This window comes from Collinsella sp. TF09-1AT (genome assembly GCF_003436895.1).
Classification (GTDB): Bacteria; Actinomycetota; Coriobacteriia; order Coriobacteriales; family Coriobacteriaceae; genus Collinsella.
Genome location: NZ_QSRC01000001.1, coordinates 57,672 through 114,059, shown reverse-complemented (window position 1 = coordinate 114,059; position 56,388 = coordinate 57,672). Strand labels below are relative to the sequence as shown.

General features: G+C 60.1%; 54 protein-coding genes, 7 tRNA genes, 1 pseudogene and 1 riboswitch (2 of these 63 running past the window's edge). Of the genes and pseudogenes, 11 read left to right on the top strand and 51 right to left on the bottom strand.

What is annotated here, in order from left to right; translation table 11 throughout:
* Positions 1-452, top strand: partial view of a BMP family ABC transporter substrate-binding protein gene (locus DXC90_RS00545; RefSeq protein ID WP_117734304.1) — the end only. It extends 1,465 nt beyond the left edge of the window; the window shows 452 of its 1,917 coding nt (coding positions 1,466-1,917); the start codon falls outside the window, past its left edge; the stop codon is at positions 450-452.
* A complete protein-coding gene (locus tag DXC90_RS00540) occupies positions 449-1,159 on the top strand; it encodes a metallophosphoesterase (protein WP_117734303.1) in 711 nt (236 codons plus the stop codon). The genes DXC90_RS00545 and DXC90_RS00540 overlap by 4 nt, the downstream gene beginning before the upstream one ends.
* 49 nt (positions 1,160-1,208) lie before the next feature.
* Here DXC90_RS00540 and DXC90_RS00535 read toward each other — a convergent pair whose 3' ends face one another.
* The 13 genes from DXC90_RS00535 to DXC90_RS00475 form a co-directional block, all read right to left on the bottom strand.
* Positions 1,209-1,970 (bottom strand): isocitrate/isopropylmalate family dehydrogenase, encoded by a 762-nt coding sequence (locus DXC90_RS00535; protein ID WP_117734302.1) that lies wholly within the window; start codon positions 1,968-1,970, stop codon positions 1,209-1,211.
* Between the two features lie 108 nt (positions 1,971-2,078).
* Positions 2,079-2,318: a hypothetical protein gene (locus DXC90_RS00530; RefSeq protein ID WP_233502088.1), complete on the bottom strand. Its 240-nt coding sequence runs from the start codon at positions 2,316-2,318 to the stop codon at positions 2,079-2,081.
* 432 nt (positions 2,319-2,750) lie between these two features.
* Positions 2,751-3,458: a 50S ribosomal protein L1 gene (gene rplA / locus DXC90_RS00525; RefSeq protein WP_117734301.1), complete on the bottom strand. Its 708-nt coding sequence runs from the start codon at positions 3,456-3,458 to the stop codon at positions 2,751-2,753.
* Between the two features lie 117 nt (positions 3,459-3,575).
* Positions 3,576-4,004 (bottom strand): 50S ribosomal protein L11, encoded by a 429-nt coding sequence (rplK, locus tag DXC90_RS00520; RefSeq protein ID WP_022093893.1) that lies wholly within the window; start codon positions 4,002-4,004, stop codon positions 3,576-3,578.
* 120 nt (positions 4,005-4,124) lie between these two features.
* Complete coding sequence (nusG, locus tag DXC90_RS00515) at positions 4,125-4,661, bottom strand: transcription termination/antitermination protein NusG (RefSeq protein WP_099432095.1); 537 nt, start codon at positions 4,659-4,661, stop codon at positions 4,125-4,127.
* Between the two features lie 3 nt (positions 4,662-4,664).
* Positions 4,665-5,003 carry a preprotein translocase subunit SecE gene (gene secE / locus DXC90_RS00510; RefSeq protein WP_117583102.1) on the bottom strand — a complete coding sequence of 113 codons (339 nt, stop codon included), beginning with the start codon at positions 5,001-5,003 and terminating at the stop codon, positions 4,665-4,667.
* Between the two features lie 75 nt (positions 5,004-5,078).
* Positions 5,079-5,154 (bottom strand) — tRNA-Trp (locus tag DXC90_RS00505).
* Between the two features lie 13 nt (positions 5,155-5,167).
* Positions 5,168-5,317 carry a 50S ribosomal protein L33 gene (rpmG, locus tag DXC90_RS00500; RefSeq protein ID WP_102372646.1) on the bottom strand — a complete coding sequence of 50 codons (150 nt, stop codon included), beginning with the start codon at positions 5,315-5,317 and terminating at the stop codon, positions 5,168-5,170.
* A 279-nt stretch (positions 5,318-5,596) separates the two neighbouring features.
* Complete coding sequence (gene tuf / locus DXC90_RS00495) at positions 5,597-6,787, bottom strand: elongation factor Tu (RefSeq protein ID WP_089572520.1); 1,191 nt, start codon at positions 6,785-6,787, stop codon at positions 5,597-5,599.
* A gap of 96 nt (positions 6,788-6,883) precedes the next feature.
* Positions 6,884-6,960, bottom strand: a tRNA-Met gene (locus DXC90_RS00490).
* 3 nt (positions 6,961-6,963) lie between these two features.
* Positions 6,964-7,039 (bottom strand) — tRNA-Thr (locus DXC90_RS00485).
* Between the two features lie 10 nt (positions 7,040-7,049).
* A tRNA-Tyr gene (locus DXC90_RS00480) sits at positions 7,050-7,131 on the bottom strand.
* A gap of 570 nt (positions 7,132-7,701) precedes the next feature.
* Positions 7,702-7,776: transfer RNA gene (locus DXC90_RS00475), tRNA-Thr, on the bottom strand.
* Between the two features lie 223 nt (positions 7,777-7,999).
* On the opposite strand from DXC90_RS00475, the gene DXC90_RS00470 reads away from it, so the two are divergent.
* Positions 8,000-9,340 carry a DNA-binding protein gene (locus tag DXC90_RS00470; RefSeq protein WP_117734300.1) on the top strand — a complete coding sequence of 447 codons (1,341 nt, stop codon included), beginning with the start codon at positions 8,000-8,002 and terminating at the stop codon, positions 9,338-9,340.
* A gap of 27 nt (positions 9,341-9,367) precedes the next feature.
* On the opposite strand, the gene DXC90_RS00465 is transcribed toward DXC90_RS00470, so the two are convergent.
* From DXC90_RS00465 to disA, 6 genes are all read right to left on the bottom strand, one after another.
* Positions 9,368-10,045, bottom strand: coding sequence for an NYN domain-containing protein (locus DXC90_RS00465; RefSeq protein WP_006234978.1), 678 nt, complete (start codon positions 10,043-10,045; stop codon positions 9,368-9,370).
* 3 nt (positions 10,046-10,048) lie between these two features.
* The gene (gene rlmB, locus DXC90_RS00460; RefSeq protein ID WP_117734299.1) at positions 10,049-10,969 is read right to left on the bottom strand and encodes a 23S rRNA (guanosine(2251)-2'-O)-methyltransferase RlmB; all 921 of its coding nucleotides are present in this window, start codon (positions 10,967-10,969) and stop codon (positions 10,049-10,051) included.
* Positions 10,970-11,155: 186 nt separating this feature from the next.
* Complete coding sequence (gene cysS, locus DXC90_RS00455) at positions 11,156-12,622, bottom strand: cysteine--tRNA ligase (RefSeq protein WP_117734298.1); 1,467 nt, start codon at positions 12,620-12,622, stop codon at positions 11,156-11,158.
* A 3-nt stretch (positions 12,623-12,625) separates the two neighbouring features.
* The gene (gene ispF / locus DXC90_RS00450; protein WP_117734297.1) at positions 12,626-13,120 is read right to left on the bottom strand and encodes a 2-C-methyl-D-erythritol 2,4-cyclodiphosphate synthase; all 495 of its coding nucleotides are present in this window, start codon (positions 13,118-13,120) and stop codon (positions 12,626-12,628) included.
* Positions 13,110-13,838, bottom strand: coding sequence for a 2-C-methyl-D-erythritol 4-phosphate cytidylyltransferase (gene ispD, locus DXC90_RS00445; protein WP_117734296.1), 729 nt, complete (start codon positions 13,836-13,838; stop codon positions 13,110-13,112). The genes ispF and ispD overlap by 11 nt, the downstream gene beginning before the upstream one ends.
* On the bottom strand, positions 13,838-14,878 hold the full coding sequence (gene disA / locus DXC90_RS00440) for a DNA integrity scanning diadenylate cyclase DisA (RefSeq protein ID WP_369796797.1): 1,041 nt from the start codon (positions 14,876-14,878) through the stop codon (positions 13,838-13,840). Before disA ends, ispD begins: the two co-directional genes overlap by 1 nt.
* Positions 14,879-15,126: 248 nt before the next feature.
* On the opposite strand from disA, the gene DXC90_RS00435 reads away from it, so the two are divergent.
* The 3 genes from DXC90_RS00435 (at position 15,127) to DXC90_RS00425 (ending at position 17,570) form a co-directional block, all read left to right on the top strand.
* Positions 15,127-15,705: a manganese efflux pump MntP family protein gene (locus DXC90_RS00435; protein ID WP_117734295.1), complete on the top strand. Its 579-nt coding sequence runs from the start codon at positions 15,127-15,129 to the stop codon at positions 15,703-15,705.
* Positions 15,706-15,833: 128 nt separating this feature from the next.
* Entirely contained in the window at positions 15,834-16,265 is a 432-nt protein-coding gene (locus DXC90_RS00430) for a helix-turn-helix domain-containing protein (RefSeq protein WP_117734294.1), read from the top strand.
* Positions 16,266-17,570, top strand: a complete 1,305-nt coding sequence (locus DXC90_RS00425) for a type II toxin-antitoxin system HipA family toxin (RefSeq protein WP_117734293.1) — start codon at positions 16,266-16,268, stop codon at positions 17,568-17,570.
* 126 nt (positions 17,571-17,696) lie between these two features.
* Here DXC90_RS00425 and DXC90_RS00420 read toward each other — a convergent pair whose 3' ends face one another.
* The 15 genes from DXC90_RS00420 to DXC90_RS00350 form a co-directional block, all read right to left on the bottom strand.
* Entirely contained in the window at positions 17,697-19,154 is a 1,458-nt protein-coding gene (locus DXC90_RS00420; protein ID WP_117734292.1) for an aminoacyl-histidine dipeptidase, read from the bottom strand.
* A 326-nt stretch (positions 19,155-19,480) separates the two neighbouring features.
* A complete protein-coding gene (locus DXC90_RS00415) occupies positions 19,481-22,123 on the bottom strand; it encodes an ATP-dependent Clp protease ATP-binding subunit (RefSeq protein WP_117734291.1) in 2,643 nt (880 codons plus the stop codon).
* Between the two features lie 185 nt (positions 22,124-22,308).
* Positions 22,309-22,902 carry a DUF2798 domain-containing protein gene (locus tag DXC90_RS00410; RefSeq protein WP_117734290.1) on the bottom strand — a complete coding sequence of 198 codons (594 nt, stop codon included), beginning with the start codon at positions 22,900-22,902 and terminating at the stop codon, positions 22,309-22,311.
* 574 nt (positions 22,903-23,476) lie between these two features.
* A complete protein-coding gene (gene lysS, locus DXC90_RS00405) occupies positions 23,477-25,441 on the bottom strand; it encodes a lysine--tRNA ligase (protein WP_117734289.1) in 1,965 nt (654 codons plus the stop codon).
* Between the two features lie 79 nt (positions 25,442-25,520).
* Entirely contained in the window at positions 25,521-25,991 is a 471-nt protein-coding gene (gene greA / locus DXC90_RS00400) for a transcription elongation factor GreA (RefSeq protein ID WP_006234960.1), read from the bottom strand.
* A 106-nt stretch (positions 25,992-26,097) separates the two neighbouring features.
* A complete protein-coding gene (tatA, locus tag DXC90_RS00395) occupies positions 26,098-26,373 on the bottom strand; it encodes a twin-arginine translocase TatA/TatE family subunit (protein ID WP_022094895.1) in 276 nt (91 codons plus the stop codon).
* A gap of 112 nt (positions 26,374-26,485) precedes the next feature.
* Positions 26,486-26,562: transfer RNA gene (locus DXC90_RS00390), tRNA-Pro, on the bottom strand.
* A gap of 49 nt (positions 26,563-26,611) precedes the next feature.
* A complete protein-coding gene (ispE, locus tag DXC90_RS00385; protein WP_233502087.1) occupies positions 26,612-27,508 on the bottom strand; it encodes a 4-(cytidine 5'-diphospho)-2-C-methyl-D-erythritol kinase in 897 nt (298 codons plus the stop codon).
* 2 nt (positions 27,509-27,510) lie between these two features.
* A complete protein-coding gene (locus tag DXC90_RS00380) occupies positions 27,511-27,807 on the bottom strand; it encodes a Veg family protein (RefSeq protein WP_006234957.1) in 297 nt (98 codons plus the stop codon).
* 183 nt (positions 27,808-27,990) lie between these two features.
* Complete coding sequence (gene dtd, locus DXC90_RS00375) at positions 27,991-28,437, bottom strand: D-aminoacyl-tRNA deacylase (protein ID WP_117734288.1); 447 nt, start codon at positions 28,435-28,437, stop codon at positions 27,991-27,993.
* A 3-nt stretch (positions 28,438-28,440) separates the two neighbouring features.
* The gene (gene rdgB, locus DXC90_RS00370) at positions 28,441-29,082 is read right to left on the bottom strand and encodes an RdgB/HAM1 family non-canonical purine NTP pyrophosphatase (protein WP_117734287.1); all 642 of its coding nucleotides are present in this window, start codon (positions 29,080-29,082) and stop codon (positions 28,441-28,443) included.
* A gap of 143 nt (positions 29,083-29,225) precedes the next feature.
* The gene (gene rph / locus DXC90_RS00365) at positions 29,226-29,951 is read right to left on the bottom strand and encodes a ribonuclease PH (RefSeq protein WP_117734286.1); all 726 of its coding nucleotides are present in this window, start codon (positions 29,949-29,951) and stop codon (positions 29,226-29,228) included.
* 55 nt (positions 29,952-30,006) lie between these two features.
* The gene (murI, locus tag DXC90_RS00360) at positions 30,007-30,891 is read right to left on the bottom strand and encodes a glutamate racemase (RefSeq protein WP_117734285.1); all 885 of its coding nucleotides are present in this window, start codon (positions 30,889-30,891) and stop codon (positions 30,007-30,009) included.
* A gap of 51 nt (positions 30,892-30,942) precedes the next feature.
* On the bottom strand, positions 30,943-31,854 hold the full coding sequence (locus DXC90_RS00355) for an HAD family hydrolase (RefSeq protein ID WP_117734284.1): 912 nt from the start codon (positions 31,852-31,854) through the stop codon (positions 30,943-30,945).
* A 33-nt stretch (positions 31,855-31,887) separates the two neighbouring features.
* On the bottom strand, positions 31,888-33,405 hold the full coding sequence (locus tag DXC90_RS00350) for a Mur ligase family protein (protein ID WP_117734283.1): 1,518 nt from the start codon (positions 33,403-33,405) through the stop codon (positions 31,888-31,890).
* Between the two features lie 189 nt (positions 33,406-33,594).
* On the opposite strand from DXC90_RS00350, the pseudogene DXC90_RS09650 reads away from it, so the two are divergent.
* The 4 genes and pseudogenes from DXC90_RS09650 to DXC90_RS00335 all read left to right on the top strand — a co-directional run.
* Positions 33,595-33,888 (top strand): annotated as a pseudogene (locus DXC90_RS09650) (ABC transporter permease subunit); the annotation flags it as partial.
* Positions 33,889-33,958: 70 nt separating this feature from the next.
* Complete coding sequence (locus DXC90_RS09645) at positions 33,959-34,114, top strand: hypothetical protein (RefSeq protein WP_233502104.1); 156 nt, start codon at positions 33,959-33,961, stop codon at positions 34,112-34,114.
* Positions 34,115-34,304: 190 nt separating this feature from the next.
* The gene (gene asnB, locus DXC90_RS00340; RefSeq protein ID WP_117734282.1) at positions 34,305-36,173 is read left to right on the top strand and encodes an asparagine synthase (glutamine-hydrolyzing); all 1,869 of its coding nucleotides are present in this window, start codon (positions 34,305-34,307) and stop codon (positions 36,171-36,173) included.
* Positions 36,174-36,230: 57 nt separating this feature from the next.
* Positions 36,231-36,306, top strand: a tRNA-Val gene (locus tag DXC90_RS00335).
* A 610-nt stretch (positions 36,307-36,916) separates the two neighbouring features.
* Here DXC90_RS00335 and DXC90_RS00330 read toward each other — a convergent pair.
* The 12 genes from DXC90_RS00330 to DXC90_RS00275 all read right to left on the bottom strand — a co-directional run bounded on the left by DXC90_RS00330 (position 36,917) and on the right by DXC90_RS00275 (position 51,032).
* The gene (locus DXC90_RS00330) at positions 36,917-38,200 is read right to left on the bottom strand and encodes an aminotransferase class III-fold pyridoxal phosphate-dependent enzyme (protein WP_117734281.1); all 1,284 of its coding nucleotides are present in this window, start codon (positions 38,198-38,200) and stop codon (positions 36,917-36,919) included.
* A gap of 69 nt (positions 38,201-38,269) precedes the next feature.
* Positions 38,270-39,250 (bottom strand): acetylglutamate kinase, encoded by a 981-nt coding sequence (argB, locus tag DXC90_RS00325; protein ID WP_117734280.1) that lies wholly within the window; start codon positions 39,248-39,250, stop codon positions 38,270-38,272.
* Positions 39,251-39,331: 81 nt separating this feature from the next.
* The gene (gene argJ, locus DXC90_RS00320) at positions 39,332-40,597 is read right to left on the bottom strand and encodes a bifunctional glutamate N-acetyltransferase/amino-acid acetyltransferase ArgJ (protein WP_199406577.1); all 1,266 of its coding nucleotides are present in this window, start codon (positions 40,595-40,597) and stop codon (positions 39,332-39,334) included.
* Positions 40,598-40,731: 134 nt separating this feature from the next.
* Positions 40,732-41,802, bottom strand: coding sequence for an N-acetyl-gamma-glutamyl-phosphate reductase (argC, locus tag DXC90_RS00315; protein ID WP_117734278.1), 1,071 nt, complete (start codon positions 41,800-41,802; stop codon positions 40,732-40,734).
* A 259-nt stretch (positions 41,803-42,061) separates the two neighbouring features.
* Complete coding sequence (locus DXC90_RS00310; RefSeq protein WP_117734277.1) at positions 42,062-42,472, bottom strand: pyridoxamine 5'-phosphate oxidase family protein; 411 nt, start codon at positions 42,470-42,472, stop codon at positions 42,062-42,064.
* A 176-nt stretch (positions 42,473-42,648) separates the two neighbouring features.
* Positions 42,649-43,095, bottom strand: a complete 447-nt coding sequence (locus DXC90_RS00305) for a pyridoxamine 5'-phosphate oxidase family protein (RefSeq protein WP_117734276.1) — start codon at positions 43,093-43,095, stop codon at positions 42,649-42,651.
* Positions 43,096-43,125: 30 nt separating this feature from the next.
* Positions 43,126-43,926: an energy-coupling factor transporter transmembrane protein EcfT gene (locus DXC90_RS00300; RefSeq protein WP_117734275.1), complete on the bottom strand. Its 801-nt coding sequence runs from the start codon at positions 43,924-43,926 to the stop codon at positions 43,126-43,128.
* Positions 43,926-45,830 (bottom strand): energy-coupling factor transporter ATPase, encoded by a 1,905-nt coding sequence (locus tag DXC90_RS00295; RefSeq protein WP_117734274.1) that lies wholly within the window; start codon positions 45,828-45,830, stop codon positions 43,926-43,928. Before DXC90_RS00295 ends, DXC90_RS00300 begins: the two co-directional genes overlap by 1 nt.
* On the bottom strand, positions 45,827-46,417 hold the full coding sequence (locus DXC90_RS00290; RefSeq protein WP_117734273.1) for an ECF transporter S component: 591 nt from the start codon (positions 46,415-46,417) through the stop codon (positions 45,827-45,829). Before DXC90_RS00290 ends, DXC90_RS00295 begins: the two co-directional genes overlap by 4 nt.
* Before the next feature lie 5 nt (positions 46,418-46,422).
* A riboswitch (FMN riboswitch) is annotated at positions 46,423-46,615 on the bottom strand.
* Positions 46,616-46,986: 371 nt separating this feature from the next.
* On the bottom strand, positions 46,987-48,624 hold the full coding sequence (gene groL / locus DXC90_RS00285; RefSeq protein WP_117734272.1) for a chaperonin GroEL: 1,638 nt from the start codon (positions 48,622-48,624) through the stop codon (positions 46,987-46,989).
* A 96-nt stretch (positions 48,625-48,720) separates the two neighbouring features.
* Positions 48,721-49,014, bottom strand: a complete 294-nt coding sequence (gene groES, locus DXC90_RS00280) for a co-chaperone GroES (protein WP_022094351.1) — start codon at positions 49,012-49,014, stop codon at positions 48,721-48,723.
* Positions 49,015-49,394: 380 nt separating this feature from the next.
* Positions 49,395-51,032: an amidohydrolase gene (locus DXC90_RS00275; RefSeq protein WP_233502086.1), complete on the bottom strand. Its 1,638-nt coding sequence runs from the start codon at positions 51,030-51,032 to the stop codon at positions 49,395-49,397.
* Positions 51,033-51,200: 168 nt separating this feature from the next.
* Here DXC90_RS00275 and DXC90_RS00270 point away from each other — a divergent pair, with 168 nt between their 5' ends.
* Entirely contained in the window at positions 51,201-52,664 is a 1,464-nt protein-coding gene (locus DXC90_RS00270) for a M20 family metallopeptidase (protein ID WP_117734271.1), read from the top strand.
* Positions 52,665-52,804: 140 nt separating this feature from the next.
* Here the strand turns inward: DXC90_RS00270 and DXC90_RS00265 are convergent, their stop codons facing one another.
* The 5 genes from DXC90_RS00265 to DXC90_RS00245 form a co-directional block, all read right to left on the bottom strand.
* The gene (locus DXC90_RS00265) at positions 52,805-54,043 is read right to left on the bottom strand and encodes a zinc-ribbon domain-containing protein (RefSeq protein WP_158550184.1); all 1,239 of its coding nucleotides are present in this window, start codon (positions 54,041-54,043) and stop codon (positions 52,805-52,807) included.
* Between the two features lie 149 nt (positions 54,044-54,192).
* A complete protein-coding gene (locus DXC90_RS00260; protein WP_117734269.1) occupies positions 54,193-55,215 on the bottom strand; it encodes a YitT family protein in 1,023 nt (340 codons plus the stop codon).
* A gap of 207 nt (positions 55,216-55,422) precedes the next feature.
* Entirely contained in the window at positions 55,423-55,944 is a 522-nt protein-coding gene (locus DXC90_RS00255) for an Asp23/Gls24 family envelope stress response protein (RefSeq protein ID WP_117734268.1), read from the bottom strand.
* A 44-nt stretch (positions 55,945-55,988) separates the two neighbouring features.
* The gene (locus DXC90_RS09640) at positions 55,989-56,366 is read right to left on the bottom strand and encodes a DUF2273 domain-containing protein (RefSeq protein WP_233502085.1); all 378 of its coding nucleotides are present in this window, start codon (positions 56,364-56,366) and stop codon (positions 55,989-55,991) included.
* Positions 56,359-56,388, bottom strand: partial view of a hypothetical protein gene (locus DXC90_RS00245; protein WP_117734267.1) — the end only. Its footprint extends 516 nt past the window's final position; only the last 30 of its 546 coding nucleotides appear in the window; its start codon lies beyond the right edge, outside the window — the gene reads right to left on this strand; it ends in the stop codon at positions 56,359-56,361. Before DXC90_RS00245 ends, DXC90_RS09640 begins: the two co-directional genes overlap by 8 nt.

Sequence of the window (56,388 nt, the reverse complement as noted above, 5' to 3'; positions counted from 1 at the left end):
CAAAGTCACTCGAAGACCCCACGGCCTACGGACTCCACCGTCTAGTCGATGGCAAGGCTGTCGGCATTGCCATGCCGGTATGGAACTGGGGCCGATACTACGAGCTTATCGTGCGAAGCCTGCTGCATGGCACCTGGGATGAGACCAGTGACGACAGCCAGGTTCGCGCCGTCAACTACTGGTACGGCATGAGCTCAGGTGTTATCGACATCCGTTATGCTCCGGGCCTACCCTACCAGACGCGCAAGCTTGTTCAGCTACTCCGCAATGGCATCGTCGAGGGCTCCATCAATCCATTTGGCGGCGAGCTCCATAGCCAAGACGGCGTGGTGCAGATTGAGGGCTTTCCCCCACTGCCGAGCACGCAAATTGTCGAGATGAATTGGCTGGCGGACAACGTGGTGGGCACCATTCCGCAGCTCGACGATGAGCCGGGGGTTACCGCCCTATGAAGATCCTTGCCATAGCAGATACCGAAGAACGATGCCTTTGGGAGTGCTTTCGCAAGGAGCGCTTTGAGGGTGTCGACCTGATTCTGTCTGCCGGCGACCTGGACCCGGACTATCTTGAGTTTTTGGTCACGGTCATCAACAAACCGCTCATCTACGTCCGCGGCAACCACGATGACCGCTACGCACGTCATGCACCGGGCGGCTGCATCTGTGTCGAAGACACCGTGTACGTGTATCGCGGCGTTCGCATTGCGGGGCTTGGCGGCTCCATGCGCTACCGAGATGGCGCCAACATGTACACCGAGCGCGAGATGGCCAAGCGCGTGCGCAAGCTGTCCCACAAAGTGAGGATGGTCGGCGGCTGCGACATCTTGCTCACCCATGCGCCCGCCGCCGGCGTGGGCGATCTGGATGATCTGCCGCATCGAGGATTCGAATGCTTTAACACGGCACTCGAATCCTGGAATCCCGACTACATGGTGCACGGGCATGTGCACCAAAGCTACGGTTGCGATTTTCAGCGCGAGCGTCAGCACGCATGCGGGACAACGATCGTCAACGCCTGCGGCTATACGCAGTTTGAACTCGACGAGACGCGCTACCCCATCCGTGGCTGGCAAGCAGCCTGGCTCAATTCGCAAACCATGCGCCGCGAGCTCAAGCGCCATGAGGTCATCGAGTCCTCGACCGCCAGAACCCCCTGGTAACCACCACAAAGGGGACAGGCACCTTTGTGGTGGTTCCGGACTCTCGACGCTACAGGGCAGCGATGACCTTATCGCCCATCTGAGCGGTGCGGAGGATCTTATCAGCAGGGGTGTTGGCGTCGGCGATGTCGCGGGTACGCCAGCCCTCGTCGAGCACATGGGCCACGGCATTTTCGACTAAGACGGCCTGCTCGCCCATGTCGAGCGCGTACGTGAGCAGCATTGCCGCCGACAGGATCTGTGCGAGCGGATTGGCAATACCGAGCCCTGCGATATCGGGCGCGCTGCCAGCGCTCGGCTCGAACAGCGAAACGCCGTCGCCCAGCGAAGCAGAGGCGAGCATGCCGAGCGAGCCCGTAATCTGTGCAGCATCGTCGGAGAGAATGTCGCCGAACATGTTCTCCGTAACTACGACGTCAAAGTCGCCCGGTCGGTTGATGAGCTGCATAGCGGCGTTATCGACGAGCAGGTCTTCGTGCTGCACATCGGGGCACTCTTCATCATGCACGCGATGCACGACCTCGCGCCACATGCGGCTCGTCTCCAGCACGTTGCGCTTATCCACACTCGTCACGTCACCGCGACGCTTGCGGGCCGCTTCGAACGCTTGACGGGCAATGCGCTCCACCTCGAACTCGCGGTACTCCATCACATCGACCGCACGCTGGCCCGCAGCGCCATTAGCGCCCGCGCCGTCCTCGTCGTAGAAACGATCGTGCTTGCCAAAGTAAATGCCGCCGGTAAGCTCGCGGCGTGGGGCAGCCGGATCGGTCGAATCCCACTTAGGGCCACCGACTGATGCTAGCCTCATCCTCGGTCATATGGAGCTTGTCGCGCAGATGGCTGGGGCTTACCCCAGGCCGGTATGGATACGGGGCCTCTGAGCCGTCTTGAGGGCTTCTGCGGCCACTTCGATATCCTAGTCGACCGCACGGGTGAGACTCCATACCGTGCACCGGTCGCCCGCGATCTTGCCAATCTCCTGCACCGAGCGAAAATCGCCGGGGCTCGTGATGGTAAAGCCCGCCTCGATCACATCGACGTTCATGCGCACCAGCTGACGTGCGATAACGATATTTCCCTCAGTATTCATGCTGACGCCGGGAGGCTGCTCCCCGTCGCGCAGCGTAGTGTCAAAGATTGCGATTTTGCGACTCATGATTTCCTCCTGATAGGCCTGAGATACAGATGGCTTTCAGGAGAGATGGAGTGCCCCAAGATAGAAAAATACCCGTGTCGCTCATCACGCCCAAAAGCAGCGGACGATAGCGCACCCGGGTACAACTCATCGTTATAGCGAGATTGCAACCCTAGCGCGCTATCCCATCTAGTAGCGCTAGGCCTAGGAGCTGCTGCGTGTTATAGAACATGCCTGGCTCCTTTCAGCCTCGGGTATTCACTACATCGCGCTAAAGTGCAACACAGTCGAAACGACGTGCAATGGGGATTTTGGAGCAACCGAGGCAAAGCCACCACGAAGGTGCCTGTCCCCTTTGTGGTGGTTTTGCCCCGAGATAGCAAAGAACCCGGTCCCGCACGAGGCAGAACTGGGTTCCTTTAGCAATGCTTGCTTTGAGGCAGTAACTAGCAGTTACTCAGCCAGGAAGTCACGCTGGACAGCGGGATCGACCTTGACGCCAGGGCCCATGGTGGAAGACACGGAGATGGACTTGACGTACTTGCCCTTAGCAGAAGAGGGCTTGACGCGCAGGATCTCGGTGTACAGGGCAGCGTAGTTCTCGACGAGCTGCTGCTCAGAGAAGGACTTCTTGCCCAGGGGCACGTGGCAGATGCCGTAGCGGTCGGCGCGGTACTCAACGCGGCCAGCCTTGAGCTCGGAGACCATCTTGGCGACGTCCATGGTCACGGTGCCGAGTTTGGGGTTCGGCATGAGGCCACGGGGACCAAGGATCTTACCGATGCGGCCAACCTTGGCCATCATGTTCGGCGTAGCAATAGCGGCGTCGAAGTTGATCTCGCCCTTCTGGATCTGGGCGACGAGCTCGTCGGAACCGATGATGTCGGCGCCGGCAGCCTCGGCCTCGCGGGCCTTCTCGCCCTCGGCGAAGACGGCAACACGAACGGTCTTGCCGGTGCCGTGGGGCAGGGAGATGGAACCACGGATGTTCTGGTCAGCCTTACGAGTATCGATGCCCAGACGGAAGTGGGCCTCGATGGTCTCGTCGAACTTGGCGGTGTCGAGCTCCTTGATGAGCTTGGCAGCCTGAAGGGGGGTGTAGAGCGTGGCGCGGTCGATCTTCTCGGCAGCGGCGTTATAGCTCTTACCATGCTTAGCCATGTGCATTACCTCCTGTGGTTAAACGGGCGTGAGCCCTCCCACATCGTATCGTGTGCCCTATTGCACACATATAACGGGCGCCCCGGTCGGAATACCCGTCATTACCTAAAGAAATCGCTACTCAGCGATGGTGACGCCCATGGAGCGGGCGGTACCGGCGATGATCTTCTTGGCGGCGTCAATGTCGTTGGCATTGAGGTCCGGCATCTTGATCTCGGCGATCTTGGTGAGCTGCTCCTGGGAAAGCTGACCAACCTTGTCGGCCTGGGGCTTAGCGGAACCAGACTTGAGGTTCAGCTCCTTCTTGATGAGGTGAGCCGCCGGCGGGGTCTTGGTGATGAAGGAGAAGGACTTATCCTCGTAGACAGAGATCTCAACGGGGATGATGTCGCCCTTCTTGTCCTGCGTCTCGGCGTTAAAGGCCTGGCAGAACTGCATGATGTTCACGCCAGCAGCGCCCAGGGCGGGGCCGACGGGAGGAGCGGGGTTAGCGGCACCAGCAGGAATCTGGAGCTTAATGACGTTGGCAACCTTCTTCTCAGCCATGGTCATTCCTTTCGAATCACGAGTGTGAAGTACTTGCTATATCGTAAGCACGCACGTGTTAGAAGCACTCCTGAGATGAGCAGTCACAGAAGAAGCACGCTCGCGCGAACGGACGAAAACTTAAGCGATGACAGCGACCTGGTTAAAGTCGAGCTCGACCGGCGTCTCGCGGCCAAAGATCATCAGCGTGACCTTGAGCTTGCCAGCCTCGGTGTTAACCTCGGAGACTTTGCCATCAAAGTCGGTAAGCGGGCCATCGGTGACGCGGACGGACGTGCCGACCTCAATATCAACCGAGGTACGCTTGGGCGAATCGCCCTTACCGGGACGACGAGTCATCTTATTGTACTCGTCGCGGGAAAGCGGAGCGGGCTTGCCGTTGCCGCCCAGGAAACCGGTAACGCCGGGCGTGTTGCGAACGCACGTCCATGCATCGTCATCCATCTCCATGCGGACCAGAACATAACCCGGGAAAATCTTGGAATCCTTGGTCTCGCGCTTGCCACCCTCTTTAATCTCAGTGACGCGCTCCATAGGAATCTCGATATCAAAGATACGGTCCTGCATGCCCATAGTCTCGATGCGATGCTCGAGATCAGACTTAACGCGGTTCTCGTATCCAGAGTAAGTGTGAACGACGTACCAACGCTTAGACATGGTTTAGCCCCTCAATCCAGAAAACAGAGCAAGAGCCTCGCCAAAGCCAGCATCGAGCAGAGCGATGACGACGCCGACGACGATCAGAGAAGCGCAAACGACGACCGAGTAGTTCACGAGCTCCTTCTTATCGGGCCACGTGACGCGCTTCATCTCGGACTTGACCGAAGCGAAATACTTCTTGGTGCGGGCGAAGAAACCAGGCTTCTCGTTCTTCTTGGACTTCGCAGCCTTCTCGTTCTTCTTGGCAACGGCCTTCTTGGCCTCAACCTTGGAGTTGGCGGCAGCGTTGTTGGCGGGTGCCGGCTGCTGAGCCTTCTTCTTGTTCTTCTTGTTGGCCATTTGGGTTACCTCCGCGCAATGCGCTTATACATGAGTAAACCGTAAGCCCCCAATGGGAGCTTACGGAATAATGACTGGCACGCCAGGAAGGACTCGAACCCTCAACACTCGGTTTTGGAGACCGATGCTCTACCAATTGAACTACTGGCGTATGTGACTAGAGACTAGCGGGTCTCTTTGTGCAGCGTGTGGTGACGGCACCAGGGGCAATACTTCTTGATCTCCATACGATCAGGCATGTTCGCCTTGTTCTTGGTGGTCGTATAGTTGCGGCGCTTGCACTCAGTGCACGCAAGAGTAACTAGAGTACGCATGTATCCTGAACCTTTCATTTCCGCCCCGTACGGGCACGAGATGGTACTTTATCAGCTCTACGTAAGGGCTGTCAACGAAAACCTCGAGTCAATTGGTTCTCGGTGGATCCATTCATATTTGGAACACATCAATGAAGCCAGCGAGAGCTAATCGACGGTGTACCCAGGACCATTATCGATCCTCTCGACACCAGCAACGACTCAATGTCCATTGCAGAAAAGAACCCGGCACCCATATAAGTGCCGGGTTCTCTAAGTCAGCTATATCAGAGAGCTAATTTACTCAATGATCGTGGAGACGATGCCCGAACCGACGGTGTGGCCACCCTCGCGGATAGCGAAGCGCAGGCCCTCCTCCATGGCGATCGGGTGGATGAGGTCGCCCTCGATGGTGATGTGGTCACCAGGCATAGCCATCTCGGTGCCCTCGGGAAGCTTGACCGTACCGGTAACGTCGGTGGTACGGAAGTAGAACTGAGGACGATAACCATCGAAGAACGGGGTGTGACGGCCGCCCTCCTCCTTGGTCAGAACGTAGATCTCGCCGGTGAACTTGGTGTGCGGGGTAACCGAACCGGGCTTGCAGAGAACCTGGCCGCGCTCGATGTCCTCGCGCTTGATGCCGCGGAGCAGCAGACCGACGTTGTCGCCAGCCTCGCAGAAGTCCATGGACTTACGGAACATCTCGATACCGGTAACGACGGTGTTCTGGGTGTCCTTGATGCCGACGATCTCGACGGGCTCGTTGAGCTTGAGCTCACCGCGCTCGACACGGCCGGTAGCAACGGTACCACGGCCGGAGATGGTCATAACGTCCTCAACGGCCATCAGGAAGGGGAGGTCGTTGTTACGAGCAGGCGTCGGGATGTACTCGTCGACTGCATTCATGAGCTCGCGGATAGCGTCCATCCACTTGGCGTCGCCCTCGAGAGCGCCCAGAGCGGAACCACGGATGACGGGGATGTCGTCGCCGGGGAAATCGTACTCGGAGAGGAGCTCACGGGTCTCCATCTCGACGAGGTCGATGAGCTCGTCATCGTCAACCATGTCGCACTTGTTCAGGAAGACGACGATGTAGGGAACGCCGACCTGACGGGCGAGCAGGATGTGCTCGCGGGTCTGAGCCATGGGGCCGTCGGTAGCGGCGATGACCAGGATAGCGCCGTCCATCTGAGCAGCACCGGAGATCATGTTCTTGACGTAGTCAGCGTGGCCCGGGCAGTCAACGTGAGCGTAGTGACGGGAAGCGGTCTCGTACTCAACGTGGGAGACGGAGATCGTAATGCCGCGCTCGCGCTCCTCGGGAGCCTTGTCGATGTTCTCGAACGCAGTGAAGTCAGCCTTGCAGCCCTCGGTCTCGGAGAGAACCTTGGTGATGGCAGCGGTCAGCGTGGTCTTGCCGTGGTCGACGTGACCAATGGTGCCGATGTTAACATGCGGCTTAGTGCGCTCAAACTTCTCTTTGGCCATAAAGCCCTCCTCTTAACAGGTCGTCCCCGGACGGGACTTTGCCTTTATACCATAGTGGCCTCTCAACATACTATTGAGAAGCCACCGTGTTACCTATGGTAGCGGTGACTGGATTCGAACCAGTGACGCCACGGGTATGAACCGTGTGCTCTAACCAACTGAGCTACACCGCCGGATGGAGCCTGCAACCAGACTTGAACTGGTGACCTCTTCGTTACCAACGAAGTGCTCTACCGACTGAGCTATACAGGCACTTGACGGGTGGGAGCTATAGGATTCGAACCTATGTAGGCAGAGCCAACGGGTTTACAGCCCGTCCCCATTAACCACTCGGGCAAACTCCCAATCGTTCAAGTATCCGCAGGTTCTTTGGTCTTTTGGACCGCCGCCCCCGCGAACGAAGAAGATAATACGATGCAACCTTGCGGGCTGTCAACGAAAACCTCTAGATACACGGTGCCGGGCGTATCTATATACCTGTGACCTGCGATTTTGCTGAATTTGGATATGAAGAACGGTGGATTTGGATAATGAGGCGACATTTCCCGAGGCAACACTTTGGTGTAGTGGAGTACACCTTCAGGATCGAACTTCGATAACGACTTATTTGCACCTATATATAGGTCGAGATCGGGCTTCCGCGGCAGATTTGAGCGTGGATGTCTGGAGCCGGTTCGGCCTTTGTCTCGATCTGTAACATCTAGAGAACATTTTCTCCCCTATCTGTTACAGATTGAGATATTACGCAGAGACCCCAGCTCACGTCTCATTCTGTAACAGTTAGAAACGATTAAACCGTCTTGGTGTTACAGATTGAGACTAATTGGGGGACGAGACGGACGCTTTGCCCGATACTTATCAACAAAAAAAGAAACGGGCCCTGCTCCACAAGGGAACAGAGCCCGAAACTCTCATGGAGCCAGTGACAGGAATCGAACCTGCAACCCACTGATTACAAATCAGTTGCGCTACCGTTGCGCCACACTGGCACACTTGGCGCTTTCGCGCGAAGCCTGTTAAGAATAATGGAATTGCGGGCGGGGCGCAACAGGCCGCACGGCGATATACAAATATGCAAAATCCAGCAACAGCGCATACCAGGCCCGTTCATTTCTGTCAGTGCGCCCTCAATCTTAAAACCATTCGCCAGAACGAATAGTTTTAATTACAATTGGCTATATAAAACTATTCGTTTTGGCGAAGGGTTTCGCGATGTTGACTACAAAGGAAGCAGCCGAGCTGCTCGGCATCACCCCGCGCAGGGTGCAGGAGCTCATTAAGAACGGCGCGCTGACCGCCCGCAAGGCTTCTGGCGTGTGGCTTATCGACAAAGACAGCGTAGACACGCGACTCCGCTCCGCAACCAAAAGAGGGGGACGGCCTCGTCGCGGACATGGGAAAAGCGAAATCGCATTTACCCTCATGAACCGCACGCACGAAGTAGCCCAGCTGGTCTACAGCAGATCACGGAAAGACTTCACCCACATCGGCGCCGACGTCGATCGTGCCCACGCCCCTATTGGAGTTTTTGCTCCCAGCAAACCTGTATCGCTCGACTCCTTCCGCATCTGGTGGCGCGGCCGCGGTATCCCGCTCGCACGCATTGGGCTAACCTCCCTGCTTGCAGAAGCCGCAGTCGATGTTCCCGATGAACTCGTACAGCGAAATCTCGGCATCTCCCTATCCGACCAGTATTGGATTAGACCCCAAGATTCCGGTCTCGCCTGGGAGGATATCAACTTCTTCAATAACGCCTTTGATGACGTCTCGCTGTCCATTGCGCCCTTTGCCCCAGAGGGAAAAGCGGCTGCCGCAAAGCCCGATAACACCTCGGACGGCAATCTTCAAAAGTACTGGACGTGCGAGGGCGGGCGTCGAATTCTGCATAAGGCAGGAGCGCACCTGAACCAAGAACCTTATAACGAGCTGGTGGCGACCGCGCTCCACCGGCGCATCCTAAACGCCTGCGATTATGTGCCTTACTCGCTCGAGGGCACGGGCACTTCCGCCATGAGCATATGCGATGTCTTCTTAACTGATGAAGAAGAGTATGTCCCTGCGTTCTATGTAAACCAGCACGCAAACGCAGATGAACGGCTAACCGACTACGAGCGATATGTAGCAAACTGCGAGGAGCTCGGGGTGACAGGCGTTAAGGATGCCCTTGACCGCATGATCGTGTGCGACGACATCATCGCCAACTACGATCGTCATTGGCGCAACTTCGGCCTCGTGCGAAACGTCAACTCACTAGTCTGCAGGCCAGCCCCCATCTTCGATTCGGGCTCATCGCTCTGGTGCAACATTTCTCTTGAGGAGCTTAGGGCGGGAGAGCACAGTTTTACCAGCGCGCAGTTTCATTCAAGCCCCGCCAAACAAATGCTGCTCGTCGAGGACATGGGCTGGTTCGATGGAGACAAACTCAAAGGCTTTGTCGACGAGGCAATCGAGATTCTGTCTAAAAACGATGCCCTAGCAGCGAGACTGCCTTATCTAAAAGAGGCGCTAACGTGGCGCCTCGAAAGAATGATCGACATCGCTGAATGGAATTAGCGAGACAGCGTCGCGCCGTCAGCTCCCCTACCTCCCGCGCAGGGCCTTGAGCTTGGCCAGGGCATCGGGGCTCAAACGACTGCCCAGGGTCATCTTGATCTGCGGGGCTTCCTCTGCCTCGTGAACGTCGTTATCGATCTGCTTGATCTCGTCCACCAGCATGCGGCTCGAGATGCGCGTGACGCCCTTGCCCATGACGACGGCTTGGATCGTGCCGTCGCTCGATACCACTGAGCACGCGCGGCCTTCCTCGCGTGCCTCGATGCAGAGCTTCTGCACCACGGTATCGGCCGATACGCCCGTCGGCGAGAACTCGATGCGCACGCCGCGAGCAGGCAGGTTGGGGCGCTCGCTGGAGATGTTTCCCGCGCCGTCAAAGACGATCACAGCCTCATAGCGGCCTTGGGCAAACGCGGCAACGTCGTTGATGAGGGCGGTGCGCGCCATATCGTGAACGTCGCTGGAATACGGATCGTCGGAATGGTCGTAGACGAGCTTTTCGTAGCGCGGCGTGCAGTGAATCACGTTGTAGCCGTCGACCACCAGCAGCTCGGGCTTGTTGGAGTGCACCGTCGAGACTGGGTCGGCGATAGCCTGCGCAAACGCATTGCCGCCCACGCCGTAGGTCGCGGCCGAAACAATCGGCTTGGCCGAGCCCTCGCCAAAGCGCTTGGCCTTGGACTTGGCACGGTTCTTTTTGGACATGCGCTACTCCTCCCCCATGAGCTCACCGGCGTTGCGGCGCAGCCACTCAAAGCACAGCGCGGTGGTCGCCTGGGCCACATTGAGGCTCTCGGTCATACCGCGCTGGGGGAGCTTGGTCAAAAAGTCGCACTTCTCGAGCACCAGGCGCGAGATGCCGTCACCCTCCGAACCCATGACAAGTGCCACGCGGCCCTCGAAGGGAGCGTCCCAGCAGCTGCCCTCGGCGTGCTCGGAGGCACCGCCCACCCAAAAGCCGGCGGCTTTAAGATCGTCGAGCGCACGGGCGATGTTGGGCACTTGCGCGATAGACAGATGCATGACGGCGCCGGCTGAAGTCTTGTAGCTGCCCACGGTCACGCCGGCGGCGCGCTTGTTGGCGATGATGACGCCGGCCGCGCCCACAACCTCGGCGGAACGCACGATGGCACCAAAGTTGCCGTCATCGGTCACATGGTCGAGCACGACAACGAGCGCAGGACCCTCGCCCGCGCGGTCGAGAATGTCGGCAACGTCGGCGTAGGGAAAGTTGCCCACCTCGAGCGCAATGCCCTGGTGAGCGCCGTGGCTCGACAGCGCATCGAGCTGTGCGCGCGACACGTACTTAATGCGGACGCCCGCGGCGTTGAGGTCATCGACCAGACGCGATAGGGCGGCATCGCGCTCCCCACCCTCGGCAATCAGCGCACACTTGACGGGAAAACCGGTGCGCAGAGCCTCGGCGGCAGCACGGCGGCCCTCGATGAACTCACCCTTGGGAGCCTGGACAGCATCGCGGCCACGCTCGCGCTGCGGACGCGCAGTCTGGGCTTGGGAGCGCTCGCGCTGACCCTTGGACGCGGCAGTGCGGTCATTGCGGCGAATCGGACGCGAGCCAGAAGCAGCCTGCTTGCCGCCACGAGACGCACGCTTGCGATTGTCGGCCATAAAGTGACCTCCTAAATACAACTATCAAACGAAACAAAATAAACGACCGCCCATGAATATTAATTCGGGCGGTCGGTACGGGTTTTCCAAGTGCCCGAGATTGCCGTGAAAGAGGAGCGACGCGTACTTGAGTACGCGAGCGACGGTTTGAACGGCAAGGTCGGGTGCTTGGGAAACCCGCGGGGATTAGAGAGATTTGATACGAGTGCCGGCGGCGGTATCCTCGATCGTCAGCCCGAGGTCCTTGAGCTGGTCACGGATGGCGTCGGCCAGATCCCAGTTCTTGTCGGCGCGGGCCTCGGCGCGGGCCTCGAGAATCTTGGCAGCGGCCTCGTCCACGTCGTCGCCCGTGTAGGCGACCAAGCCGGCGGCAACGCCTAGCAGACCCAGCGGCAGCTCGACCTTGGGCTCGGGGAGCTCAACGCCAAACGTATCGAGCAGCTCGACCAGCGTATCGGCGGCGGCCAGGGCAGCGGTCTTGTCGGCAGCGTCGCCCGCTTGCTCCAGGTACTGGTTGCACTCGGTCACAAAGCCAAAGACGGCACCCATGGCGCCGGCGGTGTTAAAGTCGTCGTCCATGCACTCCTTAAAGGTGGCGCGGGTCTCGGCGGCCTTGGCGGCAAACGCCTCGGATGCTGCCTCATCGGCATCGGCCGTCGCATGGTTCGCGGCCCAGCGCAGGTTCTCGACCGTACCGGCGATACGCGTGAGCGAGTTTTCGGCACCCTCCAGGCGCTCCCAAGAAAAGTCGAGCGGCGAGCGATAGCTCGTCTGCAACATCAGCAGGCGCAGAGCGGCAGCGGAGTGCTGCTCGAGGACCTCGGCCAGCGTAAAGAAGTTGCCGAGCGACTTGGACATCTTCTCGCCGTCTACCAGCAGCATGCCTGTGTGCATCCAGGTGTTGGAGAAGCCCTGGTGCCAGGCGCAGGTGGCCTGGGCGCACTCGTTCTCGTGATGCGGGAAGGCAAGGTCGGAGCCGCCGCCGTGGATGTCGATCGGAGTGCCCAGGTAGCGATGCACCATGGCGGCGCACTCGGTGTGCCAACCAGGACGGCCCTCGCCCCAAGGGCTCGGCCAGCTGGGCTCGCCGGGCTTGGCGGCCTTCCACAGGGCAAAGTCGAGCGGGTCGTTCTTGTCCTCGTTCTCCTCGATGCGCGCGCCAACCATAAGGTCATCGATGTTGCGGCCCGAGACCTGACCGTAGCTGGGATCGCTGCGCACGGCAAAGTACACATCGCCGTTATCGGCTGCGTAGGCATGGCCCTGCTCGATGAGCGTCTTGATCATGGCGATCATGGGGCCGATCTCCTTGGTGGCGCGGGGGCGCACATTGGGATCGAGCACGTTGGCGGCACGCATGACGCCGATGAACTTGTCGGAGAACTCCGTCGCGACCTCGGCAGCCGTACGGCCCTGCTCGTTGGCGCGCTTGATGATTTTGTCGTCGACATCGGTGAGGTTCTGGGCGAACGTGACCTCGTAGCCGCTCGCGATGAGCCAGCGACGAATCACGTCAAAGCTGATGAACGTGCGGGCATTGCCGATGTGGATGTTGTCGTAGACCGTGGGGCCGCACACATACATGCGGACCTTGCCGGACTCGATGGGCTTGAACTCTTCCTTTTTATGGGTAGCGCTGTTGTAGATACGCATTCGTTACTCCTTAACGGTTTTCTGTAGCAGGCAGACGGCCCAGGCGCCGATTCCCTCGCCTTGGCCTTCCCAACCGAGCTTTTCGGTCGTAGTGGCGGCGACGCCCACGTTTTCGACGTCAACGCCCAGAGCATGGGCGAGGTTGGCGCGCATGGCATCGCGGTGCGGGGTAATCTTGGGCTGCTGGCAGGTAATGGTGCAGTCGGCATCGACAAACTCAAAGCCCAGCTCGCGCGCATAGTCCATCACGCGAGCGAGCAGCACCATCGAATCGGCACCCTCGTAGGCGGGATCGGTGTCGGGGAATAGCTTGCCGATGTCTCCCCCGCGGCAGGCTCCCAGAATGGCGTCTGCCAGCGCGTGTGCAAGCACATCGGCATCCGAGTGGCCCAGCAGGCCGCGCTCGTAGGGGATGTCGACCCCGCCGATGATACATCGACGCCCCTCCACCAAACGGTGGACGTCGTAGCCGTGGCCAATGCGCAGGTTACTGAACATGGGGAAGGTCCTCTCCCTCGGCCATGCGGCCGAGCAGAATCGCGGTTACGGGACGCAGGTCCTCGGGCACCGTCACCTTAAGGTTATCGCGCGGGCTCTGGACACAGCGGACGCGCCCGCCCATGCGCTCGACCAGCGAAGAATCGTCGGTCCCGATAAAGCCCTCGGCGATAGCTGCGGTGTGGGCGCGCTTCATGGCGTCGACGCTAAAGATCTGCGGTGTCTGCGCGGCCCAGTAGAGCTCACGCGGCGGCGTCTCGACGATATTGTCGCCGTCGACGATCTTGAGCGTGTCGATCGCGGGCTGACCGCACACGACACCGTCGAGGGCGCGGTCGCTCACGAGCACATCGATGGCATGATCGATGGCCTCGGTCGTGATGAGCGGACGAGCGCCGTCGTGAATGGCGACGTACTCAAAGCCCGCCGGCACCGCGTGCACGCCGGCGCGGGTGGAATCCTGACGAGTATCGCCGGCATCGGCAAAGCTGATGGGCGTGTCATAGTCAAACGGGTCGATGGCCAGGCGGCGCATCTCGGCACGGCGCTCGGTAGGGCAAACCACGACGATGTGGCGGACCTTGTCGCTACGATCGAACGCGCGGATGGACCAGCTCATGAGCGGACGGCCCGCCACGTTAACGAGCTGCTTGCCGCCGGGATTTCCAAATCGCTGGCCGCTGCCGCCGGCAACGACCACGGCGCATACGGGCGCCATTATGCGTTCCCCTGTTTGGTGCCCTTCATGCGGTACAGCGAGTCCGCAAGAATGGCAGGGTTGTTGACACCAAAGTCGCCCAGGCGCTCCGGATCCTCGCTGATGTCGTCCATGAGCTCCTGCAACGAGCCGTACTCGTCGACGATCTTCTCGGCCACGCCGTCGCGCACGACGGACACGCGCGAAAGCGTGCGCAGGCCCAGCGGCGTCATGACGGAATCCTCGTCCAGGTCGTCATAGCCCAAAACTGCCGCCACGTGCTGCGGGTCGGACAGGTCCTTAGGCGTCATGCGGCTCAGCTCGGCGCGGATCTTCTCGGCGTTGGCCTCAGAGGAATCGCTTGCGTAGTCGCGGATCATCAAGTCGTATTCGGTATCCATGCTGGAGCCCGCGAGCTGCTCGAGCTGCATCTGCACGAGCTTGCCCTGATTACCCAGCTTGACGATGCAATCCTTAAGCTCGGTCTTTGCCTGCTGCATGATCTCGAAGCTCGAGAAGATGCCGGTGATGTCGGCGAGCGTGACGTAGTCGTCGAGCTCAAGGGCCGTCAGGCGCAGCAAGGAGCGGTCGAGCGACTGACGGGTGGTCTGAAGCGTGGCGACGAGCTGGTTGACCGAGCTCATGATGGTGGTGACGGGCTGGATCTCGTAACTCTTGCCGTGGACGTACACGTTGACGACGGCACGACGGGCCGAGACCGAGATCACGATGGCATCGGTGAGCACCGACATGCGAGCGGCAGTACGGTGACGCATGCCCGTCTCACTCGTGGCGAGCGAGGGATCGGGATTGAGATGGAAGTTGGCGCGCAGAATCTGGGTGAGGTCGCCGTCGATAACGATGGCGCCGTCCATCTTGGAGAGTTCGAACAGACGGTTCGAGGTGAACGAAATGTTGAGCGGGAAGCCGTCGTTACCAGCAGCGAGCACGTTTTCGGTGTCACCGACGCAAATGAGGGCACCAAGGTGACCGGCGATGATCATATCGAGGGCGGTGCGGATCGGCTGGCCAGGTGCCGTCAGGCGAATAGCCTGTTCCATACGCTTTTGCAGCTCGTTCTTATCCAAGGCATCGCTCCCATCGTGTACGCTCCATAAACGCTAAATAGTTTCTCACGGTTTGTCCCTGCGGCGCTTGCGAAATCCGATGCTTACAGAATGAGCGAACACCGCTTAGGTAGCTCATTTGGGACGGGGCTCCTTTGACTGCTCATGTGATAGCATTGGGTCTCATATAAATGAGGGAGTAGTCGCGTAATCGGGTTCGCCCGCAGAGATGGAGCCAGACTATGGGACTCGCAGAGCTCGTGTTGCTCGCCGTTGGCCTTTCGATGGACGCCTTTGCCGTATCCATCTGCAAGGGTCTCGGCATGAAAAAGATCAACCTTAAGGTCGCCGTGGTGCTCGGCCTGTTCTTTGGCGGTTTTCAGGCCGGCATGCCCGTAATCGGATGGGCGCTTGGCAGTCAATTCATGGGCATCATCGGCCCCATCGACCACTGGATCGCCTTTATCCTGCTCGCCTTCATTGGCGGCAAAATGCTGTGGGAGGCATTTACCGAGGACGAGGATGAAGGCGACGGCAAGGATGCCGAAAAGATTGACCTGGGCGAGTACCTGATCCTCGCCATCGCCACCTCAATCGACGCCCTAGCCGTAGGCATCTCATTTGCCGCGCTCTCGGTCGACATCATGCCCGCCGTGTCGCTCATCGGCATCACGACCTTTATCTTCTCCGTCGCCGGCGTAGCGATCGGCCACACCTTTGGCGCGCGCTACGAAAAGCCTGCCACCATCGTGGGTGGCGTCGTGCTCATCTTCATCGGGCTTAAGATCTTGCTTGAGCATCTGGGGATTTTGGCGCTGTAGCACCAAACACAATCGCTCAAAACTCAACGCCAGCACAAAGCCTCATGCAGAGTTTTGCATGAGGCCTTTTCATGCAGACTTTTGCATGTCATACTGATATGCAAAAGTCTGCACGTTAGGAGATCGCCATGGATACCCTTCCCATCACCACACCGCGGCAAGCTGGCATCTATGTGCGTCAGGCACGCGAGGCTCAGGGTCTCACCCGTGCCGCCCTCGCTAAAATGGCCGGTGTTTCGGAGCGCCTGCTCGCATCGCTCGAGCTAGGAGACGCCACTGGCATTCGACTCGACAAGCTGCTGACCGTCTTTAACGCACTCGGCATAAGTCTCTTTGTGCAAAGCGATAACGACCCAATCGCATCACCCTTTAAACATCCGACGACGATAGCGGACCTCCCTATCGCGAACTCGAATGCCCTGCCCAAGCCAAGTGTAGGCAGACGACCCGCCCGACAAGGAACGCCATCTTCCTATGGTGCCTTGCTGGCCCAAATCGCAGCCGAGCAAGGCCTTTCCGACACTTCAGACCTCTCCTTTGGCTGTAAGGTTGTGAAATAAATGGCAGAGATGGAGCTTGCGACCCTCATTTGTGGCGAAATCGCAGGCACTCTCCGGCAAGACGAGCATGGACTCTGCAGCTTTGTATACGCCCCAACCTATCGCGGAGCACCGCTATCGCTAACAATGCCGCTTTCCAATCGCACGTATGGCCATAACATCGTCCGCCCGTTCCTATTTGGCCTTTTGCCCGACAGTCAAGAGCAGTGTCGCGCTATTGCCGCCGAGCATGACGTTGCATCCAACAACCCCGTCGCCCTCTTGTGCCATATCGGTCTTGACTGCGCGGGGGCCGTTCAGTTTTGTCGAACCGATCAATTAGACGCCGTCCGTGGCAGGGTCTCCGCATACCGCCCGCTTACCAATTCTCAAATCGCTCATAAGCTCAAAGCAATTCGCGATGACGAAAGAGAGACATGGATGGGCTCCAACGAAAGCTGGTCCCTGGGCGGCAATCAAGGCAAATTTGCACTAGCTTGGCATGATGGCCAATGGTGCGAATGTCTAGGGTCATCCCCCACTACCCATATCTTCAAAAATGGTGTCGTTGGGTTCAAACATCAGGCCTTAAACGAATTCGTCTGCATGAAAACGGCTCGGCGTGTTGGCATTCCAACTGCCGACGTCTCCTATTGCACATTTGAAGACGAAGCCGCGCTCGTCGTTGAACGGTACGACAGAATGGTCAATAGCAGCGGAAATATCGAAAGGCTGCATCAGGAGGACTTTTGCCAGGCGCTCGGTGTATTGCCAAGCCAGAAATACACCGCCGACGGAGGACCAACCACACGAGACATCCAAGAACGACTGATTAAAACAGTCCCCCACCACATGAATCTTGTGCTTTTTACCTATATGTTGTTCTATAACGCCATTATCGGAGCGCCTGACGCACACGCTAAAAACTACTCGCTCGTCCTTGGCAAAGGCACAAACGCGGCGCTCGCACCCATGTACGATGTCGCATCGGGCTTGGCGTATGAGAGCATGCGACGTCGGGCACGCCTTGCTATGAGCGTTGGCGGCGAAAATCGTGTGGGACGCATCGGTCCAGGCGCTATCCGCCGATACCACGGTATGGGCGACCCCGCGCTGGAGGCGGCGCTCTCCGATGCCGGGCTATCCGAGAAGTTTTGCTTTGCGACTATGATGGACCTCGCCTACGAGGTACCCATTTGCATGGAAGAGGTCATGGACGAATACGCCGACCTGCCCGGCATGGCGGACCTGCGCGAGCATATGCTCGGCCCCGTCCGCGAAAACTGCCAGCGCACCCTCGACCTCATCAAGGCGGATATTGGCTAGACGCCCGCAATTTCCCATTTCCCAAAAGAAGAGAGGGGGCACCCGTCGCAAAAGCTCGGGTGCCCCCTCTCGTAATGTCATTTGCAATCCGCTAGCACGTGGCTCGGGCTGCTGCTAGCGCAACCCTTACGCGGCAAGGCGCTTGAGGACGTCGATGAGCAGCTCGTAGAAGCGCTCGGCAGAAGCGAGCTCCATGCTCTCGTCCGGGGTGTGGACATCGGAGAGCGTCGGGCCCACGGCGATGGCGTCCAGGCCGTGCAGGGCCTCGGCAAACAGGCCGCACTCAAGGCCGGCATGAATGGACTCGATGCGCAGCTCGGAGCCAAAGAGCTCGCGATAGCTCTCGACAAAGACGTCGCGGACCGGCGAATGTTCGGCATAGCTCCAGCCGGGATACTCGAATTCGAACTTGGCGTCGAAGCCCAGGATATCGGCGAGCGTCTGCAGACGATCCTTAAACTCGTTCTGCAACGAGGTGATCGAGGAGCGCGGAGACAGCATGATCTTGACCTCGTCGTCAGAAGTGGCAACCACACCGATATTGGAGGAAACCTCGACGGAGCCGTCGGTGGCGACGTTGCGGCGAATCACGCCGTTAGGGGCAAGACGCAGGGCGCGGATGAGGGCAAGCGCGGACTTCTGGTCCATGGCCTCGACCTCGGCGTCGTCGGCGATCTCGACAGTGCAGGTAAAGCCGGGGTCGAAGACCTCGAGCTCGGCGGTAACGTCGGCGATGATGCCACGGGCGATCTGGGCCGCGGTCTCGGCGGCAGCGTGGTCGGCATAGACCAGAACAGCCTTGCACTCACGGTTGATGGCGTTGTCCTTGGTGCCGCCGTTAAAGCTAACGATGGCAGGCTCGCCGGCAACCATCAGGCGGTCGATGATGCGGGCCATGATGAGGTTGCCGTTGCCGCGCTCCAGGTGGATATCGCTGCCGGAGTGACCGCCCAGCAGGCCGGAGATGTCGAGCGTGAGGGTACTACCGGTCCTGTGCTCGCGCGCGATCGGGCAGGTGTAGGTAACGACGACGCCGCCGGCGCAGCTGACGGTAGCAACGCCCTCTTCCTCGGAGTCAAGGTTAATCATGGTGCGGGCGCTAATCTGGGACTTGTCGAGCGTCTCGGCGCCGACCAGGCCAGTCTCCTCGTCGGTGGTGAATACGCACTCGAGGGCGGGGTGAACGATCGAATCGTCATCGAGAACAGTGAGCATCAGAGCGACGGCGATACCGTTGTCGGCACCCAGGGTGGTACCGTTGGCGGTGAGGACGCCATCCTTGACGACCAGGTCGATTCCATCGGTCGTAAAGTCGTGCTCAACGGAGCCCAACTTGTCGCACACCATATCGATGTGGCCCTGCAGCATCACGGTCGGGGCATTCTCGGCGCCGGCAGATGCGGGCTTGCGAATGATGACGTTGTAGACCTCGTCCTGATACACATCGAGGCCGCGCTCCTTGGCAAACGCAACCAGGAAATCGCTGATGCCCTTCTCGTTGCCAGACCCGCGGGGGATCGCGCTGACCTCCTCAAAGAAATGGAACAGCTGGGCGGGCTCATAGCCGGTAATCTTGTAGTCCATGGTGCCTCCTTGGCGCAACTGGTTAGACAGTAAGATATGCGACTTGTATATTCCCAGACTTTGCGTGCATAAACCAGTCGAAAACGCCGAGCGCCCTTGCATCATCGGCTAACGGTGAGGAAACGCCACTTTATCAAGATAAAGCATCTTAGACGGGCAGTGCCGAAGGGACGTTGGACCCTTCAATCAACCTCAACACTTGATCAGCGTTTATGCATACGCCGTTGGTATGTTTAATGAGATTTACCTTGAACGAAGGGGCCTTTCCAACAGAAAAAGGGCGCTCCTTTGGAACGCCCTCGTGGACACAAGGTTTTTGTTACGCCCTACAGCGCGCCGGAACCGGCTTGCATCATGCCGCCGGGGCCCGAGCTCACGCCACTGCTCACAGGCGCGGCGTTGCCGATGTGCGGTGCCACCGGGGCGGAATCGCCACCGAGCGTGCCCGCCGGACGCGGTGCCGGGATCTCGCCCCTGCCGTGGCTAAAGACAAACTTGCCATCGGCCACGTCGCACAGGACGGTATCGCCCTCGCCCCACTCGCCGGCCAGAAGCTCCTCGGATAGCGGGTCCTCGATGAGCTTTTGAATAGCACGGCGCAGCGGACGTGCGCCGTTGGTGAGATCAGTGCCCTCGGCCACGATCTTGTCGTAGGCCGCATCGGTGAGCTTGATGTTCATGCCGTTTGCGATCAGACGCTGGCGCAGATCGTCCACCAACAGGTGCGCGATCTTGGTGAGATTCTCGCCCGAGAGCTTCTGGAACACCACAATGTCGTCGATACGGTTGAGCAGCTCGGGGCGGAACAGGCGCTTGAGCTCGCCCATCGCGCGGCCCTTGATCTCACTCGACGTGAGACCCTGCTCGCCGGTGGTGCCAAAGCCAACGCTCGCATCCTGTGCGATCTCGCGAGCGCCCACGTTGGACGTCATGATGATCACCGTGTTGCGGAAGTCGACCGTCTTGCCCTGGCTATCGGTCAGACGACCCTCCTCCAGCACCTGCAACAGAATGTTGAAGATGTCGGGGTGCGCCTTCTCGATCTCGTCGAACAGCACAACCGAGTACGGGTGACGGCGCACGGCCTTGGTGAGCTGGCCGCCCTCGTCATGGCCCACGTAACCCGGAGGGCTACCGATGAGCTTGGAGACCTCGAACTCGCTGCCGAACTCCGACATGTCAAAGCTGATGAGCGCGTCCTTGCTGCCAAAGAGGTACTCGGCGAGCGTCTTGGCGAGCTCGGTCTTGCCCGTGCCGGTGGGACCCAGGAAGATAAAGCTGCCGCCGGGGCGACGCGGGTCCTTGAGCGGCGAACGGCTGCGGCGCACTGCCTTGGCGACGGCCTCGACTGCCTCATCCTGGCCGATGATGCGGGTCTTGAGCACGCTTTCGGTCTGCAGCAGGCGACGGCTCTCGCTCTCGGTGAGCGAGGAAACCGGTACGCCCGAAGTCACGGACACAATGTCGGCAATCTGACTCACGTCGATGGTGAGCGGGCTGGCGTCGAGCTCGGCGGTCCAGGCAGCCTTGGCCTCGGCGAGTTCAATCTCGGCAGCCTTCTGCTGCTCGGTGATCTCGGCGGCCTTGTTCATGTCGTCGCTCTCGGTGGCCTCCTGCGCGGCGGTCTTGAGCTCCTCGATGCGATGCTCGGCCTCGCGCACCGGCTCGGGCGCGCGATTCGCGGCGATGCGAGCGCGGGCACCGGCCTCGTCGATGAGGTCGATGGCCTTATCGGGCAGGAAGCGATCCTGGATGTAGCGGTTGGAAAGGTTCGCGGCGGCCTCGATAGCACCCTGCGTATAGCGCACATGGTGGTGCTCCTCGTAGCGTGGCTTGAGCGCGGTCAGAATCTTGACCGTGTCCTCGACGCTCGGCTCCTCGACATCGATAGTCTGGAAGCGACGCTCGAAGGCCGGGTCCTTGGTGAGGTACTTGCGGAATTCCTCGGCCGTGGTGGCGCCGATAATCTGGAAGGCACCGCGCGCAAGCACGGGCTTGAGCATGGAGCTCGCGTCGATGGAGCCCTCGGCGGAACCGGCACCGATGATGGTGTGCATCTCGTCGATAAACAGGATGACGTCGTCGGCTTCGGTTGCCTCCTGGATCACGTTCTTGAGGCGCTCCTCAAACTCACCGCGATATTTAGCACCCGCAACAAGGCCCGGCAGGTCGAGCGTCCAGATGTTCTGGTTCATAAGGTTCTCGGGCACGTTACCGGCGGCGATCTGCTGTGCCAGGCCCTCGACGATAGCCGTCTTGCCCACGCCGGGGTCGCCTAGGATAAGCGGGTTGTTCTTGGTGCGGCGCGAAAGGATCTCCATCATGCGCTGGACTTCTTTTTCGCGACCAATCACCGGATCGAGCTTGCCGTCGCGCGCCTTCTGCGTGAGGTTGGTGGCGAACTGCTTGAGCGTGTCGGTGCCGCTCCCCTTTTGCTGTGAGGCGTCCGAGCCGCTAAAGAACGGCAGACCCGCACCGGGACGCCCGGCACCGGCGCCAGCGAGCGGGCGCTTCTTGTCCTGGTCCTTGGCGGTAAGCTTCTCGATGGCCTTCTTGATGGAAGCAGACGACACACCCAGGCGCATGAGAATGTCCATGGCCATGCCGTTACCCTCTTCGACAATGCCGATGAGCAAGTGCTCGGTCGACACATAGGTCTGGTTGTTCTCGCGTGCCACACGGAAGGAGCGCTCCATCACACTAATGACGAGCGGCGTAAAGGCGAGCTTGGCGGCCTCGGTTTCCTCGCTGGACTCGGGAACGGTAGTCTGGACCTCCTTGAGGGTGTCCATGATGTCGTCGTAGGAGATATCGAGCGAACGCAGCGCCTCGGCGGCAATGCCCTCGTCCTCCTTGGCGAGCGCGAGCAGCAGATGCTCGGTACCCACCTTATTTGAATGAAGATCGAGCGCCTCTTGCTTGGCCATGGACATGACCTTGCGCGCGCGATCGGTAAAACGGTCTAACATGCTAGTTCCTCTTAGACGAGCTAGTTTTTCAAACGCAAAGCGCCACTCGTGGCGGCGCTTTGGTCTCTTTACCCATATGGAGTATATGTTAACCGTTGGGACCTTTCCCACCCGTAGCCGCGCGACAACGTCTACAAAAAAGGAATCGCTCTGGTCCGCTTGGCGGTTTGGTTTTGCGCTGCTGTCTAGCAGACGGGCTCAACGTCCATGCTCTCGGCAACGTCATTGACTGCATCGGCAGCGGGAGCGCCCGGCATACGCACGAGCTCCATATGCTGCTCCTCAAAAACCGTGCCCATGGGGAAGGCTCGACGGAAGACATAGCGAGCAACCGGGCCGGCCACCAGCAGATTCCAAGGCAGGGCCATGACAAAGTTGCGCGGGATGTTGATGAGCCACATCATCGGCAGCATCTGCAGGTTGGCGAGCGGGCCGCCGGGCATGTGGAACAGGCCCTCACACGCACCGTAGAGCGACATGATGATGACCATAGGAACGACCATGCAGGAGCTAACGGCGAGCGTCATGGCAAGCGGCGAGCTCTTGCATGGCGTGACCAGGAATTTAAAGGCGAAACCCTTGGCAAGGGGGCTGGCAACAAACCAGTCGCAGCACATGGCAAAAATGTAGGCAACGGGGAAGCTGAGCCACGCGGCGGCAACAACCTCGCCGTTGATGGCCCCATGCTGCAGGGTAACGTTGTAGATGCTCATCCAGAGCACCATGCAAAAGCACATGATAAAGGTGAACAGCAAGCTCTCTCGTTTGTTGATAGGCATAAAGGGCAGATTCCTCTCTGTGTTGCGTCGCGGCGCCGCCAACAAAAACGGGCGGGCGAGATGGAGCTGTTGGGACTTCATCTCGCCCGCCCGTGTTACGTGCGTCTGCGACTACTTATGTGGTGGAACCAGCCTAGCACGAAACGCATGCGCTTCGTAAGCGTTGGGTTTATGAAGATGCCGAGCCATTCGCGCAGGGCGGCAGATGCGCCCGCATCGGCCCAACGAGCGTGGATTATCGGACACCCATTCCACGAGAGTGGATAATCTCCCGTTTTAAGTCCGCATACGCGCCAAAAGTGGGAGATTATCCACTCTCGTGCGTTGTGGTCGTTGGGGACGTTCTTAAATAACCAGTCGTTTAAGAACGTCCCCCCCCAACGACTACTCAACAACAATGTCAACGCCGATGTAATGGGACCAACAGCGAGCGACGTCCAGGGCGAACAAGTTGGCATGAAAAAGGCAAGGCATAGACCTTCTGGTCATGCCTTGCCTTTTGAATGACAAATTGTCGCTCTGGGCGGCGCGCAGCGTCGAGCGGTTACGGCGTTTGGTAAACCGCCGTAACCCCCTAGTACATCTTTGCGCCGGCGGGGATGGAGGCGTCGAGCTGGATCAGGTTGAGGCGCTCCTCACCCTCCTCCTCGTGGATGGCACTGATGAGCATGCCGCAGCTGGGGATGCCCATCATCTTGCGCGGAGGCAGATTGGTGATGGCGAGCAGCGTCTTACCGACCAGGTCCTCGGGCTCATAGTAGCCATGAATGCCGGAGAGGATGGTACGGTCGGTGCCGGTGCCGTCGTCGAGCGTAAAGTTCAGCAGCTTCTTGGACTTCTTGACGGCCTCGCATGCCTTGACCTTCACGGCGCGGAAGTCGCTCTTGGAGAAGGTATCAAAGTCGACGAACTCCTCAAACAGCGGCTCAACGGCAATCTTGGAATAATCAACCGTGGGCTTGAGCGGCTTGACGAACGGGCTCGCGGCGTTGCCGGCCTCGGCAGCCTTGGCGGCAGCGGCACCGGACTGGAAACCCTTCTCGGGCTTCATGTGCGGGAACAGCAGCACGTCGCGGATGGAAGCCTGGTTGGTAAGCAGCATGACCACGCGGTCGATACCGATGCCGATGCCGCCCGCGGGAGGCATACCGTACTCGAGGGCGCGCACGTAGTCTTCGTCATACTCCATGGCCTCATCGTCGCCGCCGGCCTTCTCGGCCATCTGGGCGGCAAAGCGCTCAGCCTGGTCGACCGGGTCGTTGAGCTCGGAGAATGCGTTGGCGTACTCATGACCGGCAATAACCAGCTCAAAGCGGTGCGTCAGGCGCGGGTCGTCCTCAAAGCGCTTGGCAAGCGGGCTGACCTCGATGGGGTAATCGCACACGAACGTGGGGTTGACGATGGTGTCCTCGCCCAGCTCATCGTAGATCTCGGCGATAATCTTGCCGGCGGTCCACTCGGGCTTAACCTCCAGGCCCTTCTCGCGCGCGGCGGCAGCAAGCTCCTCGACCGGCGTATCGATGGTGACCTGCTTGCCGAGCACGTCGGAGACGATGTCGGTCATGGGACGGCTGGCCCACTCACCAGAAAGGTCGATGGTCTGGCCCTGGTACTCGATGATCTCGGGGTTGCCGATGGCCTTGTTCGCAGCCTTGATGACGCCCTGGGCGAGCGCCTTCATGCCCTCGAGGTCGGAGAAGGCACGGTAGGCCTCCATCGTGGTGAACTCGGGGTTGTGGGTAAGGTCCATGCCCTCGTTACGGAAGATGCGACCGATCTCGAACACGCGCTCAAAACCACCGACGATGCAGCGCTTGAGGTGCAGCTCGGTGGCAATACGCAGGTAGCACTCTTGATCGAGCGCGTTGAAGTGGGTAATGAACGGCTTGGCCGTGGCACCACCCTGGATGGTCTGCAGGATGGGCGTCTCGACCTCCATGTAGCCGTCGGACTCCATAAAGCGGCGGAAGGTGGAGAGAATCTGCGAGCGCTTACGGAAGGTCTCGCGAACGTCGTCGTTGGCGATCAGGTCGACATAGCGCTGGCGATAGCGGGTCTCCTTGTCGGAAAGACCGTGGAACTTCTCAGGCAGCGGACGAACGGCCTTGGAAAGCAGGGTCGCACTCTTTGGGGCAACGGAAAGCTGGCCGCGCTGGGTGCGCACGACCACGCCGGTCACGCCCAGGATGTCGCCTAGGTCGAGGGCCTTGAGCGTATTCCAGGCAGCCTCGTCCATGTCGTTGATGCGACAGAACAGCTGAATCTCGGCAGTCGCATCGCGCACGACGATGAACATGATCTTGCCCTGACCGCGCTTGGCAACCACGCGGCCGGCGATCTTCACGACGTCCTCGGTGTCCTCGCCATCGGCAAGCCCGGCGTACTTAGCCTCGATATCGGCGACGTAGTCCTCAAGCTCAGAGTGCTCGGGATAGGGGTTCTGGCCCGCCTCGAACAGGGCGGCGCGCTTGGCCAGGCGGGTGGCGCGCTCGTCGTTGAGCGTCGATGCCTGATCGGCGGCGTTCTGGTTCTCTGCCATAAATTAGCTCCTCAAACTAAAACGCTCCCCAGGATTCGGTCCCAGGGAGCGAAAACATACCTTTACGCGGGACCGTGGTCTAGCGTGCGATCTTGGCGATGGTGTAGACGCGAGTCTTGCCGGAAGGCGTAACGACCTCGACGGAGTCGCCCTCGCCGTGACCGATGATGGCATGGCCAACCGGAGACTCGTTGGAAATCTTGTGCTCGAGCGAGTTGGTCTCGGTGGTACCGACGAGCGTGACTTCCATGACCTCACCGTTGGGATCAATCAGAGAAACGGTGGAACCGATGGAGACGGTCAGATCGCCCGTGGTGGCAGCAACCTGAGCGTTGGCGAGGATGGCCTGGATCTCGGCAATACGAGCGGCGTTCTGGGCCTGCTTGTCCTTGGCGGCATCGTACTCGGAGTTCTCCGAAAGGTCGCCGAACGCGCGGGCTTCCTTGATGTCCTCGACGATCTCCTTGGCGTAATCGCCCTCACGCCAAGCGAGCTCCTCGACGAGCTTCTGGCGGCCCTCAGCGGTCAGTACGATCTGGCTTGCGTCCATACGGATATCTCCCCAACTCTGATCAAACAATCAACTGTCAACAAAACAAAAAAGACCGGCTAGCCTGCGGGCAAGCCGGTCAGGTGCTCACCCCAAAGGGATGGGACTACTCTGCGTCCGCGTCGCTGTCCTCTGCCTGCTTCTTCTTGGCAGCAGCGAGCTTGGCCTCGAGCTCAGCGATCTCCTTGTCCTCCTCGGACTGCTCGACCACGACCTCCTCGGCCTGCTTGGTCTCGGCCTTATCGTCGCCCTCCATACCCTCGCGGATATTCTTGACGGTAGAGCCGAGGGACTTGCCGAGCTTCGGCAGGTTCTTAGGCCCGAAGATGATCAGGACAACGACGAGAATAATGATGAGCTCAGGAGCCCTCAGTCCAAACATGTAGACCTCCACAATACAGCGAGACAAGCTCGAATGAGTATACCGCGGGTATCGCGGTATCACAACAATAGCTAAAAAAAGGGACCGCAAGAAGCGGTCCCTCCTCATGCTCTGGTCGGGTTGACTGGATTTGAACCAGCGACCCCTGCGTCCCGAACGCAGTGCTCTACCAAACTGAGCCACAACCCGTTAGCTCGACTATAGTAACAAAGATTTCCGCCACGTGCTAGAGAATTTTTTATTTCTTTGGCGCGTCGATCTGAACCGTGTTGGAAATGAGCTCCGTTGCGCAGGCCCACCAGCCATTTTGCTGGGCAGCGCCGGCAAGCCTTTCGGCCGTGGCGGCGGTGTCGCAAATGGCAAACGAGCAGGCGCCCGATCCGCACACATCTACAGCAACGGCGCCGTCCTGTTTATGCAGCCAATCGAGAACCGTTTGAATCTGCGGCTCCATCTGTGCGGAAATGACACCCAGGTTGTTATGGATGAGCGCATATGCCGTCTCGGCATCACCAGCACGCAAGGCAGAAGCCATCGCGCCGGGCTTGTCCGCAGGCACCGGGGCCTCGTCAAAACGTCGATAGGCTTCAATTGTCGAAACGCTCGCCTCCCGCGGCTTGACCAGCACGACGGGTGTCGCGGGCAGCACGGGGTACTCGGTTGCCAGCACGTCTCCCCCACCCACGTAGAACGCAGGGCTCGCGTGCAAAAAGAACGGGACGTCAGCACCAATGCCCCGTGCAATATCGTCGAGCGCGGAATCGGTGCGGTCAATTCCCCAGAGCTCCGCCAAGGCGACAATGACCGCGGCCGCATCCGTCGAGGGGCCGCCCAAGCCGGCGCACAATGGAATGTGCTTCTCAATCGTCACGTAGATGTTTGCCTCGCGACCATAATGCTCGGCCATAGCAACCGCAGCCCGATACGCCGTATTCTTTTGCATGGGAAAATCTGATGCCGGAACCGTCTGGACGGTCAGCGCCTGTGCCGGCGTGACCGTCACGGTATCGACAAGACCGACGGCTGCCATCAGGGAATCGACCTTATGGTAGCCGCGGTCATCGCGCTCGGTATGAACCCCTAGGTAGAGGTTAATCTTTGCCGGCGCGGAAAGAGTCAGGGACCGATCGGTCACCGTTAATGCTCCTCGAGCTGATTGCCGAGCGGGGTAAAGATATGCTCGCCGCTCTCGGGGTCGAACAGCTCAACCTGACCGGTGAGGACATCGATATACTGATAAGACTGACGCGACTTGCGGCCGCGACGCTCGTCAACCTCGACGATAAAGACGGCGGGGTGGACGCTCTTGATGGTGCCCATGCGCTCGACGACGCGGGTGCGGCCCATGTTGGCCTTAACCTTGACGCGATCGCCCACCATATCGGTCAGCTTCTCGTGGATGTCGTCGACGTGATTGACTTCCATCTCTTCCATGAACAGGGCCTCCAGAAGGTGCAATTCAAAAAGGGGATAATACCCCTAAGATAGACAAAACTCTAATACTATAGCACCCTGCTGCCACCACACGCAAGTAGCTAAATAAGCCCCGTCCCAAATACGTACCAGACGACAACCTCGCATGACCAGTTGTTACGCGGTTTGGTAAAACCGAGTAACCTAAAGGTTGTCCGTGTCCAGGACGATGGTGAACGGGCCATCGTTGACCAGGTCGACCTTCATGTCGGCGCCAAAGATGCCATGTGCCACGTGCTCGACATCTTGGGCAACGAGCGTCAAAAAGTACTCGTAAAGCTCGTTGGCGACATCGGGCGCGCCGGCATCCGTAAACGATGGGCGGCGGCCGTGACGGCAATCGGCGAACAGCGTGAACTGCGACACCACGAGCACCTCGCCGTCGACATCGGCAAGTGCCAGGTTGGTCTTGCCGTTCTCGTCCTCGTTAATGCGCAAGCCCCGGAGCTTGCCCCACAGCTTATCGGCCTCGGCGCGCGTGTCGCCGTGGCCCACGCCCAGCAGCACCAGATAGCCGCGCCCAATTTTGCCCACGCACTCGCCGTCGACCGTCACGCCGGCGTTGAGCACGCGCTGCACCACCGCACGCACAGCCTACTCCTCGCCCGTCAGTTTGGCGGACAGATGCTCAAGCGCGTGGAAACGATGGCTGACGGCGTTCTTCTCGTCCGCCGTCAGCTCAGCCATGGTCTTGCCCGGCGTGTCGACCGGCAGGAACAGCGGGTCGTAGCCAAAGCCGTGATCGCCGCGACCCTCGTGTGCGATAACGCCCTCGCAGGCGCCCTCACCATAGGTGACCAAACCGTCCGTGTCGATAAGCGCAACGACGCTCATAAAGCGCGCGGTGCGGTCCTCGTCCGCCACGCCTTCCAGGTTAACGAGCAGCTTGGCATTGTTGGCGGCATCGTCGCCGTGAACGCCCGCGTAGCGCGCGCTATACACACCGGGCTCACCGTCCAGCGCGTCAACGACCAGGCCCGAATCGTCGGCAATGGCCATGAGCCCCGTCTCTTCGACGGCAGCCTGCGCCTTGATGATGGCGTTCTCCAAAAACGTCGTGCCGTTTTCCTCAGGGTCCTCAAAATCGCCCAGCTGGCCGAGCGCCACAAAGCGCACCTCGGGCATGACCTTGCCCAAAATGGCCTCGATCTCGGTGAGCTTATGAGCGTTTCCTGTTGCCACGACGATGGTCGCCGCCGGGTCGAGGGTGTCGATGTCGATCTTCTCAAGTGCCATGAGTGGTCTCCTTGTCTCTATAGCAATGCCGCGCCGAGGGCAACGAGGGCCTCTGCCTCTCCCCTCTCAATCAACGGCAGTCTTGTGTCTAGACGTCTCCGCAGATAAAACCTACCAAAATAAACCTGTCCCTTTTTGGCTGGTTAGGCGAGGGCTTGGCGCTGGAGCTCGATGAGCTCGGCGATACCCTTGTCGCCCAGGTCGAGCAGGGCGTTGAGGCGTTTGCGGTCGAAGGGCGCCTGCTCGCCGGTGCCCTGGAGCTCGATCATCTCACCGGTGTCGGTGGCGACGAGGTTCATGTCGACCTCGGCATGGCTGTCCTCGGAATAATCGAGGTCAAGCAGCGTATTGCCGTCGACAACGCCCATGGAGATGGCAGCCACCTGGCCGGTAAGCGGGATGCGCTCGATCTTGCCTGCCTCGACCCACATGGCGAGGGCGTCGTGCAGCGCCACCCAGGCGCCGGTAATGCTTGCCGTACGTGTACCACCATCGGCCTGGATCACGTCGCAGTCGACGGTGACGGTGTACTCGCCGAGCGCCTTCATGTTGACGACGGTACGCAGGCTACGGCCAATGAGGCGCTCGATCTCCATGGAGCGGCCTTTGCGGTTGGCGTGCTCGCGCTTGCAGCGCTTGCCGGTCGATGCCGGTAGCATGGCGTACTCCGCCGTTACCCAACCGGCCTTGGCGCCCTTGCGCCAGCCCGGCACGCCCTCCTCGATAGTAGCGGCGCACAGCACGCGCGTGTCGCCGAACTCGGCCAAACACGAGCCGTGGGCGTGCTTCATGACGCCACGGGTGAGCTTAACGGGGCGCAGCTCATCGGCGGCGCGGCCGTTGGCGCGGTTGACCTGCATGTACTCCATAGAAATATCCTTTCGGCAAAAGGTGAAAGTGAGCCTTTGGTCGGTGACCTTACATCTATTTCAGCTCATCGATATCGATATGTTCTATGCTCTTGAGCGGCTGTCCAAAGATAAAGCTGCCCGCCACCGCAAACTCAGCAATGTTATCGGCCGTCGTGGCAAAACGATGCTGTGGCTCGGCGGTATCGCCCGCCAGCTGCTCGCGGCGCGTGAGGATATCGGTCAGCTCGCGCGTGGTCTCCTCGGCGGAACTCACGACGCGCACCCCAGGCCCCAGCGCATGGCGGATAGGTCCCACCAACAGCGGAAAATGCGTGCAGCCGAGCACCACGGTATCGATACCGTGGTCACGCAGCGGCTCAACCGTGGCGCCCACCAGCGCACGCACGGCAGGCGTATCGAAGATGTCCTCGTTCTCGAGCCATTGCTCCTGCAGATGCGCGCCCGAGGCGAGCTCGTGCTCAACGACCTCGACAAAGCTCGAGGCAGGGCAGCCGTACACGTCCACGCCGGCATCCAGGTCTTGGATGGCGCGCGTGTAGGCACCCGAGCGGATGGTGAGGTTAGTGGCGAGCACGCCCACGCGGCGCGTGCGGGTGCTGTTGATGGCCGCACGCGCGCCCGGCGCGATCACGCCGATCACAGGAACGTCGAGCGCCTGCTGGGCCAGACGCAACGCCGCGGCCGTTGCCGTGTTGCAGGCGATGACCATAATCTTGACGTCGTGCCTCGAAAGCCAGCGCCCCGCCTGCAGCGCAAACGAGCGCACCTCATCCTCGGTGCGAGTGCCGTAAGGGCAGCGCTTAGTATCGCCAAAGTAGTAGACGGACTCGTGCGGCAGCGCCGTCGCGATGGCGCGCGCAACCGTCAGACCGCCCAAACCAGAATCGAACACGCCAATCGGGCGCGTGTCGCCTGCCGGATTCTCGATATCGGACATTACCTCACCAGTCTCTCTCGAAAAGACATGTCCAAGTGCGGCGACGCCGCGCTACGAACGCGCCGCGACCAGCAGCTCTGCCGTCGCCGCCCAACCGTCGATAATTTTGCCACGCGTAACGAAAGCGTTCTCGCAAGCAGCCAGGAACTCAGGCGCGCCGGCGCTCGTCAGGCCATTCTCGACCAGGCAGAACGTGCCCACGTGATCGGCCATGTAGAAGTCGGACTCGGAGTCGCCGAGCGCGAGCGTCTCCTCGCGCTCGATCCCTAGGTGCTCGCAGAAGCGCGCAATGGCAACGCCCTTGTTGAGGCCCGCGGGATTGATGTTGAATGCCCGGCCGTCCTCGACGCGATCGAGCTCGAGCGTCGTCGGCTTGGACAGGTGAGTCAGATGGCCGTTGCAAGCCCAGATCAGACCGCAGCCGGCCTCGTCCAGGATGGCCTGGGCCTCATCATCGGGAATGTCGCCACGCATGCCGACGGTGACCTCACGGTATTTGTAGCCGGTCGACATGTCGTTGTGGTACTCGATCCTGTGCGGCCAGCGAGCAAGGATCTTCTCGCACACGCCGGTCTGCTCGATCACCTGGTGCGGAGTAAGGCCGCAGGCGGGGTCGTAAGGCATGTCGCCGGTCAGATACTCCCAATCGTTGGCTTTGAGGTCGTACATGACCAGGCCGCCCATCTCACCAATGTAGGAGTTGAGGCCGAGCACGCGCGCGTCCTCGTGGATCATGGTACGGTTGCGGCCCGAGGTGGGAACCACCTGAATACCAGCGCGAGCGAGCGCCACGACGGCCTCGACGAGTTTGGTCGAGGGGTTGCCGTCGTTGTCGCGCAGCACGCACGAGCCGGGCGCGAGCATGGTGGCGTCCAGGTCGGTAAAGACGTACTTAACCTTGGCCAAGCGCTCGCGCATCTCGCCCGAAAGCTCGGCAACGGTCGGCAGGGTGTTGTGGGACATGGTTACTCCATTACGTAGAAGGGGCTTCTGGTCTTAGGCGTCGTACGCCGCAAGGGTGCGCTTGAGAATCGAACCGTCGCGCTCACAAGGCTCGGGTCCGTTCTTGCGCAGCATACATTCTTCCTCGCCCTTACCGGTCACGATGACCACGGCAGGACGGACGGTTTCGCGCACGGCAGTCTCGATAGCGGCAACGCGATCGGTCACGATTTGCCAGTTATCATTTCCCTGCGCTTGAACGTTGCGCGCGATCTCGGCGCAAATATCCTCGACATCCTCGGGTCCGGGGTCATCCTCGGTAATCACGATTCGGTCGGCATACCTGCCAGCGGCGATGCCCATCGTGGCGCGTCGATCGACACCCTTACCGCCCGTAGCGCCAAATACAACCGCCAACTCGCGCCCGGGATAGTTCTCGCGCAAGTCACGCAGGAGCGTCTCGAGGCTCATGCCGTTATGTGCAAAATCGACGATGCCCAAGATTTTGCCCGATACGGACGGATAGAGCTCCATACGGCCGGGAACGAAGACACCCTCAAAGCCATGGACGATACCCTCTTCGGAAATACCCAGGGCCTCGGCGCAGGCAATAGCGGCAAGCGCGTTGGACACATTGAATTTAACCGGCGTGGGAATCACAATGTCGCGCGTAAAGCGGGGCGTGCGCACCGTTGCCACCACGCCGCAGTCGCCATTACGAATCGCCAGCGCAAGCACGTCGGCACGCTCGTCGGTCAGGGAGAACGTCACCGTACGTTCGCAACGAGATGCCGCCCCGAGCACACGATCGACCTTATCCATATCGAGATTGACCACGGCAAAACGGCTCTGCGAAAAGATTTTGAGCTTGCTGGCAAAGTAATCCTCGAGTGTCGGATGCTCAATCGGCGAAATATGATCCTCGCCGATATTGGTAAAGGCGCCGACTTCAAAGGCGATTTTGCCCGTGCGCTCGTATTTGAAGCCCTGGCTCGATGCCTCCATAACCAGCCACGGGGCACCCGCCTCCGCAGCATGTGCGATGCGAGACTGCAGCAGAAAGGATTCGGGAGTCGTCAGCTTGGAAGGGCCCGTCTCGATGCCGTCGTCGAACTCTATGCCCGTATTAAGAGCGGGTCGATGACAGCCCGTAAGCTTGGCCTCGTTGACGAGAATACCGCGCAGATAAAAGCTACAGGTCGACTTGCCCTTGGTGCCTGTAAAGGCGCAGACCTTCACCTTACCCGACGGATGCCCATAATAGGCATCTGCCACCACGGCAAGCGTGCGACGAATATCACTCACAATCACCGCGGGAAGATCAACATCGTAATCGACCTCGGAAACGTAGGCCACGGCGCCATCGGCGATTGCCGAAAGCAGGTACTCGCGCTTAAACGCACGGCCCTTGCAGACAAACAACGTGCCCGGACGCACCTGGCGCGAGTCGTCGGTCGCAAACTCTATGCGCTGATCGCATAGAGTATCTGGCTTGGAAACAACAAGGGCCTCGGCCTCGAGCAGCTCCACATAGCGCATCAAAGCCAGCTTCTCCTGCGTCGTACCCGACATATAACGACCTCTCTCGCTAAACCTAACTTCAAAAGAGCAAAAACCGTCTCGGACGAATCCGATCACGCCCCCTGTATTATCAACCATCCTAATATGCTACCTGACCTTGCGAGTGCCTCAGCACCCTAAAAACTTGCAAGGCCTTCCCATCAGCTGCTACTCGCTTTTATGTAGACGAGCCATCAGCGCGTGCTTTGCGGCATCGCCGTGACATACATCAACGTCCTGCGCGGAACCCCGCTCTTCCCGCAGATCTACATTGCGTTCTTTGGGTTCCCTATGATCGGTCTCAACGTACCCAATCTGCCGCTCGGCGTTGGTGTGCTAGCCATCAACTGCTCGGCCTATCTTGCCGAGATTTTCCGTGCCGGCATCGAGAGCGTACCGCCTGGTCAATCGGAAGCTGCCTACTCGCTTGGCATGACTTGGTCCCAAGTTATGTCGCGCATCGTGATCCCGCAAGCCGTACGTTGCGTTATACCGACCATGACCAGCGAGTTCGTTATGCTGTACAAGGACACGTCGCTGCTTTCGAGCGTTGGCGTCATGGGTCATGGAACTCATGCTGTTCTCCAAAGACCTCACGGCCACCACGGGCAACATTACGCCCTACATTTGCGCCGCACTTTACTATCTGGTCGTGACGATTCCGCTCATCCACGTCGTCACCAAGGTGGAGCACCGTCTCGCCGACCGCAGCAAGCGCTAACCGCTCATACATAGTGTTCGCAACCACGGCCCGCCGCTTCACCCAACGTGCGGGCCGTGGTTTTTCGGTCCCCTCGGCGCTTATGCCCCATCACGAAACAAAAGATTGGCATGATAGTAAGGATTGATTGATATTGACTGCTGCATGCCTTGCGGCAGCGCACCTAAGCCGTCAGCAGAAAGGATCTTGCATGTGCGGTTTTGTCGGTTTTACCGGTACAGATGAACAGAGTGAGCTGGCTCTCACGGCCATGATGGATCGCATCATCCATCGCGGGCCGGATATGGGCGGCCAGCACATCGTCGATAACGTCGCCCTCGGCTTCCGCCGTCTTTCGATTCTCGACCTTTCCGAAGCTGGCGCTCAGCCCATGTCGAGCGATGACGGCAAGGTCACCATCGTCTTCAACGGCGAGATCTACAACTTCCAGGAGCTTCGCGCCGAGCTCGAGGCTGCCGGCTACGTCTTCCACTGCAACGCCGACACCGAGGTCCTGGTGCACGGCTACGAGGAGTGGGGCGAGGACCTGGTCAACCGCCTGCGCGGCATGTATGCGTTCGTGATTCACGACCAGAACAGGAACAAGCTCTTCGGCGCCCGTGACATCTTTGGCATCAAGCCGTTCTATTATTACCGGGCCTCCGACGGCTCGCTGCTGTTTGGCTCCGAGATCAAGAGCTTCCTAGACCACCCCAAGTTTGAGAAGGCCGTCAACCACGACGCACTACGTCCCTACCTCACGCTGCAGTTCCCTGCCACGGAGGAGACGTTCTTTAAGGGCGTGTTCAAGCTTGCCCCCGCGCATTGCTTTACGTACGACCTTATGACCAACACCATGGATATCAAGCGCTACTGGAGCTGCGACTTTACCGATGACAACTCCAAGAGCTTCGAGGAGTACGTGGACGAGTGCGACAGGGTCGTGCACGAGAGCGTTGCCGCACACCGCATCGCCGACGTTAAAGTTGGCTCGTTCCTCTCCGGCGGCGTCGACTCCAGCTACATTGCCGCCTGTCTCATGCCCGACACCACGTATTCCGTCGGCTTTGACTACAAGAACTTCAACGAGACCAACTACGCCGCCGAGCTTTCCGACAAGCTTGGCATTAAGAACGTGCGCAAGATGATCACCGCCGACGAGTTCTTCGACGCGCTACCCGATATCCAGTACCACATGGACGAGCCGCAATCGAACCTCTCCAGCGTGCCGCTGTACTATCTGGCACAGATGGCCGCTGAGGAAGTTACCGTCGTCCTTTCGGGCGAGGGTGCCGACGAGCTGTTTGCCGGCTACGAGTGGTACGAGGACACCTCCGAGATGCGCTCCTTCAAGAAGCGCGTGCCGCTCGGCGTGCGTCGTGCCCTGGGCTCGCTCGTTCAGCATCTCCCCTACTTTAAGGGTCACAACTTCCTGACCAAGTGTGCCGAGGTCCCCGAGCGCTGGTACGTGGGCCAGGCAAAGGTGTTCGACCCGTCCGAGGTCGACGAGGTTCTCAAGCCAGCTTACGACACTGGCAAGAACGCCTCCGAAATGTGCGCAGAGTACTACAAGCAGGTCCCCGACTGCTGCGAGCTCTCTAAGAAGCAATACCTGGATATGAACATGTGGCTTCCGGGCGACATCCTGCTCAAGGCAGACAAGATGTGCATGGCACACTCCCTGGAGCTCCGCGTTCCGTTCCTGGACAAAAAGGTCATGGAGTTCGCCGAACACATTCCCGCCAACTACCGCGTCAACGAAGAGGGCTGCAAGCTTGTCCTGCGCCACGCCGCCAATCGCACGCTGCCCGATGAGTGGGCAACGCGCAAGAAGGTTGGCTTCCCGGTGCCAGTTAGGTTCTGGTTGCGCGAGCAGAAGTACTACGACTACGTAAAGGAGTACTTCACCGCACCGTGGGCTGCCGATTTCTTTGACACCGATGCGCTCATGAAGCTGCTCGACGATCACTTTGAGGGCCGCGCGCTCAACCAGCGCAAGATCTATACCACGCTGACATTCCTCATTTGGTACAAGCGCTTCTTTATCGACGAGAACAAGGGCGCCGAAGTCGCCGCTTAGATTTCGTTATGAATTAGCGGTGAACCACGCAGGGTTTCCGCTATACTTAATCTTTGCGGGCGATTGGCGCAACGGTTAGCGCAGGTGCTTTACACGCACAAGGCTGGGGGTTCGAATCCCTCATCGCCCACCACCGATTTGATAGGCTCCCATCTATGGGGGCCTTTCGTTTTTGGGCCCATCGCAGAGGGATTCGAACCCGACAGGGTGCGGAGCTGAGGAAACGCGAAGCGTTTTCCGGCGCAGCACGCGAGGGCCGCAGGCCCGAAGCGGAAGCGGGCGGCGAAGCCGCACGCGGACATCCCTCATCACCCACCACTGATTTGATAGGCTCCCAGCAATGGGAGCCTTTCTTTTTTGGGCCCAGCGCATGGGATTCGAACCCGCCAGCACGTCTGTCACAAAGGCTGTGGTCAAAAAACGGCAAATATGAGTACTGCTACTTTGTTTGCAACATATAAAAAGATAGTTTTTGCTTAAGTTATGCAACATATGTCCATTATAGGGACTAACAATTGGATCAAAATCGTGCATTCATCGCCATTTCGACTTGCTATCTGGCCTTATTAGTCCAAAATTGCTGCTACCAAATCGGTAACATTACTCATATTTGATGTTTTTTGACCAGCAGGTCTCCCTGCCTTAGCAAATCTAAGGCAAAACGGGCTCCAGACCGTTGAATCGTGCCGCATATGGCACACCCGCAGTCCGGAACCCGGTCCAAATTGAGTTATTGCGCCGCGTTAGCCCAAGACACCCGACAGAATCTCGATCAGACCATCCACGTCGGCTTCCTCGCAGACGAGCGGCGGCAGGAAACGCAGCGTATGGGCACCCGTAGCGTTAATCACGGCACCGGCGGCCAACGCGCGGGCAACAATATCATGCGCATCGCCTGCTGCGTCATCCAAGTCGCAGCCGAGCATCAAGCCGCGACCGCGCACCTCGGTAACGTGCGGTAACTTGGCGAGCTTTGCCTCCATATAGGCGCCTACCTTGGCAGCATGGTCGGCATAATCGCCGCGCACGAGCGCGGAGAGCGTCGCGGCGCACGCCGCGATGGCCAAGCAGCTACCGCCAAAGGTCGAACCGTGATCGCCGGGCTTAAACACGTCGGCGATCTCTTTCTTTGCCACCACGGCGCCCATAGGAACGCCGTCGGCGATGCCCTTGGCAAGACTCATGATGTCGGGCTCCACGCCATAGGTCTGGTAAGCGAACGGTTTGCCGGAGCGGAACAGACCGCACTGGACCTCGTCGGCGATAAGCACGGCGCCCACTTCGTGTGCTAGGTCGCGCGCCGCCGCCATAAACTCCTCGGTCATGGGGTGCACGCCACTCTCACCCTGGATCGGCTCGAGCATCACGGCACAAATTTCGCTCCCCAGCTGCTCAAAGATTGCACGCAGTTCATCGACATCGTTGGGCGTGCAGGCCACAAAGCCACCCGGCAGCGGGCGGAAACTATCCTGCAGCCAATCCTGCATGGTGGCGGCAATGGTCTCGAGCGTACGGCCGTGGAACCCGCCGCGCATGCACACGATGGTGTTGCCGCCATTACCGGCACGCTTGGCGTACAGGCGCGCGAGCTTCATCGAGCCCTCGTTGGCCTCGGCGCCAGAGTTGGCAAAGAAGGCCTCCCAAACCTGCTCATCCGCAGCCGGGGCACCAAGAGCAGCTGCCGTGGTCTCATCGCCGGCGACAATGGCATCGGCAAGCACGCGCGCACCATCTACGTCGTCGTTAGCAAGCTTGGACAGCAGCGCCGCGACCTGTCCGCGCTGCTCGATGTAGAAGTAATTGGAGACATGCATGAGCTTTTTGGTCTGTGCCTCGAGCGCCAAGAGCACAGCCGGGTCGCCATGACCTAGGCTGCACACGCCGATGCCGGCAAGAAAGTCGAGGTACTCACGGCCATCGTCGCCGGTGAGCTTCATGCCGTGACCCTCGACAAACTCGACCGGAGAGCGGCCAAAGGTATGCATAACGTAATGGGATTCAAGCGATTGCTGAGCTGCAAGTGACATGGGATGCCTTTCGTTGGGCGCCAGACGGCGCGGGGCTATGGGTGCAGGAATGGGGCGGCTGCGGGTCAGCTAGACCGTCTGAAGCTTCTCGACCTCGTCAAGGTTCTCGGTCAGACGCGCAGCAAACGTCGAAAGCGGATGCGGATGCGTATCGAACTCGTAAGCCGTCTCGGTGGAATGGATCACGGTGCCGACGCCGGCATCGGTCAGCAGCTCCAGGAGCAGCGAATGCGGCGTAGTACCGTTAATGATGTGGGCACGAAATACGCCGCCGGTAAGCGCATCGACGGCCGCACGCAGCTTGGGAATCATGCCCTTATCGACCTCGCCGCCGTAGAGCATTTCGTTAACCTCGTCGAGCGTTAGGTTGGAGATAAGCGAGTCCTTGTCGCTAAAGTCCTTGTACAGGCCATCGACATCGGTCAAAAAGATCGCCTTATGCGCGTGGAGCGCCGCGGCAACGGCACCGGCGGCGGTGTCGGCGTTGATGTTGAAGAAACCGCCGTCCTCCCCCGCCGCGACGGTAGCGATAACGGGAATGTACTCGCTGTCGAGCAAACGCTCGATATAGTCGGTGTTGACGTGCGTGACCTTGCCTACGCGGCCGAGCTCTGGGTCGAGTGGCTCGGCGATAAGGGTGCCGGCGTCGCTGCCGGACACGCCCACGGCCAGGTTGCCGTGGTGGTTGAGCGCCGCGACCAGCTCCTGATTGACCTTGCCGCCCAGTACCTCGCGCACGATGTCCATGGTGGCAGGCGTAGTCACGCGCTGGCCGTTCTTAAACTCGACGGGGATGTCGTAGTGGCTCAGCGCCTCGTTGATAGCCTTGCCGCCGCCGTGCACGATGACGGGACGCATACCGATGATCTTGAGCAAAACGATGTCGCTCATCACGTCGCGGCGCAGCTGCTCATCAACCATGGCGGCTCCACCATATTTGATAACAACCGTCTTGCCGGTCAGGTTCTTAATCCACGGCAGCGCTTCGAACAGCAGCTGCGCGGTTGCTTCGTTGGATTCGCTCGAACGACAATCGCGTGCGAATTTCATAATCTGCCTCGTCTTTCGTATCGTTATCGCGCCGTACTCCGCCGTCCGCAATCGCGGCAAGATGCGCAGCATGCCTGGAATCTAGGAACGGTAGTCGCCGTTGATGGAGATGTATTCATGCGTGAGGTCGCAGGTCCACACGGTCGTTGCCGCGTCGCCTGCGCCCAGGTCGGCCGAGATCACGATCTCTGGCGCCTCGAAACGTCGTAGAGCCTCGTCCTCGTCAAAGGGAACAGTCAGACCGTCGCGACAGACAGGCATGCCCATCATGTCGATGGAAACGTCTTCCTGATTAAACTTAACGCCGCACTTGCCAAGCGCCATAGCAACGCGACCCCAGTTGCAGTCGTGGCCGGCGATGCAGGTCTTAACGAGCGGCGAGTTGGCAACGGCACGGGCAGCGATATCGGCCTCCTCGTCGTTCACGGCGCCGGTAACGTTGACCGTCACGAGCTTGGATGCGCCCTCGCCGTCGGCGGCGATGTTGCGCGCCAGGCTCTCGCACACCTCGTGCACGGCAAATGCCAACTCGTCAAAGGCATCGGAGCCCTCGTCGATAGGCTCGGCATCTGCGGCGGCGCCGGAGGCAAGCATGATGCAGGTGTCGTTGGTCGAGGTGTCGGAATCGACCGTTACCTTGTTAAAGGTCTGCTTGACGATCGAGAGCAGCAGGGCATGAAGTGCCGCCGGCTCAACGGGGGCATCGGTAGTGATGACCGCGATCATGGTGGCCATGTTGGGCATGATCATGCCCGAGCCCTTGCACATTCCTCCTACCGTATAGACATTGTCCTCATGACCCGCAGCCTCACTGACGTAGGACACGGCGTACTCCTTAGAGTGCGTGTCGGTCGTCATGATGGCGCGAGCGGCATCGGCGCCACCGTGGGCGGAGAGCACCTCGTAGGCAGCAGGAATGGCGGTCTCAAACGTGTCGATCGGCAGAATCTGGCCAATCACACCCGTTGAGGCAACTAGAATCTGCTGGGGCTCGCAGCCGATGACCTGCGATGCGATGCTGCACGTCTCGCGCGCGCATGCAAGGCCGGTCTCACCCGTGGCGGCGTTGGCATTGCCAGAGTTGACCGAAACGCCGGCGATGATGCCGTAGCCCTTGTCGGCACCGCCCAGGTTGGCACGGCTCACCTGCACGGGCGCCGCGCAAAAGCGATTGGTGGTAAACACGCCGGCACCGGGACAGGGTTTATCGGGCACGACGAGGGCGTAATCCAGGCGCTCGGGATTCTTGCGGAACCCAGCGTGGATGCCTGCGGCTTTAAAACCAGCCGCAGCCGTAACGCCACCCTCGACAGCGCGAATCTTGATATCAAACAGCTCGGTATTCATCGTCTTTATGACTCCTTATGTCAAACAAAAAACGGACATCGGTTGGTGCGCCATGCCAGTCGTGATCATGAAACCAGCTTAAGAGTGGCGCCCCACTCGATGCCCGACTACCAAATCGTTAACAATCGAATGTGCTACACCGGGCACGCCACTGTGGGCAAGCCTCGTCGCTCGTCAAAACCAAAGACGATATTGGCGCACTGGACCGCCTGGCCTGCTGCACCCTTGCACAGATTGTCGATGGCGCCCGTCGCCACCAGCACGCCGGCGCGCTTGTTGAGCGCGAGGCCGATCTGGGCGGCGTTGGTGCCGACGACCGAAGCCGTCTTGGGCTGCTGACCGGCATCGAGTACACGCACGAAGGTGCGACCGGCGTAGAACTGCTTGTAATGGTCGACAACGTCCTCAAGGGTCAAGGTATCGATAGCCTGTGGCGCAAGCGGCATCGTTACCGTAGAGAGTAGACCGCGCTTGAGCGGTGCCAGGTGCGGGGTAAAGACGACGCGATCGGTTAGGCCCAAGATCTGCTCAATTTCGGGCGTGTGACGGTGCTTGCCCACGCCATAGGCCTCCAGGTTTTCGTCCGCGCTGCAAAAATGCGTACGGGCGTTACAGGACTTACCGGCACCCGTCACACCGCTGATAGCGTCAACGATCACGGGGCCACTCTGGGCAACCCAGCCGGCGCGCACGGCGGGCGCGGCGGCAAGGCTCGTTGCGGTGGGATAGCAACCGGCGCAGGCGACCAGCACGGGTTTGCCGTCGGCATGGTCGGATGCGGCGGCCTCCAGGTCCTGGCAGAACAGCTCGGGCAGACCAAAGGCACGGGTCTTGAGCAGCTCGGGGCTCGTGTGCTCGACGGCATACCATATCTCAAAGACGGACGGGTCGCTCAGGCGATAATCGGCCGAAAGGTCAAAGCAGGAGACACCCGCGGCGAGCAGCGCAGGCACCTGTGCCATGGCGGCAGTGTGCGGCACGGCAAGAAAGACCGCATCGCAGCTCTTGAGCTCGGGGGCGTCATGCGTGGTAAAAACCAGATCGCTTATGCCAGCAAAGCTCGGGTACACCGCGGACAGCGGCTGGCCAGCATCGGCGTTGGACGTAATGGCAACAAGCTCAAACTCGGGATGGCCGAGAATGAGGCGAATAAGCTCGGCTCCGGCGTATCCCGCCGCACCGACGATTCCAACCTTCAAAGACATTTCAGACTCCTTGTCTGCGATGTAGGCACCGATGCGCATTCCGCAGTCGTCGTTATGAGGTAGGTTGAAACTTTAGCACCAGAGAATACATATTTACGTAAATAGTTTGCGTCTTCATGCATTGAAACACGCCCGACATATTTGCTTGAAGGAATTGACAAATTGGAGCGGGCCCCGTATTGACCGGCACTCCTTACGGCGCCGGGCAATACGGGGCCCGCCCATGCGGATACTAAGTTGTTAAGATGAGCTAGCCTGACTACAGCTCGACCGGCACCCATTCATCGTGGTTGCAGATATACGCCTCGGGATCCTCGACGCTAAAGAAGACGAGCGTGGGGTCGTTAGGCCCCTCATAGTGCTCGCTCAAGCGCTCAAGATGTTTCCATCCTGCCTCGCGCATATCGGGAGCGGCCTGGTCATCCAGACCCGCACGCCCGCGCAAGATCAACCAACCATGGCCCGGCCACCAACTCGTGGCCTCAAAACGCTGATTATGCAGCAGCTCTTGCCACACATCTTTAGTACGCGCCGTTACAAACCACAGCTTGCCGTCCTGAATCTGCGCAAACGAGAACGGACGCACATGCGGCTGCCCGTCCACACTCGTCGCCAGATACCACGCCGGCACCGACGTCAGATACTCCAGTACCGTATTCAATCCGTCCACGGTTCCTCCTGCCACTAGCTAATTTGAGATGGGTAGTTAATTTGGGACGGGGCTATTTTAGCTACCCCTTAACTGCCAATGAATTATTTGGCCAGGATAATTGTCAACTGGCATATGGGGGTAGCTAAAATAGCCCCGTCCCAAATTAACTACCCCGGAAGCCTGGTTTGTGTGAGCTAGAGCTCCAGGCGCTCTTCGCTGCCGTCGATATCGCAGAAGCGCGCGGCAATGTTGCGGACCGAAAAGAAAGCAAGGCGGCCGTCGTTGGCACTCTCGTGTTCCTCGCCGATGCCCACCATGTGCTTAAAACCCGCTTGACGCACCTTGTCGCTCGCAACTGCGTCGTCCTCAAGTGCGGCCTCGCCGGTCAATACGATCCAACATTCCCCCGGCTTCCAGCCCGAGAGCTCGAACTTGGGATTCGCACTCAGCTCCGCCCACACATCCTTGTCGCGCGACGTGCAAAACCACAGTTTGCCGTCATCGACCATGGCAAACGAAAACGGCCTCACGCGGGGCTGATGTCCGTCGGCCACATCGGTCGTGGCCAGATACCACGCCGGAATGCGCCTGAGATACAAACAGGCGCGCTCAAGCTGAGCCGTGCGGTCGTTGTCGGTCATAGGGACCCCTTTCTTGCGCTCAAATCGCGCCTAAACAAGTTGAAGATTGATGACGATGACGCAGATGAGCAGCAACGCCGTCACCACCGCCGCCAACGCATCGCCGCGGCCAAATGCAAGCGCATGCAGACGTGTGCGGCCCTGCTCGCCATGATAGCAACGGGCATCCATGGCGGCAGACAACGTCTCGGCATGACGGAACACGCCGGTGAACAGCGGAATCGCCACACTGCCGAGCATGCGCACACCGCCGAGCGGACCGCCCGTCACGCGCGCGCCGCGGCTGGCCTGCGCATCGGCCGTCTGTTTCATTTCGGTGGCAAATTGCGGCATAAACCGCAGCGCGATGCCCATAATCATGCCAAGCTCGTGTGCCGGAAGCCCCACACGCGCGAACGGTGCGAGCAGACGCTCAAAGCCCGCGGTGAGGTCGAGCGTGGGCGTGGTGAGCGTAATGGCGCTCATGCCGGCCATCATCAGAGTCAGGCGGCACGCCATAAAGGCGGCAGAACGCAGCGAGCCCTCGCTTATCTGCAGAAAGCCGAGCTGCCACAGGATGCGCCCACTCTGATCGGTAAACAAGTTGAGCACCGCGACCACGACGACGATCGCCAGCAGCGGCGCCATCGACGACAGAGCGCGACGAGCCGGCACCCGAGACACGGCATAGATCAGCACAACGAAAATTGCGACCGGGGCCAGTCCGCGGAAGCCACTGACCGTGAGCGTCGTGATCAGAAACACAAAGCCCAAGAGCAACTTGGTTCGCGGGTCCAGGCGGTGGATTGCACTATCGCCGGGATAGTAGCTGCCAAACGAAAACGCCTCCATCAGCAACCCTCCTCTCGCGTGACCGTTTCGGATTTGGCCTTGTCCGAGACGTTAGAAGAACCGTCCGAGCGACCGATCAGCAAATCTGCCAACTCGTCGGCCAACGACTCAACCGTATAGAGCCCGCCGCGACGCAGCGGCACGCCCGCTTCCGCGAGCGCCAACGCCATGCGCTGAGCAGCAGGTACGCCCAAGCCGATCGACTTGAGCTCATCGGCATGCGCAAACACCTGCTCGGGGGTTCCCTCGGCAAACACCGCGCCTTCGTTCATTACGACGATACGGTCGCAGCAATTGGCCAGGTCATCCATGCTGTGCGAAACCATGACAACGGTCAGGCCATCACGGTGAAGTCGATCGATAAGCTCAAGGAAATCCCTGCGCGCAGCCGGATCGAGCCCCGCCATGGGTTCATCGAGCACCAGGACCTCGGGTTCCATGGCAAGCACGCCGGCAAACACCACGCGGCGCTGCTGGCCGCCCGAAAGCTCAAAGGGGCTCTTGTCGCCGACCGTGGAAAGGTCGAGGCCCACGCGCGAGAGCGATGACTCGACACGACGGTCGACTTCATCTTGCGGCAAGCCAAGGTTGTGCGGACCAAACGCCACGTCCTGCGCCACGGTTTCGGCAAACAGCTGACGCTCGGGATATTGAAACACCACGCCGACCTTTGCCTTAACCGCGGCGGCGTCTTTCTTGTTTGACAGATCGAGCCCCAGCGCGCGAACGGATCCCTCCTGGGGGCGAATCAAACCGTTGAGATGCTGGACCAGCGTCGACTTACCCGAACCGGTATGACCCGCAAGGCCCAGGAACTCGCCGCGGCGCACCGTCAGCGATACATCGCGCAGCGCCCACGGGCTGCTGGGGTCGTTTCCCCAAAGGGCTTGTTTGTTCGATTTGTCCGCGACAGCCGAACGCTTGCGCCAGCGACGACGCTCGCGGGCGCTCAGCGAATAGCTATACGAAACATGGGATAGTTCGATGACGGGCTCTGGTACGTCATCTTCGTTGCTTGCCGAAACCGTACCGCCAACGATTTCCGATTGGGGTGCGGAAGACTGTCCCACGGTGCCTGCCCCACTTCGCTCGGCATAAGTCTGCGCAATCTCGGCGACCATATCCACCTCGCGCACCTGCGCATGAACGGGCACGCCCTTCGCACGAAGCTCCATGCCCAAGCAGCACGACGCTGGCATATCCAGATTGAGCTGCGCAAGTTCGTCCGCCCGCGTCAAGATTTCCTCGGGCGTACCGAGCATGGCAACGCGCCCCGCCCGAAATACCGCGACACGATCGGCCTCGGAGGCCTCTTCCATAAAGTGCGTAATCATCACGATGGTCATGCCGCGATCGTGCAACGCGTGGCAAGCCTTCATGAGGCCCTTGTGTCCACGCGGATCGAGCATCGAAGAAGCCTCGTCCAATATGAGCACGCGCGGTTCCATGGCGAGCACGCCGGCAAGCGCCACGCGCTGCTTTTGGCCACCCGAAAGTGCATGGGTCTCGTGGCGCTCAAAGCCCACCAGGCCCACGGCCTTCAGCGCCTCGCGCACGCGCTGTGCGATCTGGGCGGATTCCACCCCTAAGTTCTCGGGACCAAAGGCAACATCGTCCTCGACAAGCGTCGCCACGAGCTGGTCGTCGGGATTCTGAAACACCATGCCCGCGGTCGAGCGAATGTCGTAGACCAGCTCGGGATCGGACGCGTCCATGCCGTTGACGCACACCGTTCCCGCATCGGGCTGCAGTAGCGCGTTCAAATGCTTGGCAAACGTCGACTTGCCCGATCCGTTTCCGCCGAGGATGCAGAAAAACTCGCCGTCCTCTATGTTCAGATCGACGCCGTCAAGCGCCGGCACGGCACCGTCATAGCTAAAGGAAACGCCCCGACACTCAATCATGCGCGGCCTTTGACCTGGTCCTTTTTAGGCGTGATGAGATTGGAGACCGCCTTGTACACTGCAAGCGTGAGCACCGAGTTAAGCACGGTCTTGATGAGGTTGAACGGTAGCACGGCGGGAATCATGAGCGGGGCGATCACATCGACCGAACCATACCAGAACCATACGCCAATGGTAAGGTTTGCAGCCATAGACAGCGCCGTAGCGGCAATGACGCCAAGCACCAGGCCAATCACGGCACCCTTATAGGTATGCATCTTCTGGTAGACGATAGCCGCGGGGAGAATATAGCCCAGCGTAGCAACCAAGTTCATAAGCGCACCGACCCAATCGCCCGTGGTAAGCGCATGGATAACGATCGCCATGGCGGCAACAGCTGTGCCGGCACCAGGGCCATACGCAAACCCACACACCATCGCCGGCACCAGCGACGGGTCATACGTCAAAAACGGCGCCGAAGGAAGGATGGGTAGCTGCACATACATAAACAATGCGCTCAAGGCACACATCAGCGCCATGGTAACGAGCTGTTTGGTGCTCCACCTATTCGTGTTCTCAAAATGGATATGCTGCGACTGTTCAGACATAAGATCACCTGCCTCTTTCATCCGGACTCTAACCGTTGGTACTGGGATCTCACCAGTTCAGCCGGCATGCGAACCAACGCACACACGGGTCGCGGACTCATCGGCTCGGTCGCAGGCATCTCGCCTGCGCCACGGCGCCCCTTTGACACCGCCCGATTTACCGCCAGTGGGGAATTTCACCCCGCCCTGAAACAGCAATTGCAAGTGTAGCACGAGCGAGTATTCGCGCAAGTATGCCAAGGGTAATTTGTGGCGGGGACCAGTTGTCGCAACAACCACGTCTCCCACTCACCCCAAAGTGGTGCGCTTTTCGCGGCTTTGCCGCGAAACAGCAACCGGGACGCGTATCCCCCACAACCACGTCCTTCTCCGCCCGCCGACCTCAAGGCCGTAAACGCAGGGAATCCGGGGGCGTGACGGGGCTTCTCTCCGGAACATTCCGCAGGACGCAAAGAGGCTCCGCAGCGCGAAGCGCGATGCGGAGCCTCTTTGCATGTCCGAGGACGTTCCGGAGAGAAGCCCCGTCACGCCCTGCGGATTCCCGGTGGGAGTTCTAGACCTTGTCGGCCTTAGTACATACCGCCGCCCTGCTGACCAGCGGTAGCAGCAGCGATAGCGTCCTCAAGCTGAGTGTTCTTGGGCACATCGGAGACGGTGGCCTCGGTGATGAGGATCAGGCTGGCGACAGAAGCAGCGTTCTGCAGGGTGACGCGGCTGACCTTGACGGGGTCGAGGACGCCCATCTCGATCATGTCGCCCCACTCGCCGTTGGCAGAATTTAGACCCTGGCCAGCGGGCAGCTCGGCAACCTTGTCGACCACGACAGCGCCCTCAAAGCCAGCGTTCTTGGCGATGGTGGCGACCGGAGCGGTCAGAGCCTTCTTGACGATGTCGACGCCGATCTTCTCCTCGGGGTCGTCAATCTCGACAGCATCGAGCGCGGGCACAGCGTCCATGAAGGCGACGCCGCCGCCGGCGACGATGCCCTCCTCGACAGCAGCGCGGGTAGCCTGAAGGGCGTCCTCGACGCGATGCTTGATCTCCTTGAGCTCGGACTCGGTAGCAGCGCCGACCTTGATGACGGCAACGCCACCGGAGAGCTTGGCCAGGCGCTCCTGGAGCTTCTCGCGGTCGAAGTCAGAGGTGGTGTTCTCCATCTCACCCTTGATCTGAGCGATACGGGCGTCGATGGCCTCCTTGGAGCCAGCGCCGCCGACGATGACGGTGTTGTCCTTGGAGATGGTGACGGACTTAGCGGTACCGAGCATATCGGCGGTGATATCAGCGACCTTCACGCCCAGCTCGTCCAGAGCGGCCTGGCCACCGGTGAGGACGGCGATGTCCTCGAGGATGCGCTTGCGGCGATCGCCGTAGCCCGGGGCCTTGACGGCGCAGACGTTGAGGGCGCCACGGATCTTGTTGAGGACCAGGGTAGGCAGAGCCTCGCCGTCGATGTCCTCAGCGATGATGAGCAGGCCGCGGCCAGCGCGCTGGACAGCCTCGAGAACGGGCATGATGTCCTGAACGCTGGAGATCTTCTGGTCGGTGATGAGGATGAACGGATCCTTCATCACTGCCTCCATGCGGTCGTTGTCCGTGACGAAGTAAGCGGAGACGTAGCCCTTGTCGAACTGCATGCCCTCGACGGTGTCGATGGTGATGTCGAACGTCTGGGAATCCTCGACGGTGATGACGCCGTCCTTGCCCACGACCTCCATGGCCTCGGCGATCTTCTCGCCGACCTCGGGGTCACCGGCAGAGATGGTACCGACGGAAGCAATCTGCTCCTTGGTCTCGACCGGCTTGGCCTGCTTCTTCATCTCGGCAACGGCGGCGTTGACGGCCTTGTCGATGCCGCGACGGATGGCCAGAGGGTTGGCGCCGGCGGCGACGTTGCGCAGACCGTCGTTGACGATGGCCTGGGCGAGCAGGGTTGCGGTGGTGGTACCGTCACCCACGGTGTCGTTGGTCTTGGTGGCGACCTCCTTCACCAGCTGAGCACCCATGTTCTCGATGTTGTCCTCGAGCTCGATCTCCTTGGCGACGGAAACGCCGTCGTTGGTGATGGTCGGGGCACCGAACGTGCGCTGCAGCGCAACATAGCGACCCTTGGGGCCCATGGTGACGGTAACGGCGTCGGCCAGAGTGTTGACGCCCTTGGCAAGCTTAGCGCGGGCATCGGTGTTAAACGTAATGTTCTTTGCCATGGTAGGTAATCCTCCAAAAGAAATGCGACTCGCGTCGCCGCTTCCGAGTCCTATGCGGCGGGCGCGTTCAAAGACGAATCAGAGATTCTGACGAGACTAGGCCTCGACGACGGCGTAGATGTCGTCGGCGCGCATCAGCAGATACTTCTCGCCGTCGACCTTGACCTCGTTGCCACCGAACTTGCCGTAGATGACAACGTCACCGACCTTGACGTCCATGGGGATGCGCTCACCCTTGTCGTTGACCTTGCCGGCGCCAACGGCAACGATGGTGCCGCGCTGCGGCTTCTCCTGAGCGTTGCTGGCGATATACAGACCAGAAGCGGTCTTCTGCTCGGCCTCGTCGGGCTTGACCAGAACACGATCTGCAAGCGGCTTCAAAGACGACATGCTTGTCTCCTCCTTTTTGGGCCGCGCGGTTATGCCACGCGAATTAACCCTTTTTGTTTGCGTACGCGTTGAATGGTACCCACGAATGGCGGGTTATACAACACAGAGTCAAAAAATCTTATTTTTTGGCACTTAGATTTTCTGAATGCGGGGGGATAACTTAGCGGTGGCTCCCGTGTGGCTCCGGAGGGGCGGGGCATAAGGTTTCCTGCTCGGGCAGTCCTGCTCGCACGAAGGCCACATTAAGTGGCCTTCGGCTCGTGCGGAACTCGCGATAAACCTTATGCCCCGCCCCTCCGGCGCCACACGGGAGCTGAGTCAACGTTATCGGGCACGGCATTCAGAAAAGTCAGTGCAGCAAAATGGCGATGCGGATGGGGTTAGCGCTCGTAAATCAAGTTGCCTGCCAGGTAGGTGGCCTGAACCTTGGTGGCTTGGAGTTCTTGGGGGTCGATGGTGAGCGGGTTTTGGTCCAGGACTACCAGGTCGGCATACTTGCCGGGCTCCAAGCTGCCGAGGTTTTGCTCGTCGCCCGCTGCATAGGCGCTGCCCAGGGTGTAGTTGCGCAGAGCCGTGGCCGCATCGATGCGCTCGCTCGGCAGCCAGCCACCCTCGGGCCAGTGGCTTTTGGGGTCCTGGCGCGTGATAGCCGTGTAGAGCACGTTCATGCTGGTAACGGGTGTGATAGGGCTGTCGGTACCGAAGGCTTGGCGAATACCGCGCTGCTTATAGGTCGCGAACGGCCACATGATGCGGCTGCGTTCCAGGCCCAGGTCGCGCTCCGGACCACCTGGGTCGAGCGTGATGTGGCAGGGTTGGCTCGAGGCAATGATGTTGAGCTTGCGCAGGCGATCGATGTCCTGAGGCAGCAAATTCTCCAGATGCTCGAGCGTGTTATGACCGTGCTGGGGCAGGCCGTACAGTTCCGCGGCCTCCTCAAAGATATCGAGCGCGGCATGGATGGCACCGTCGCCGATGACGTGGATGCGCACGGTGTGACCGCGCTCCGCGGCAGCGAGGACCAGCTTGCGCATACGCTCGGCAGGAACCGTCAGACGGCCCTGGTCGCCTGGGAAGCGCGGGTTGGTATAGGGCTCGGTGAGATAGGCCGTGTGTTCGCTCGACACGCCGTCGAAAAACTGCTTAAAACCAGGCGCCGAGAGCAGCGCGTTGTTCGCGTAGCGGGTCTGCAGCTCTTCCAAGCGCGACTGGTCATCCAGCAGCGTGGGGAACAGATGGGCTCGGATGCCCAGCTTGCCGGCTGCCTGCAGTTTGTCGTAGACGTCGTCGCGGATAAAATCGCAGCCCGGCATGGGCATGAGCGACATATCGCAGATTGAGGTGATGCCTTGCTCTGCCATACGCTTCATTTGGTCGGCGTAAGCGCTCGCGATGCGGTCCTCGCCCAGCCACTCCAGGCAGCGCGGCAGCAGCTGCATGGCAGCCGCCTCGTGCGCAATGCCCGTGAGTTCGCCGTTTGCGTCCTTGTCGTAGTTGCCGCCCGCTGGCGGCTCGCTGTCGCGCGAGACGCCGAGCGCCTCGAGCGCGCGGCTGTTGAGCCACAGCGTGTGCCCGTCGCCCGAATACATAACGCAGGGGCGATCGGGGAATGCCGCATCGAGCGACGCCTTGGTAGGATGCTCGGTCGGGTCCCAACGGTAGTCGCGCCAGCCCTGCGTCACAACCCAAGCGTCATCGGGCAGGTCCTGGGAAAACTCGAGCGCGTGCTGTACCAGCGCTGCCTCGGACGTGCCCATATCCATGAGCATGTACGGCGAGGCGCCAACCGAGGTATGGAAGAAGTGCAAGTGCGCATCGTGGAAACCGGGGCAAACAAACTGCTCGCCGTAATCGATAACCGGCGTGACGGCGGGAGCCGCGGCGATCACATCGTCGGGCTTGCCGACCGCGACGATACGGTCGCCCGCGATGGCAATCGCCAGCTCACGGGCATCATCGATGCCGTCTTGTGCGGTAAAGACGTTCTTGGAGCGGATTATCCGATCGATATGTTGCATGGGCATCCCCATCTCTGGCAGGAAATTCAACACCCCCGAGTGTACTCCCCCACTCTTGTTACTAAACCCCAAGCGGCAAACGGCTGCTTTGCCACGCCAAGTGGCAGGTGGCATACTGGAGGCAGCCTGTACGATTTTGCGATCAACCCAGCAAGGAGCAAATCGATCATGACGAAGACCAAGGCACAGCAGATTATGGCAGCGACCGGGGTGCGAGCGGCTGACGACATCACCGCAGCCATCCAAGATATCGCTGCCGAGTTTGAGCCCTACATCATCAAGCAGCGCCGCCACTTCCATAAGCACCCGGAGCTGAGCCTCGCCGAGGAGCGCACGACTTCTGACATCGCCAATCAGCTCGATGCCATGAATATCCCCTATGAGCGCCCCCTTAAGACGGGCCTGGTGGCAACCCTTCGCGGCACCGCGCCCGATGCCTACCGCGAGGACGGCACGCCGCGCCGCCGCATCCTGCTGCGCGCCGACATCGACGCCCTGCCCGTTACCGAGCAGACCGGCGAGGAGTTTGCTAGCGTCAACGAGGGCTGCATGCACGCCTGCGGCCACGACTGCCACATCGCCATGATGCTCGGCACGCTGCAGATTCTGCGCCATATGACCGACGACATCCACGGCGAGATCCGCATCGTCTTCCAGCCCAGTGAGGAAAACGGCCAGGGCGCCAAGCTCATGATCGGCACAGGTGTGCTCGACGGCGTCGATGGCGCCTACGCCGCGCATATCTGGAGCGAGGTCGATGCCGGCACCGTAAGCTGCGAGCCCGGTCCACGCATGGCCAACACCGACTGGTTCCGCATCGACGTACGCGGCACCTCATGCCACGGCGCCATGCCCCAGCGCGGCCACGACGCCGTTATGGTTGCCGCCGAGATTGTCAACGCCTTGCAGACTATCGTTTCGCGCGAGATTAGCCCCTACGAGCCGGCGGTCATCACCGTCGGCGAGCTGCACGGCGGCACCGCGCGCAACGTTATTGCCGGCACGGCCTACCTCGCCGGCACGGTGCGCACCTACGGCGATTCGACCCACGAGGAAATGCCGGAGCTTATGCGCCGCATCGTGGAGCATACTGCGGCAGCCTTGGGCGCCGAGGCAGAGCTCACCGACTACACCATCGCCAACTACAAGGTCGAAAATGACGCGGCCTCGAGCGAGCGCTGCCGTCAGGCTGTAATTAAATGTCTCGGCCCCGCCGGCCAAGGCCATTATCGCGGCACGCTCTCGGGCGAGGATTTTTCGGAGTACCTGCGCCGCGTACCGGGTGTGCTCGCCTTTGTAGGTACGCGCAACCCCAAGATTGGCGCCACGTACGCCCAACATTCCTGCTTTTACAAGATTGACGAGACCGTACTGGCCAAGGGTTCCATGGTGGCCGCCCAGTATGCCATCGACTTTTTGGCCGAGCCCACGCAAGAGGAGCTCGACGGCCCCACGATCGCCGCGGTTGCCGAGACCAACCCCGACTTGGCCGCCAGGCTGCGCTCTGCCAAGGCGACTGCCGCTGAGGCGCGCGACGCCATGCACGATGCTCGCACCGCCCGCCATGCCGCGATCAAGGGCATCCACGAAGCTCGCGCCGCCGCTCGCCGCGAGGAGAAGCACGACGAGTAGTCGATTCGCGACTATCTCGCAGTCATAGCCGCATCGCGATGTCAAAGCGGGGGCGAACGCTATCTCAACGTTCGCCCCCGCTCATTTGTCAGGCTCTATTTCTACCATTTCTCCCCGTCCCCAAATGGCAGGCGGCAGGGCTACTCGTCCTGCAGGTCCTCGTCGGAACTCGACTCGGGTTCGGGTTCGGGCTCAGGTTCAGGCGTTGGCTCGGGCTCGGACTCGGGCGCCGGCTCTGGTGCAGGCGCCGGCTCGGGCGCGGGCGCAGCATCCGGAGCGCTATAGCCCGAAGGAGCGGCCTTCTTCTCAAACGGCAGCACAAACGTCAGGACGTCGTCCTTGTCTTCGTCGGCCCACTCGCTTGCGTAACGCGCCACCCAGTAGCCAACGGCACGATGCTTGAGCATGCTGCCAAAGACCGTAAGAAATACGGTGACGAATGCGATCAGCACCAGAAACGGCACGAGCGTGACGCCGCCGCCGGAAACGATTGCCTCAATAACCGTGGGGCGGTAGTAGTAGCTATACATACCAACAGAGGCAATGGCGCCAAAGACGGCCGTCAAGATCCATGTGATGACGTTGGCGATCAGGCCCGTCAAAAACTCGGGAATAAACGAAGCGCAGAACAGCTTAGTCTTATTGTTCTTAAAGGCCGCCCAGACCTTATCGAGCGAAAACGCGCTCTCAACGCGACCGGTCACCGCAAAGTGCATCACGGCAATGTCGGCGAACATCTTAAAGAAGACGCCCAGGACCGCCGAAGCGATCAGAGCCAGGACAAGCAGGCCCAGCGAGCCAAACAGCGCGGCCTCGAGCGCATAGGAGCCGTAGTAAGAGTACGAACCTGCGGCGCCGAGCGCAACGCCCTCAATTACCGAGAGCACTACACCAATAACGGGAATGGCAGCAATGACCTTGAGCACGCTCGAGATGACGCCCGAAAAGACTCCGAGACCAAACGACGTGGAGCGCATCAACGGACGGTCGATGCCGTCATCGACCTTGAGCGACAGGTCGCGGCCCCATTCGATGCCAAAGCCAGAACCGCACGCGCTTGCCACACAGGCTGCCAAAAAGCCGATAGCAGCCGCGATACCGCCGATAACGGGAATGAACAGCACGAGCACCGACACGACGCAGATAAGCGCCGGCAAAAAGGCGATCTGGCACACGCGCTGTAGTACGCCCGGCATCTTGGTCATATCCTCAAACGCTTGAGCCACACAGCCCTTGGGCACGTTGACCACGGGCGGCTGCGTCATGACCTGCTGAGGCTGCCCCTGAGGAGCCGCACCGGCCGCTGCATTAGGAGCACCACACGCGCCACAGAACTTGTCGTTATCGCCCATGGGAGCGCCACACTGCGAACAGAACATCGAAATCATCCCTTCGTATCTTGAGCGAATCACCTGGATCGCAAACGATGTCTTGTCATCATTATCACCCAGTGTGAGGACAAATTCTCCTAGATGACGTTTTTGCAACGCGCAGGGCGTTATTTGATTGTTAGACGAGCGCGCTCGCGTTAGTTCGTTCCGCGGAAGCCCTTGCCGACGATCTCGGAGCTGTCAACGATCGTGATAAAGGCACCAGGATCGACCTCGCGCGCGTAGCGACGCAGCTGCACGGCCTCGCGGCGGCTTAGCACGCTCATGATCACCGTCACGCACTTGCCCGAGAAGGCGCCGTAGCCGCGGCTGATGGTCGCCGTACGGTTGAGATGCTTGACGATGAACTCCTCGACCTTAAGGGGTTCGGAGCAAATGATCGTGCAGACCTTACGAAGGTGAATGCTCTCGATGGCCTTGTCGACCACAAGCGTCTTGGCAAACAGGCCGAGCACGCAATACAGGCCGACGCGCGGGCCATACAAAAAGGCCGCGATAGTTACGATGCCGATATCGACCAGCAGCAACGCGCGGCCAATCTCGAGCGTGGTGCGGCGTTTGAGGATCATGGCCAGAATGTCCGTGCCACCCGTCGAGGCGCCAATATCGAAGACGATGGCGCTGCCGAGGGCCGGCAGAATCACGGCAAAGCACAGGTCGAGCCACATATCGCCCGTCATCGAGACATCGGTCGGGATAAAGAGCTCAAACAGCGAGACGTAGGCCGAAAGCGCAAAGGAGGCAAAGACGCTCCAAAGGATTGCCTTACGCTCCAAAAAGATAAAGCCCAAGATGACCAGGACCGCGTTGATAATCCACATAAAGACGCCGACGGGCAGAGTCGGGAACAGCGTAGAAAGAATGACCGACACACCCGAGGTGCCGCCGAAGGCAAAGTGATTGGGCGTTTTGAAAGCCACGATGGCAAAGGCCGTGAGGATCAGGCCCAGGTTGAGCTCGGCAAAAAAGCGCGGAAAGCCTGGTTCCTGGCTGCGCTTGCGGCCGGCGCGTTCGCCTTGCTCAATAACATCGCGATCGACAACGCGCTCCATCGGCACCACCGGAGGACGATGCACCTCCTCGGCAGCACGCGATGCCGCCTCTGCCGCAGCGGCCTCAATCGCCCATGCCTTGCTTTCTGTTTCGTGCTCGTCAGCCATTACGGCAACTCCTCGTTAACAATTTGGAAACAATGCGCCCATTAGGGTAACGCGGAACGCGGCAATTGCAACCCTTAGTTAGACGAGCGGTATGCCCGCATCGGGGGCATACAAAGAACGGCCGGCCGCGCATGTTCCTGCGCGGCCGGCCGTTTGACGTTTTCTCAGATAAAACCTGCCAAAATAAACCTGTCCCTTTTTGGCAGGTTACTCGTGCTGGTTGGTGCGGCGTTCGTACTCCTCGGGGGTGATGACATCCTCGATGCGTAGGTTGACGCCCGCCACCTCAAGGCCGGTCATCGCGGCGAGGCGCTCGGTCACACGCGCCTTAACGTCGTCGAAAATCGCGGGCGCGTAGGCGCCATACTCGATAATGACGGAAATGTTGACGACCACGCGGTTGTCATCGGTGACCTCGACCGTCACGCCCTTGGTCAGGTTCTCGGCACCAAACTGCTCCTGTACAAAGTGCATGAGGTTGCCCTTCATGCCCAAGACGTGCGGCACCTCGCGAGTGGCCATGGCGACGATCTTCTCGATCACGCCGTTGGAATAGGTCAGCGAGTCCTCGGACTCGTCAGCCTCCTCGTCGTCCTCGTCAACCTCGTCTTCGGATTCGGCCTCGACAAGCGCCTCGTCCTCGAGCGTCACGCCTTCGGCCTCGGCGACGACGGTCTCGTCCGCCTCGAGCTCGGTATCGGTCACATCGACCTTCGTGTTAAAAGCCATGGTTCCTCCTTATGCCCACCGCATACGCGGCGGTCGAATACATGCTAGCGACCGCTAAACAGGCGGCCGAAGAAGTTGACGATCCCGTTTTCGCCATCGCGAATCTGGCCGATCACAGCCCCGATCAGCACGAAGAATGCGATGACCAGCGTGTCCCACAGGCCGAGCGTGAGCACCAGCACCGCGAGCACAAAACCCGCGACGGCGCCGAGCGTGGTGTTGGGATGGCGAACGGCATAGCTCCAGATAGCCGCCCCCGTGCCCTTAATGAGACCCATGGCCTCGTCAAAGTCGTCGACGACCGCGTCACGCGACTCGGTGCCCTCTACCTTGGGATCGACGACCTCGCTTGCCGGCGCGACGCTCTGATCGATAGTCAGGCGCGGGGTGCGGACGGTCTTATCTTGATTGGTATCACTCACCGGAAACCTCCACGGTCTGGAC

Excerpts from the sequence above, each read along its gene's own strand:
- DXC90_RS00540 (WP_117734303.1), top strand. The coding sequence starts at position 449 with ATGAAGATCCTTGCCATAGCAGATACCGAAGAACGATGCCTTTGGGAG.
- DXC90_RS00535 (WP_117734302.1), bottom strand. The coding sequence starts at position 1,970 with ATGAGGCTAGCATCAGTCGGTGGCCCTAAGTGGGATTCGACCGATCCG.
- DXC90_RS00530 (WP_233502088.1), bottom strand. The coding sequence starts at position 2,318 with ATGAGTCGCAAAATCGCAATCTTTGACACTACGCTGCGCGACGGGGAG.
- rplA (WP_117734301.1), bottom strand. The coding sequence starts at position 3,458 with ATGGCTAAGCATGGTAAGAGCTATAACGCCGCTGCCGAGAAGATCGAC.
- rplK (WP_022093893.1), bottom strand. The coding sequence starts at position 4,004 with ATGGCTGAGAAGAAGGTTGCCAACGTCATTAAGCTCCAGATTCCTGCT.
- nusG (WP_099432095.1), bottom strand. The coding sequence starts at position 4,661 with ATGTCTAAGCGTTGGTACGTCGTTCACACTTACTCTGGATACGAGAAC.
- secE (WP_117583102.1), bottom strand. The coding sequence starts at position 5,003 with ATGGCCAACAAGAAGAACAAGAAGAAGGCTCAGCAGCCGGCACCCGCC.
- rpmG (WP_102372646.1), bottom strand. The coding sequence starts at position 5,317 with ATGCGTACTCTAGTTACTCTTGCGTGCACTGAGTGCAAGCGCCGCAAC.
- tuf (WP_089572520.1), bottom strand. The coding sequence starts at position 6,787 with ATGGCCAAAGAGAAGTTTGAGCGCACTAAGCCGCATGTTAACATCGGC.
- DXC90_RS00470 (WP_117734300.1), top strand. The coding sequence starts at position 8,000 with ATGTTGACTACAAAGGAAGCAGCCGAGCTGCTCGGCATCACCCCGCGC.
- DXC90_RS00465 (WP_006234978.1), bottom strand. The coding sequence starts at position 10,045 with ATGTCCAAAAAGAACCGTGCCAAGTCCAAGGCCAAGCGCTTTGGCGAG.
- rlmB (WP_117734299.1), bottom strand. The coding sequence starts at position 10,969 with ATGGCCGACAATCGCAAGCGTGCGTCTCGTGGCGGCAAGCAGGCTGCT.
- cysS (WP_117734298.1), bottom strand. The coding sequence starts at position 12,622 with ATGCGTATCTACAACAGCGCTACCCATAAAAAGGAAGAGTTCAAGCCC.
- ispF (WP_117734297.1), bottom strand. The coding sequence starts at position 13,120 with ATGTTCAGTAACCTGCGCATTGGCCACGGCTACGACGTCCACCGTTTG.
- ispD (WP_117734296.1), bottom strand. The coding sequence starts at position 13,838 with ATGGCGCCCGTATGCGCCGTGGTCGTTGCCGGCGGCAGCGGCCAGCGA.
- disA (WP_369796797.1), bottom strand. The coding sequence starts at position 14,878 with ATGGAACAGGCTATTCGCCTGACGGCACCTGGCCAGCCGATCCGCACC.
- DXC90_RS00435 (WP_117734295.1), top strand. The coding sequence starts at position 15,127 with ATGGGACTCGCAGAGCTCGTGTTGCTCGCCGTTGGCCTTTCGATGGAC.
- DXC90_RS00430 (WP_117734294.1), top strand. The coding sequence starts at position 15,834 with ATGGATACCCTTCCCATCACCACACCGCGGCAAGCTGGCATCTATGTG.
- DXC90_RS00425 (WP_117734293.1), top strand. The coding sequence starts at position 16,266 with ATGGCAGAGATGGAGCTTGCGACCCTCATTTGTGGCGAAATCGCAGGC.
- DXC90_RS00420 (WP_117734292.1), bottom strand. The coding sequence starts at position 19,154 with ATGGACTACAAGATTACCGGCTATGAGCCCGCCCAGCTGTTCCATTTC.
- DXC90_RS00415 (WP_117734291.1), bottom strand. The coding sequence starts at position 22,123 with ATGTTAGACCGTTTTACCGATCGCGCGCGCAAGGTCATGTCCATGGCC.
- DXC90_RS00410 (WP_117734290.1), bottom strand. The coding sequence starts at position 22,902 with ATGCCTATCAACAAACGAGAGAGCTTGCTGTTCACCTTTATCATGTGC.
- lysS (WP_117734289.1), bottom strand. The coding sequence starts at position 25,441 with ATGGCAGAGAACCAGAACGCCGCCGATCAGGCATCGACGCTCAACGAC.
- greA (WP_006234960.1), bottom strand. The coding sequence starts at position 25,991 with ATGGACGCAAGCCAGATCGTACTGACCGCTGAGGGCCGCCAGAAGCTC.
- tatA (WP_022094895.1), bottom strand. The coding sequence starts at position 26,373 with ATGTTTGGACTGAGGGCTCCTGAGCTCATCATTATTCTCGTCGTTGTC.
- DXC90_RS00380 (WP_006234957.1), bottom strand. The coding sequence starts at position 27,807 with ATGGAAGAGATGGAAGTCAATCACGTCGACGACATCCACGAGAAGCTG.
- rdgB (WP_117734287.1), bottom strand. The coding sequence starts at position 29,082 with ATGGCACTTGAGAAGATCGACATCGACACCCTCGACCCGGCGGCGACC.
- rph (WP_117734286.1), bottom strand. The coding sequence starts at position 29,951 with ATGGAGTACATGCAGGTCAACCGCGCCAACGGCCGCGCCGCCGATGAG.
- murI (WP_117734285.1), bottom strand. The coding sequence starts at position 30,891 with ATGTCCGATATCGAGAATCCGGCAGGCGACACGCGCCCGATTGGCGTG.
- DXC90_RS00355 (WP_117734284.1), bottom strand. The coding sequence starts at position 31,854 with ATGTCCCACAACACCCTGCCGACCGTTGCCGAGCTTTCGGGCGAGATG.
- DXC90_RS00350 (WP_117734283.1), bottom strand. The coding sequence starts at position 33,405 with ATGTCGGGTACGACGCAGGAGAAGCTGGCTTTGATGCGCTATGTGGAG.
- DXC90_RS09645 (WP_233502104.1), top strand. The coding sequence starts at position 33,959 with ATGGAACTCATGCTGTTCTCCAAAGACCTCACGGCCACCACGGGCAAC.
- asnB (WP_117734282.1), top strand. The coding sequence starts at position 34,305 with ATGTGCGGTTTTGTCGGTTTTACCGGTACAGATGAACAGAGTGAGCTG.
- DXC90_RS00330 (WP_117734281.1), bottom strand. The coding sequence starts at position 38,200 with ATGTCACTTGCAGCTCAGCAATCGCTTGAATCCCATTACGTTATGCAT.
- argB (WP_117734280.1), bottom strand. The coding sequence starts at position 39,250 with ATGAAATTCGCACGCGATTGTCGTTCGAGCGAATCCAACGAAGCAACC.
- argJ (WP_199406577.1), bottom strand. The coding sequence starts at position 40,597 with ATGAATACCGAGCTGTTTGATATCAAGATTCGCGCTGTCGAGGGTGGC.
- argC (WP_117734278.1), bottom strand. The coding sequence starts at position 41,802 with ATGTCTTTGAAGGTTGGAATCGTCGGTGCGGCGGGATACGCCGGAGCC.
- DXC90_RS00305 (WP_117734276.1), bottom strand. The coding sequence starts at position 43,095 with ATGACCGACAACGACCGCACGGCTCAGCTTGAGCGCGCCTGTTTGTAT.
- DXC90_RS00300 (WP_117734275.1), bottom strand. The coding sequence starts at position 43,926 with ATGGAGGCGTTTTCGTTTGGCAGCTACTATCCCGGCGATAGTGCAATC.
- DXC90_RS00295 (WP_117734274.1), bottom strand. The coding sequence starts at position 45,830 with ATGATTGAGTGTCGGGGCGTTTCCTTTAGCTATGACGGTGCCGTGCCG.
- DXC90_RS00290 (WP_117734273.1), bottom strand. The coding sequence starts at position 46,417 with ATGTCTGAACAGTCGCAGCATATCCATTTTGAGAACACGAATAGGTGG.
- groL (WP_117734272.1), bottom strand. The coding sequence starts at position 48,624 with ATGGCAAAGAACATTACGTTTAACACCGATGCCCGCGCTAAGCTTGCC.
- groES (WP_022094351.1), bottom strand. The coding sequence starts at position 49,014 with ATGTCGTCTTTGAAGCCGCTTGCAGATCGTGTTCTGGTCAAGCCCGAC.
- DXC90_RS00275 (WP_233502086.1), bottom strand. The coding sequence starts at position 51,032 with ATGCAACATATCGATCGGATAATCCGCTCCAAGAACGTCTTTACCGCA.
- DXC90_RS00270 (WP_117734271.1), top strand. The coding sequence starts at position 51,201 with ATGACGAAGACCAAGGCACAGCAGATTATGGCAGCGACCGGGGTGCGA.
- DXC90_RS00265 (WP_158550184.1), bottom strand. The coding sequence starts at position 54,043 with ATGTTCTGTTCGCAGTGTGGCGCTCCCATGGGCGATAACGACAAGTTC.
- DXC90_RS00260 (WP_117734269.1), bottom strand. The coding sequence starts at position 55,215 with ATGGCTGACGAGCACGAAACAGAAAGCAAGGCATGGGCGATTGAGGCC.
- DXC90_RS00255 (WP_117734268.1), bottom strand. The coding sequence starts at position 55,944 with ATGGCTTTTAACACGAAGGTCGATGTGACCGATACCGAGCTCGAGGCG.